The organism is Streptomyces sp. NPDC039480, assembly GCF_055597165.1.
Map to the genome: position 1 here is coordinate 180,710 of NZ_JBVITX010000015.1, position 43,072 is coordinate 223,781.

The 43,072-nt window shown below is 71.7% G+C and carries 28 protein-coding genes and 1 pseudogene (1 of these 29 only partly in view); 17 read left to right on the forward strand and 12 right to left on the reverse strand.

Going from position 1 to position 43,072, the window contains the following annotated elements; genetic code table 11:
* The 3 genes from ACZ56E_RS36205 to ACZ56E_RS36215 form a co-directional block, all read left to right on the forward strand.
* Positions 1-152, forward strand: partial view of a hypothetical protein gene (locus ACZ56E_RS36205; protein WP_471220955.1) — the 3' end only. The gene continues 226 nt to the left of window position 1, outside the view; the window shows 152 of its 378 coding nt (coding positions 227-378); its start codon lies beyond the left edge, outside the window; it ends in the stop codon at positions 150-152.
* Positions 149-526, forward strand: a complete 378-nt coding sequence (locus tag ACZ56E_RS36210) for a hypothetical protein (RefSeq protein WP_471220957.1) — start codon at positions 149-151, stop codon at positions 524-526. Before ACZ56E_RS36205 ends, ACZ56E_RS36210 begins: the two co-directional genes overlap by 4 nt.
* A 78-nt stretch (positions 527-604) precedes the next feature.
* The gene (locus ACZ56E_RS36215; RefSeq protein ID WP_471220959.1) at positions 605-988 is read left to right on the forward strand and encodes a hypothetical protein; all 384 of its coding nucleotides are present in this window, start codon (positions 605-607) and stop codon (positions 986-988) included.
* Between the two features lie 23 nt (positions 989-1,011).
* Here the strand turns inward: ACZ56E_RS36215 and ACZ56E_RS36220 are convergent, their stop codons facing one another.
* Positions 1,012-1,170 (reverse strand): YrhB domain-containing protein, encoded by a 159-nt coding sequence (locus ACZ56E_RS36220; RefSeq protein ID WP_471220961.1) that lies wholly within the window; start codon positions 1,168-1,170, stop codon positions 1,012-1,014.
* 543 nt (positions 1,171-1,713) lie between these two features.
* Between ACZ56E_RS36220 and ACZ56E_RS36225 the strand changes: the two genes are divergently transcribed.
* Entirely contained in the window at positions 1,714-1,863 is a 150-nt protein-coding gene (locus tag ACZ56E_RS36225) for a hypothetical protein (RefSeq protein WP_471220963.1), read from the forward strand.
* Between the two features lie 386 nt (positions 1,864-2,249).
* Here ACZ56E_RS36225 and ACZ56E_RS36230 read toward each other — a convergent pair whose 3' ends face one another.
* From ACZ56E_RS36230 to ACZ56E_RS36240, 3 genes are all read right to left on the reverse strand, one after another.
* Positions 2,250-3,575, reverse strand: a complete 1,326-nt coding sequence (locus ACZ56E_RS36230) for a hypothetical protein (protein ID WP_471220965.1) — start codon at positions 3,573-3,575, stop codon at positions 2,250-2,252.
* A 228-nt stretch (positions 3,576-3,803) separates the two neighbouring features.
* Positions 3,804-4,205 (reverse strand): peptidoglycan-binding domain-containing protein, encoded by a 402-nt coding sequence (locus ACZ56E_RS36235; RefSeq protein WP_471220967.1) that lies wholly within the window; start codon positions 4,203-4,205, stop codon positions 3,804-3,806.
* 141 nt (positions 4,206-4,346) lie between these two features.
* Positions 4,347-4,934, reverse strand: coding sequence for a hypothetical protein (locus ACZ56E_RS36240; RefSeq protein WP_471220968.1), 588 nt, complete (start codon positions 4,932-4,934; stop codon positions 4,347-4,349).
* A 99-nt stretch (positions 4,935-5,033) separates the two neighbouring features.
* On the opposite strand from ACZ56E_RS36240, the gene ACZ56E_RS36245 reads away from it, so the two are divergent.
* The 3 genes from ACZ56E_RS36245 (at position 5,034) to ACZ56E_RS36255 (ending at position 6,765) form a co-directional block, all read left to right on the forward strand.
* The gene (locus ACZ56E_RS36245) at positions 5,034-5,894 is read left to right on the forward strand and encodes a phosphotransferase (RefSeq protein WP_471221009.1); all 861 of its coding nucleotides are present in this window, start codon (positions 5,034-5,036) and stop codon (positions 5,892-5,894) included.
* Between the two features lie 118 nt (positions 5,895-6,012).
* Positions 6,013-6,486 (forward strand): hypothetical protein, encoded by a 474-nt coding sequence (locus ACZ56E_RS36250; RefSeq protein WP_471220970.1) that lies wholly within the window; start codon positions 6,013-6,015, stop codon positions 6,484-6,486.
* Between the two features lie 75 nt (positions 6,487-6,561).
* On the forward strand, positions 6,562-6,765 hold the full coding sequence (locus ACZ56E_RS36255; protein ID WP_471220972.1) for a hypothetical protein: 204 nt from the start codon (positions 6,562-6,564) through the stop codon (positions 6,763-6,765).
* Positions 6,766-6,820: 55 nt separating this feature from the next.
* On the opposite strand, the gene ACZ56E_RS36260 is transcribed toward ACZ56E_RS36255, so the two are convergent.
* Positions 6,821-7,249 carry a MarR family winged helix-turn-helix transcriptional regulator gene (locus tag ACZ56E_RS36260; RefSeq protein ID WP_471221011.1) on the reverse strand — a complete coding sequence of 143 codons (429 nt, stop codon included), beginning with the start codon at positions 7,247-7,249 and terminating at the stop codon, positions 6,821-6,823.
* 449 nt (positions 7,250-7,698) lie between these two features.
* Here ACZ56E_RS36260 and ACZ56E_RS36265 point away from each other — a divergent pair, with 449 nt between their 5' ends.
* Genes ACZ56E_RS36265 through ACZ56E_RS36290 form a run of 6 tightly spaced genes read left to right on the forward strand, consistent with a single transcriptional unit; the run spans position 7,699 to position 14,318 of the window.
* Positions 7,699-8,661: an SDR family NAD(P)-dependent oxidoreductase gene (locus ACZ56E_RS36265; RefSeq protein ID WP_471221013.1), complete on the forward strand. Its 963-nt coding sequence runs from the start codon at positions 7,699-7,701 to the stop codon at positions 8,659-8,661.
* A gap of 5 nt (positions 8,662-8,666) precedes the next feature.
* Complete coding sequence (locus ACZ56E_RS36270; protein WP_471220975.1) at positions 8,667-9,539, forward strand: amidohydrolase family protein; 873 nt, start codon at positions 8,667-8,669, stop codon at positions 9,537-9,539.
* A gap of 10 nt (positions 9,540-9,549) precedes the next feature.
* Positions 9,550-11,094 carry an acyl-CoA synthetase gene (locus ACZ56E_RS36275; protein ID WP_471220977.1) on the forward strand — a complete coding sequence of 515 codons (1,545 nt, stop codon included), beginning with the start codon at positions 9,550-9,552 and terminating at the stop codon, positions 11,092-11,094.
* Positions 11,091-11,546 (forward strand): MaoC family dehydratase, encoded by a 456-nt coding sequence (locus ACZ56E_RS36280; protein WP_468612795.1) that lies wholly within the window; start codon positions 11,091-11,093, stop codon positions 11,544-11,546. Before ACZ56E_RS36275 ends, ACZ56E_RS36280 begins: the two co-directional genes overlap by 4 nt.
* A 13-nt stretch (positions 11,547-11,559) precedes the next feature.
* A complete protein-coding gene (locus ACZ56E_RS36285; protein ID WP_471220979.1) occupies positions 11,560-12,912 on the forward strand; it encodes an MFS transporter in 1,353 nt (450 codons plus the stop codon).
* On the forward strand, positions 12,909-14,318 hold the full coding sequence (locus tag ACZ56E_RS36290) for an alpha/beta hydrolase family protein (RefSeq protein ID WP_471220982.1): 1,410 nt from the start codon (positions 12,909-12,911) through the stop codon (positions 14,316-14,318). The genes ACZ56E_RS36285 and ACZ56E_RS36290 overlap by 4 nt, the downstream gene beginning before the upstream one ends.
* Here ACZ56E_RS36290 and ACZ56E_RS36295 read toward each other — a convergent pair.
* Positions 14,319-14,760: pseudogene (locus tag ACZ56E_RS36295) on the reverse strand (glutaredoxin domain-containing protein).
* 103 nt (positions 14,761-14,863) lie between these two features.
* A complete protein-coding gene (locus ACZ56E_RS36300; RefSeq protein ID WP_471220984.1) occupies positions 14,864-15,232 on the reverse strand; it encodes a peptidoglycan-binding domain-containing protein in 369 nt (122 codons plus the stop codon).
* 226 nt (positions 15,233-15,458) lie between these two features.
* Here ACZ56E_RS36300 and ACZ56E_RS36305 point away from each other — a divergent pair, with 226 nt between their 5' ends.
* On the forward strand, positions 15,459-16,454 hold the full coding sequence (locus tag ACZ56E_RS36305) for an ArsR/SmtB family transcription factor (protein WP_471220986.1): 996 nt from the start codon (positions 15,459-15,461) through the stop codon (positions 16,452-16,454).
* 32 nt (positions 16,455-16,486) lie between these two features.
* Here ACZ56E_RS36305 and ACZ56E_RS36310 read toward each other — a convergent pair whose 3' ends face one another.
* The 4 genes from ACZ56E_RS36310 to ACZ56E_RS36325 all read right to left on the reverse strand — a co-directional run bounded on the left by ACZ56E_RS36310 (position 16,487) and on the right by ACZ56E_RS36325 (position 22,451).
* The gene (locus tag ACZ56E_RS36310) at positions 16,487-17,446 is read right to left on the reverse strand and encodes a Gfo/Idh/MocA family protein (RefSeq protein WP_471220988.1); all 960 of its coding nucleotides are present in this window, start codon (positions 17,444-17,446) and stop codon (positions 16,487-16,489) included.
* Positions 17,443-18,852 carry an NDP-hexose 2,3-dehydratase family protein gene (locus tag ACZ56E_RS36315; RefSeq protein ID WP_471220990.1) on the reverse strand — a complete coding sequence of 470 codons (1,410 nt, stop codon included), beginning with the start codon at positions 18,850-18,852 and terminating at the stop codon, positions 17,443-17,445. Before ACZ56E_RS36315 ends, ACZ56E_RS36310 begins: the two co-directional genes overlap by 4 nt.
* A 70-nt stretch (positions 18,853-18,922) precedes the next feature.
* Positions 18,923-20,227 (reverse strand): lipopolysaccharide biosynthesis protein RfbH, encoded by a 1,305-nt coding sequence (gene rfbH, locus ACZ56E_RS36320; RefSeq protein WP_471220992.1) that lies wholly within the window; start codon positions 20,225-20,227, stop codon positions 18,923-18,925.
* A 595-nt stretch (positions 20,228-20,822) separates the two neighbouring features.
* Positions 20,823-22,451: an MFS transporter gene (locus ACZ56E_RS36325; RefSeq protein WP_471220994.1), complete on the reverse strand. Its 1,629-nt coding sequence runs from the start codon at positions 22,449-22,451 to the stop codon at positions 20,823-20,825.
* Positions 22,452-22,566: 115 nt separating this feature from the next.
* Between ACZ56E_RS36325 and ACZ56E_RS36330 the strand changes: the two genes are divergently transcribed.
* The 3 genes from ACZ56E_RS36330 to ACZ56E_RS36340 all read left to right on the forward strand — a co-directional run bounded on the left by ACZ56E_RS36330 (position 22,567) and on the right by ACZ56E_RS36340 (position 40,839).
* Positions 22,567-23,271: a TetR/AcrR family transcriptional regulator gene (locus ACZ56E_RS36330; RefSeq protein ID WP_471220995.1), complete on the forward strand. Its 705-nt coding sequence runs from the start codon at positions 22,567-22,569 to the stop codon at positions 23,269-23,271.
* A gap of 121 nt (positions 23,272-23,392) precedes the next feature.
* Positions 23,393-24,151, forward strand: a complete 759-nt coding sequence (locus ACZ56E_RS36335; RefSeq protein WP_471220997.1) for a thioesterase II family protein — start codon at positions 23,393-23,395, stop codon at positions 24,149-24,151.
* Between the two features lie 77 nt (positions 24,152-24,228).
* Positions 24,229-40,839, forward strand: a complete 16,611-nt coding sequence (locus ACZ56E_RS36340) for a type I polyketide synthase (protein ID WP_471220999.1) — start codon at positions 24,229-24,231, stop codon at positions 40,837-40,839.
* 325 nt (positions 40,840-41,164) lie between these two features.
* Here the strand turns inward: ACZ56E_RS36340 and ACZ56E_RS36345 are convergent.
* A partial coding sequence (locus ACZ56E_RS36345; protein WP_471221001.1) for an alpha/beta fold hydrolase occupies positions 41,165-43,072 on the reverse strand: 1,908 nt, incomplete at its 5' end.

Genomic DNA, 43,072 nt, shown 5'->3' on the forward strand with positions numbered 1-43,072 from the left:
ACTCCGCGGCCATGGGGAACGAGACCGTCACGCGGGAGGAGACGCTCTCGACCGCCTGCCAGTTCATCCACGACAGCCGGGCCAAGGACAGCGAAGCCGCAGTCCGGGCGCTGCGGGACGCCGCCCGTGTGCTGGAACGGGGTCGCCGGTGAACACCCCCCGCCTGGTCACCCCGCGCCGCCTCGGCGCCGCCGCCGCGGTCTACGGCGTGTTCGTCGCGGGCTGGTACCTGGGGCAGCCCGTCACTCCCGAATGCCGCGTCGACCGAGCCGCCCTCGACCGGTACACGGAGAAGCACGAACCCGAACCGTCCCCCACCCTTACGCCGATGCCGACGCCGACGGCGTATCCGTCTGCGTCAAGCGCGAAGTCCTCCCTCCCGCTCGACCCGACATCGGGCCCGTCCTACGACCCACGTCGCGGCGCCAACGACACACTGACCCAGACACTCACCGTTTACGCCGCCGCCTGCACCAACGGCACGAGCGAACGCCCCCGCCTGCAAGCCTGGTTCGAGGGCCACTGACGGTAGCGAGGTAGTGCGGCGTGGCCTGGTATGCCCGCCGACGCGGGCGTAGGTCTCGTGTCGTGCGACACTCCCCGGATGCCTGTCTGGATAACCCCTCGGCGCCTCGGCGTCGTCACCACTCTGTACGCCGTCTTCCTGGCCGGATGGTGGCTGGGCCAGCCCGTGCGCTCCGACGGCTGCCTCGAAGACCGTTCCACCGCCGGGGCAGGCGTTCGTACCGCACCGGTGGAACCGGCCGACGCCACCCGGTACTTCGAGCACCTCGACTTCGACTTCGGTCTCCTCGACTGGGCCGACGACATGGACGGCTACCGCGACGGCGAATACGGCCCCAGCGACTACGGTCACGAACTGCGGGGCGGGCCAGACACGGGCGGCACGTCCGACGCCGCGTACGCGACTTGCTCCTACAAGAAGCGCGCCCGCCTGCTCGCGTGGATCAACGGCGACTGGGGCTGACCACGCACCCGGTGGCGCCCGGGTCAGCGGATGGTCCGCACCGACAGAACCGGACCGGCAAGCGGGGCCACCGGATTTTCGGTGCGCAGGTACTCCTCGGACGCCCAGGAGACGATCCACACCACTTCGTGCCGCTCCACATCGGCCACGGCCATCCGCATCGGATCCAGTCCTGCGGACAACTCCCGCTGATAGGCTTTTTGGCCACTAACTTACTCTGCGGCCGCACGGCAGAGTTTGGCATGCGGACGGGCCCTCCGTGAACCACGTTCCCCCTTCGGGGAAGCGTTCCATTGTGAAGGTGAACGGAGATATGACCATGGTTGGATGAGTCGTCATCGGAGCAGGTGCGACCGGAGTCGCGGCCGCCGGGCAACTGGCCGAAAGCGGCAAGCGGGTCCGCCTCATCACCCGCAGCGGCAGTGGCCCTGACCACCCCGCCATCGAACGGGTCGCCTTGGACGCGGGCCGCACTGACGAGCTGGCCGAGGCGCTGGCCAGTGCGGCCACGGTCTTCAACGCCGCCATGACCGCCTACCAGACCTGGCCGGAGACCATGCCGCCGTTGTTTGCCTCGATTCTCGCCGCGACCGAGCGGGCCGGGGCCGACTACGTGATGCTCGGCAATCACTACGGCTATCAGCAAACCGCCGGGCCGGTCACCCGAGCGCACCCCGATGGCCCCGCACACCCGAAAGGGCCGGGTGAGGGCCGAACTGTGGCTCATGGCACTGCTGTCCTTCACCGATCCGCTGTGGCGGGAGTTCGCCGAGATGAGCTATATGTCCGAGCGTCCGTTCGTCGTGGACGACAGCGATGTCCGCGATGCCTTCGGTCTCAAGCCTTCGACGCTCCGCGACGCGGTGGCTGCCTGATGTGGCGGTGGGCGGGCCGGGGCTCCCGGCCCGCCCACCGCCGAACGCCTCTGACGCTCACTTCCGGTGCCGCTGGCGATCCCGACGCAGGTAAATGACAAGGAGAGCGATGAAGGCTGTCGCGGCCCCAACTGCGAGCCATATATGCCAGGGTTCGCCTTCCGGGCCTGCGAGGTGAAGCGATGCAACCGCCGTCTGTGCCCTCATGGGGCCTACTGCCCCCTTCTGCGACGCAGGTAGTTGCGGAAACTCGCCGACTGCATCCAACCGGCCAGTATCACCACCGCAACAACGACTACCACGAGGATTGCCTGCATCGGGGTACTCACTTCAGCCCTTCCGTGTTGAGAGTGCTGTGTGAAGCCCTGGTGGGGTGTTGCGGGTGGTTACTGGGGTGGGGAATGCAGCGCTGATGTCAGTTCCGGTGGGCACTCCGCCGCAGGGCACCCCGCCTCCCGTAAGAAGGCATCGAAGAGGCTCACCGCGGAGAGGAAAGTGCTCCGGCCCTCACGCATGAGATCCGCACTCTTTGCCCGCTCCTCCCGCTCCCCCCGCACGTCGAGCAACTGAGTACCCTGGAGGAATCGGTTGATGCCGTCGGTCGCCTGCTGTGTCAGTTGGTTCAGCCGCTGCTGGGCGCCCGCCTCGCTCGCCAGGCGCGCGATGTCCTTTCGAGCTTCCACGTTTTCGCGCAGTGACTCTGCGAGCTCGTTCGCTATGCGGATGACCATGGGGATCTCTTGCCGCGCCTGCACCGTTCCCAAGGGGGCGGGGTGGGTGACGCCGGTGCCGTCCGCGAGCGGGTCGTCGAGGCCGAAGCTTCTGACGGGCAGCATGGCCAGGGCGGCCTTCTTGGCCACCGAGTCCGACGTCGGTTCCCAGGCCGATCCGAACTGGGCGCCGTGCCAGCCGACGAGCTCATCGGTGCCCTCCGGAGCAGGCCGTCCGGCGGATCCGTCGGATGGTTCGAACACGGCCCGCTCGTGTCCGGTGCCCGCGGCTCTCAGCTTCAGGAACTCCCGCTGAGCTTCGTCCGCATCGAATGCGACGCCCTTACGCTCGTTCTCCTTCAGCCAGTTGACGAACTGCTGTTGGTACTCGGGATCCCTGGGCCGATTCACGGAGTTGTATCCCGCGGCTTCGAGTTGGTCGAGCGCGGCGAAGTGTTGCGAGGTCTGGTCCATCGTGAAGCCCGGCGACTGGTGGGCCTGGTACTCGCCGGTGCGTTCCTTCGTGCCGTATCGGGGGCCGTTCTTTTCGTGCGTGGCCCACTTTTCGGGGCCCGACCAGAGGTTGTACTGCGTGAGGTCCATTTGCTGACCTCCTGCTTCACGGCTTCTCTCGCTCAGCTCGGCCATGCTCGCGCGCATCTGGTCATAGATCTGCTGCGTGTGGAGCTGCAGTGCCGTCATTTTGTCGAGTACGAGCTGGTTGGACAGGTCGTCGTCGCCTTGATGGCTGTGCGCGAACGTTCCTACGGACTTGGCTCGTTGGGTTGCGGGGGTCTGTTCGTGACCGCTCCCGTCACCGTGCTGGGGCTGTTCCCGTGCCCATGCATGGCCGGCTGCCTGGAGCATCTGGACCACCGCCGCGTTCCCTGCAGCACTCGGCCGGGCGAAGAGGCCTGCGGGACCAGTCGTACGCGAGGATTTCGAGGGTGTGCGGCCGACTGCTTTCTGCTCGGAGGTGCGGGCTTGCTCGTTGGCGTACATCGGGTCCCTCTCACACACTGCGGGCTCGCGGTTTCATGCCCGTCCGGCCGAGCTGATCAAGCCTGAGAGAGCAAGAGTCTCAGGGGGCATCAACGTATGTCCATGGCCCCGTGGGTCATCACAGCTATGCGAAATTGCCCTTTAGGGCAGGGGGAATTGCAGGGCCAGGGCCGTGCGCCCCGGCGGCACCGGAACAGGCTCGCTGTTCTGGTGCCGCGTTCTGAGGCCTCAGCCCCGCAGGCGCGCCCAGGTCTTGGGGCCGACGATGCCGTCGTCATTGAGACCCCAGGTGCGCTGGAACGTCTTCACTGCCTTGAGAGTGTCACCGCCGAATGTGCCGTCGACTCCGTAGCGGCCGATGTTGTACCCCCGGTACTGGAGAATCGCCTGGATCTCCCTGACCTTGTTGCCGCGGTCGCCGTAGTCGGCGTACGTGTTGTTGACGTCGTAACCGCAGTAGTAGCCGAAGTTCGAGTAGTAGGCGCAGGCGGCCAGGGTTGCGGACGGGGCTGTCGACGGGGTGGCTGCCGGTGGGCTCGCGGCCGATGCGGTGGCGGCGACTCCGGTGACCGCCGTCCCGGCGAGGAGGCCCGCGGCCAGCAAGGTCGCGGCAGTGCGGTGGATGGGCATGTGAGCTCCCTGGTGAAAGGGCGGCGTCGGGGCCGCCTCGGATGGGAATGCCCGGGCACTGTCCACGCTAGGAAGACGGCCGACGGGATACGTCAACCGACGGTGTGATTCCTGCCTACTCCCCCGGTTTGTGGGCCTGCCCTAACGGTTTGTCGGCCTGCCCCCACGGTTTGTGGCGTGGTCAACCCTCGTCGTAGTGCGAGGTGAGTTCCTCAAACGTGCGCGGTACGGCGGAGGCGATCGCCGGCTCGGGCCGGGAGGGGTAAAGCTCACCCCGTTCCCGTCGAGTGCGTTGAAGACGGTCACGCGACCCGTCTCGAAGGCGAAGCTGATGTCGACGTTTCCCTGAGCGGCGTCTCCGCCCGTCCATTCGAGCAGTTCGGCCTCCTTGACCGGCAGGCCCCGCAGCGCCTGCAGCCCGGGGAAAGGTTCGGGGCGCCATTGCAGGTCGAAGCCGGGCCAGCGGACTGGATGGGCAGGGTCGATCGTGTTCCACGTCAGGGAAAGGTCGCCCAGCTTCTGGTAGTTGATCTCGATCTGCCGGCCATCGAAGTCGAGCAGCACCGGGCAGTCGCAGAACCACTCGTCATCCCTGAGGTCCCACACCATCCAGGCCCTCGTGAGCGTCCGGCCGGTCAGACCACGCAGACGATGCCCATGTTCCCGTACGACGTCACCACGGTCGCCCAACCATGCTGGCTGGTAGCCCGTGATGCCGAAATCGAACATGACGTCATCCTGCCAGAGGAGTCCCTGTAGGTAGTTGGCACCTGGGACACGCGCGTTGGCACTGCCCTCGTTGGTCTATGTCAAGATTCACGGGTGGAGATGACCGACGTCACGCGTGCGATCGCGGCTGCGACTTCGGTCGCCGCATCGCTCGACCTGCCGGCTGACAACGCGGTCGTTCTCCACAACTCGAACAAGTTGGCACTACGGCTGATGCCGTGCGGCGTCTTTGCCCGTATCGCCCCTGTGGGACAAGAGGTTGCGGAGTTCGAGGTCGACCTCGCTCAGCGGCTCACCGGGGTCGGCTGCCCGGTGTGTCCCTTGGAGCCTCGGGCGGACCCGCGGGTGTACAGGCGCGATGGCTTCACAGTGACGCTGTGGACCTACTACGAGCCCGTGACACCTCCCACCTCACCGATCGGCTACGCCAAGGCGCTGGAGCAGTTGCACGTCGGCATGCGCAAGGTCGATGTGCCGAGCCCGAGGTTCACGGACCGGATCACCGAGGCGGAAGAAGTTGTCGCCGACCCGGATCGCTCGCCGGAGCTCGCCGACGCAGACCGGGTGTTCCTCGGTGGCAGGCTGACGAGCCTGCGACGAGCGATCGACGACCGCGGCGCCGTGGAGCAGTTGCTCCACGGCGAGCCGCATCCAGGGAATCTGCTCAGCACGGTGAACGGCCCGTTGTTCATCGACCTTGAGACGTGCTGCCGCGGGCCCGTCGAGTTCGACCTCGCCCATGTTCCCGAGGCGGTCTGCGAGCACTACCCGAACATCGACCATGGGCTGTTGGACGAGTGTCGGCAGCTGGTCCTTGCGATGGTCGCCGCGTGGCGTTGGGAGCTCGGCGACCAGTTTCCGAACGGGAGGCGATTCGGAGAAGAGCTCCTGCGTGCACTGCACGAGGGTCCTCCTTGGCCGACACTCGACACGATGAGCAAGCGGCTGGGCGGCCTGTAGAAAACGCCGAAGGGCATAGCAAGACGGCATGGACCCAGCGGCCGAGGCCGACAAATGAAGCGTCATGCCCGGGCCGTCGGCAGGATCATCCGGATCGATGCCGCAGGGAGAGAGACCAGTGATCACCGCTACTCAGGGAGTGAAGCTCACATCGTTCTGCGCGATGTGCGGTGGCGAGCTGGTCCGTGACGCCGGTCAGTTCATCGACTGCGGTCAGTTGTGGTGGGGCGTTACAAGCCAGTGCCAAGCCTGCCCGGACGCGTGGTGCGAGATGGACACAGGCCCAGCTCCCGAAGACATGAGGCAGGCTCTACTGAGAGAACACGGGGCTGCTCGGCTTCACCTTGCGGACAAGGACGCGGGCCTGGTTCCCGTGCTGCGGGCCCTGCGCGAGATGCAGGGCCTCTCGCTGGGCGCAGCGCGGCTCATGGCCGCCGACCTCAAGGACGTCGGCCTGGTCGGCACGTCCGTGGAAATGGCCTACCTGGCTGAGGGACTGCGCAACCGGTCCGTCACGGTGACCATCACCCGATTGCGGCCCGCTGACTCACCCGACGGTCAGCGCGATGATCTGGGATGTGATCATCATTGAGCTGGTGATCGTCGCGTTGCGGCCCGAGCTCGGAGCGCACTTACCCCCCACCCACATCGGCTGAAGGAGAGACACATGACCGCGGACACCGTCATCGCGTGCGGCAAGGGCCACGTCTTCTGGGGTACGTGGGTGCCCGGTGCCTCGGTGACCACCGTCCGGCTCGGTCCGCGCCGGTTGGGCATGTGCAAGGCGGGCCGGCACCTGTCGCTGCTGCGGCGCGTCGATGAGAGCGAGCTGACGGGCGAGCAGCGCGCCGCCCTCCTCGACGCGGCGTGACGGGAGTACGCGATCGGCGGGCTGAGCCCTGCGCGGCGCTCGTGTGGCCTGCTCCTCACCCCCCGCCCGCCGTACGCGCCATGCGGGCCAGCAGCGTGTGCAGTGTGTCCTGCTCGTCCGGGGTGAGGGGGGCGAGGAGTTCGTCGGTGACTCCGCGGGCCACCTCGTCGGAGTCGCGCAGGAAGTCGCTGCCCGCCGGGGCCAGGGCGACGATGCGGCGGCGGCGGTCGTCGGGAGCGGGGCGGCGCTCGACGAAGCCGAGGCGTTCCAGGTCGTCGACCAGGCCGACGATCGCGCTCGGGTCGTAGCCGAGCTGTCGGCTCAACTCGCGCTGTGCGGCGCCTTCCACGGTGGCCAGGTAGCGCAGCAGGGCGTAGTGGCGCAGGCGTAGGCCCGAGCGTTCGAGCGCCGCGTTGAAGAGCTGGCCCGAGCGCAGGCCGAGCCGGTACAGCAGGTAGCCCGCGTCCGCGTGCAGGCCGCGCATCCAGGGTGCCCCCTCGTCCACGGGCCCGTCCTGCACGGGAGCGGGCTTCTCCGGCGCGGGCACTGACCCTGCCCGCGCAGGCGCAGCCTCCCGCGCAGCCGCAGCCTCCCGCACAGGCACAGGCCTCTCCTTCACGGGCTCGGTGGTCGTCTTCCGGGTGGGCATGACGGGCGCTCTCCCTGATCGGTGCTCCGGCGTAGGCGTGTGCGGCGATGGTCGCCCGCCCGGTCAGCATGCCGTACCACTGGTGTCGACAACAACCATTGACGGCAACAACGGTTTGTCTTAACTTCCTTTCCGCGGGCCGACGCCGCCCGCACCGATCGGGCCCCGCCGACACTCCCGGCGCTCGTACGCCCCGTAACTCCCCTGTTTTCGCTGCCTGTTGACGTCTGTCGACGCCTAATGGCGCCTGTTGAAGGGATCAGTCCGTGCTGGACACCAACCCCATGGACCTGGGCGGCAAAGTCGCCGTCGTCACCGGTTCGGGGCGTGGCCTCGGCCTCGCCTATGCCTTGGCCCTCGCCCGTGCCGGGGCCGCCGTGGTCGTCAACGACGTCGACGCCGCGGCCGCCGACAGCGCCGTCGAAAGCATCGTGGCGGCTGGCGGCCGTGCGGTCGCCGAGTGCGTCGCGGTCGGCACGACCGAGGCCGCCGACCGCCTCGTCGCCCGTGCCGTCGAGGAGTTCGGCCGCCTGGACGTGATGGTGACCAACGCCGGGATCCTGCGCGACCGGGTGCTGTGGAAGATGTCCGACGACGACTTCGACGCAGTCGTCACGACGCACCTGCGGGGCACGTTCACCTGTGCGCGTGCCGCCGCGGTGCGGATGCGGGAGCAGGGCGAGGGCGGCCGCCTCATCCTGGTCGGCTCGCCCGCCGGGCAGCGCGGCAACTTCGGCCAGACCAACTACGCCGCCGCCAAGGCCGGTATCGCCGCCATGGCCCGTACCTGGTCGATGGAGCTGGCCAGGGCGGACATCACCGTCAACGCGATCGTGCCGGTCGCCGCGACCGCGATGACCGAGACCATCCCCGCCTTCGCCCCGCATGTGGAGGCGATGCGGGAAGGGCGGCCGCTGCCGGACTTCCTGCGCAAGGGCGAGGGGTTCGGGACGGTGGAGGACTGTGCGGCGCTCGTCCCCTTCCTCGCCTCCGACGCCGCCCGGGACGTGACCGGGCAGTGCGTCGGCATCGGCGGCGACCGGCTCACCCTGTGGTCGCACCCGCACGAGGCTGCCGTGGCGTACGCGGACGGCGGCTGGACACCGCAGACCATCGCCGCCGCCTGGCACACCTCGGTGGGCAGCGCGCCCGAGACGGTCGGCATCCCCGCGCCCAAGACGCCGACAGCGATGCCGACATCGACACCAGCATCGGCACCGATGCCGACGCCGACGCCGGGGAAGTGAGGACCTTGAATCTCCGCGAGCTGACCGCGATCGACGTCCACACCCACGCGGAGGTCTCCTCGCGCGGGCACGCCTCCCTCGACAAGGAGCTGGACGCCGCCTCCAGCGCGTACTTCAAGGTCGAGGGCCGCGAACGCAAGCCCACCCTGGAGGAGATGGCCGCCTACTACCGCGAGCGCGCGATGGCCGCCGTCGTCTTCACGGTGGACGCCGAGTCCGCCACCGGCACCGCGCCCGTCCCGAACGAGGAGGTCGCCGAGGCCGCGGCCGCCCACCCGGACGTGCTGATCCCCTTCGCCTCCATCGACCCGTTCCGCGGGAAGGCGGGCGTGCGGCAGGCCCGCCGGCTGGTGGCGGAGTACGGGGTCAAGGGCTTCAAGTTCCACCCGAGCATCCAGGGTTTCTTCCCCAACGACCGCTCCCTGACCTACGCGCTGTACGAGGTGATCGAGGAGAGCGGCGCCATCGCCCTCTTCCACACCGGGCAGACCGGCATCGGCGCGGGCGTCCCTGGCGGCGGCGGGATCCGTCTGAAGTACTCGAATCCGATGTACGTCGACGACGTCGCCGCCGACTTCCCGCATCTGAAGATCATCCTGGCGCATCCGTCCTTCCCCTGGCAGGACGAGGCCCTGGCCGTCGCCACCCACAAACCGGGCGTGCACATCGACCTCTCCGGCTGGTCGCCGAAGTACTTCCCGCCCCAACTCGTCCACTACGCCAACACGTTGCTGCAGGACAAGGTCCTCTTCGGCTCCGACTTCCCCGTCCTCACCCCCGACCGCTGGCTCGCCGACTTCGAACGGCTCGCGATCAAGGAAGAGGTCCGCCCCAAGATCCTCAAGGAGAACGCCGCCCGCCTGCTCGGGCTCAAGTAGAGGGGGCACCATGCGCAACGAAGGACTCGGCTCCTGGCCCGCCCGCCGGGCCCGCAAGACCCCGCACCGCACCGCCCTGGTCCACGAGGGCCGCCCCCTCAGCTACGCGGCCCTGCACTCCCGCGTCCTGCGGCTCGCCCACGCCCTGCGCGCCCGCGGCGTCCGGCGCGGCGACCGGGTCGCCTTCCTCGGACCCAACCACCCCGCCTTCCTGGAGACCTTCTTCGCGACCGGCGCGCTCGGCGCGGTCTTCGTGCCGCTCAACGCCCGCCTGAGCGCGCCCGAGATCGCCTACCAGCTCACCGACGCGGGCGCCCGCACACTGGTCCACTCCCCCGCGCACACCCCAGTCGTGCGGGAACTGCGGTCGGCAGGGCAGCTCGACTTCGCGCTCGAAGTGGGGGCGGCGTACGAGGAGTTGATCGCGGGATCGGTCGAGGATCCCCTGGACGAGGCCGTCGGTGCGGACGAGGTCTGTCTCCTGATGTACACCTCCGGCACCACCGGCCGCCCCAAGGGCGCCATGCTCACCCACGCCAACCTCACCTGGAACGCCGTCAACGTCCTGGTCGACACCGATCTCGTCGCCGACACCGTCGCGCTGGTCTGCGCGCCGCTCTTCCACGCGGCCGCGCTCGGCATGCTCGCCCTGCCCGTCCTGCTCAAGGGCGGTACCTGCGTGCTCGCCGCGTCCTTCGACCCGGCCGAGGTCCTGGACACCGTCGAACGCGACGCGGTGACCGCGATGTTCGGGGTGCCCACGATGTACGAGCGCCTCACCCGCGAGCCGCGCTGGCCGGCGGCCGACCTGTCCTCCCTGCGGATCCTGATGTGCGGCGGGGCGCCCGTGCCCCTCCCGCTGATCGAGACGTACGCGCGGCGCGGGCTCGCCTTCCAGCAGGGGTACGGGATGACGGAGGCCGCGCCCGGCGCACTCTATCTGGACGCCGAGCACGCGGTGCCCAAGGCGGGTTCGGCGGGGGTGCCGCACTTCTTCACCGACGTACGCGTCGTACGTCCCGACCGCACTACGGCCGCGATCGGTGAGACCGGTGAGGTGCTGGTGCGGGGCCCGCATGTGATGGCCGGGTACTGGCAGTTGCCCGAGGAGACGGCCGCCGCGTTCGCCGACGGCTGGCTGCGTACCGGCGACGCCGCTCGGGTGGACGCCGACGGCTTCGTCACCATCGCGGACCGCCTCAAAGACATGATCATCTCCGGTGGCGAGAACGTCTATCCCGCCGAGGTCGAGAGCGCCCTCCTCGCCCACCCGGACGTGGTGGAGTGCGCCGTCATCGGCGTACCGGACCCGCGGTGGGGCGAAGTGCCGCGCGCCGTCGCCGTGCCGCGCGAGGGCAGCGACCCGGACCCGGAGGAGGTGCTGGGCTTCCTGGCCGGCCGGCTCGCCAAGTACAAGATCCCCGCCTCCCTGGTGTTCGTGCCCGAACTGCCGCGCACCGCCACCGGGAAGCTCCACAAACCCAGCCTGCGCCGCGACCACGGCGCCCCGCACCCGACCCCCTCCATGCAGACCGAAGAAGGAGAAGCGCGATGACCCGCACGGTCCAAGGACTCGACGAACTGGCCGCCCTCGCCGGAAGCGAACTCGGCCTCACTGACTGGCTCGACGTCGGCCAGGAGCGCATCGACACCTTCGCCGACGCGACCGGCGACCACCAGTGGATCCACACGGACCCCGAGAAGGCCGCGCACGGGCCGTTCGGGGCGCCGATCGCCCACGGATACCTCACCCTGGCCCTGTTCATCCCGCTCTTCACCGACCTCCTGGACGTCCAGGGCGTCACCACGAAGGTCAACTACGGCCTGGACAAGGTGCGCTTCCCCGCGCCCGTGAAGGCCGGCTCGCGGATACGGCTGCGCGCCACGCTCGCCTCCGTCGACGAGGTCGCGGGCGGCGTGCAGATCGCGGTCGACGGCACGATCGAGATCGAGGGCGGCGACAAGCCCGCGTGCGTCCTGCGGAGCCTGTCCCGCTTCTACGCCTGAGGGGCCGGCCACCATGACACACCCGCCCACCAGAAAGACGGGCTCCCCGCCCGGGCCGCAGGACGGCCCCCGGGCGAGACGCGACGCCGGGTCCGGGCAGCTGCGCCGCGTCGCGCTGTCCGGACTGCTCGGCACCGCGGTCGAGTTCTACGACTTCCTCGTCTACGGGACCGTCGCCGCACTCGTCTTCGGTGACCTCTTCTTCCCCGAGGCCGACCCGGCGGTGGGCACGGTGGCCGCCTTCGGCACGTTCGCCGCGGGCTATGTCGCCCGGCCCATCGGCGGCATCGTCTTCGGCCACTTCGGCGACCGGCTCGGCCGCAAGTCGATGATGCTCCTGACCATGGTCCTGATGGGCGCCGGCAGCTTCCTGATCGGGCTGCTGCCCACCTACGACACGATCGGCGTCTGGGCGCCCGTGCTGCTGGTCCTGCTCCGCGTCGTGCAGGGCCTCGCGATCGGCGGCGAGTGGGGCGGCGCGACCCTCATGGTCGCCGAGCACGCGGGCGAGCGGCCGCGCGGCCTGTGGACCAGCTTCACCCAACTCGGCGCCCCGCTGGGCACGGTCCTGTCGACCGGGGTCGTCGCCCTGGTGAGCATGCTGCCCGACGACGATTTCCGCTCCTGGGGCTGGCGGGTGCCGTTCCTGCTCTCGCTGCTGCTGCTCGGCGCCGGTCTGTACGTACGGCTGAAGGTCACCGAGAGCCCGCTCTTCACCTCGCTGACCCACAGCCGGGAGCGGTCACGGATGCCGCTGCTCGACGTCCTGCGCGCGCCCCGGCCCGTGCTGCTCGCCTCGGCGGTCGGCATCGGGCCCTTCACCGCGCAGGCGCTGATGACCAGCTTCCTCATCTCCTACGCCGTCGACGAGGGCTACAGCCGCCCCCAGGTGCTCACCGGGGTCACCGTCGCCTCCGGCGTCGCGCTGATCGTCCTGCCCTGCGCGAACCACCTCTCCGACCGCTTCGGGCGCCGGCCCGTGGTGCTGGCCGGCGCCCTGCTCTCGGCCGCGACCGCCTTCCCGGTCTTCGCGCTCGTGGACAGCCACCGGCCCGGACTGCTGATCCTGGCCTGCGTGATCGGGCACGGGATCGCCCAGTCCGTGATGTACGGGCCGCTGGGCGCGCTGTTCAGCGAGATGTTCGCCACCCGGGTGCGGTACACCGGTGCCTCGCTCGGCTATCAGAGCGCGACGCTGCTCGGCGCCGGGTTCTCCCCGCTGATCGCCAGCAGCCTGACCGCCCACCACTCCAGCGACGCCGTCGCTCTGCTGCTCACCGCCGGAAGCGCGATCACCGCGCTCGCCGTGTGGCGGGTCAAGGAGACGAACACACGCAACCTCGCCGCACCAGGAGAATCCGTATGAAACGCCTCACCGCCCGGCCGGGCGCAGCCCTGCGGCCCGCAGCTCTGCGGTCGGCCGTCGGCCTCGCCGCCCTGCTGCTCCTCGCGGCGACCTCGGCCCCCGCCACCGCCACCGCCTCGTCCCCCGGCAGCTCCGGCCGCCACCTCGAAGGCACCCTGCCCTCCGGCGCCGCCTACATGATCGACACTCCGGCCGGCTGGAACGGCACCGTGCTGCTCTTCAGCCACGGCTACCGCCCCCAGGGCTCCCCCAACCCGGCCGTCGACGCGCCCGACGCAGCCACGAAGAAGCTGCTCCTGAAGCAGGGGTACGCGCTCGTCGGTTCCTCGTACGCGACGACCGGCTGGTCCGTGCAACAGGCGGTGCCCGATCAGCTGGCCGCGCTCGACACCTTCACCCAAAGGGTCGGCGAGGCCGAACGGACCCTCGCCTGGGGTCAGTCGCTCGGCGGGCTCATCACCACGACGATCGCCGAGCGCCACCCGGGGCGTATCGACGGTTCCCTCGCCATGTGTGGCCTCGTGCACGGCGGCGTGGCCAACTGGAACTCCACGCTGGACGCCACCTTCGCCCTGCGCACGCTCCTCGCCCCGCGCTCCGGCATCCGCCTCACCGGGTTCCAGGGCGCCGCGGACGCCGCCGCCTCCGCGCAGCGGCTCGGGGAGAGTCTCGGCGCGGCCCAGCAGACGGGGCGCGGCCGGGCCCGTATCGCGCTGGCGGCGGCGCTGCACAACATCCCGGGCTGGAACGACCCGGCCACCCCCCGGCCCGCCCCCAACGACCACTCCGCCCGGCAGGCCAACCAGTACACGGCGGTACGTGGCCTGGTCGCCCAGCCCGGTTTCCTGTGGCGGGCGGAGGCCGAGCGCCGCGCGGGCGGCAACATGTCCTGGAACACGGGCGTCGACTACTCGGCGATGCTCGCGCGCTCCGCCCACTACAAGCAGGTCAAGGCCCTCTACAAGTCGGCGGGCCTGTCGCTCGGCGGTGACCTCGCCTCGCTCGCCCGGGCGCCCCGCATCGGCGCGGAGCCGAAGGCGGTCCGCTACATGGCCGAGCACGCCGCGCCCTCGGGCCGGCTGCGCAAGCCCCAGCTCGACATCCACACCACCGGCGACGCGCTCGTCCCGGTGCAGGTGGAGAGCGCCTACCGCCGTGCGGTGGCCCGCGCGGGCCGCGCTCCTTTGCTGCGTCAGGCGTACACGGACAACGCCGGGCACTGCACGTTCAGCCCCGCGGAACAGCTCGCCGCCCTGCGCACGGTGGAGCGGCGGCTCACGACGGGCCACTGGGGCAGCACGTCCCCCGCCGTCCTCAACTCCCGCGCACGGCAGGCCGATCCGTCCACCCCGGCGCGATACACCGCCTACCGGCCCGGCCCCTTCAGCCGCCAGGCCGGTTTCTGATCACTTGGCGGAGGGGAGCTGCCCGCGCACCCACCGGGGATGAGGGTTGGTGTGGGGCCGGCCGGCCGGCCACGACGACGGTCGGCACGGTCTCACTGCCGTCGTTGGCCGCCCTGACCGCAGCGGCGGCCGCCGGGTCCCGCCAGATGTCGACCCAGTGCAACTGGCGGGCGTCGCGGCCCAGCCGGATGCGCAGCCGTATGCAGTACTTGCAGCCCGGCCGCCAGAAGACGACCGGCCGCCCATCGACCGCACTGCGGCGCTGCGCCTCCCGCACACCGACCGCCCGGGGAAAGACCAGGGGCGAGTTCACACCCGCGAGCACCAGGAACCCCGCCAGGCATGCCGCGGCTGCACCGGAGCTCCCCACGAGGGCCGGCCCGGTGGCGACGGCGGCACCGCAGAGCACGAACAGCATCGGCAAGATCCAAGCGCGCATCATGGTGCGCAGGCTACCGACAGGCCGAAACGGCGTGCATCGGGGCGCCCGGGGGGTCGTTCCCCGGGCGCCCACGAAGCCGTGCGCCACAATCTGTCGTTCCGGATCAGCAGGAACTGGTGCGCAGGGCCCGCCAGGTGTCGGGGCCGACGTCACCGTCGACATCGATGCGTGCACAGCTCTGCAGCCACCTCACGCCCCTGAGGGTGGCCGGTCCGAAATCGGAGTCCTGCTCCAGCCACTCGGGGAAGCCGCTGTAGTGGTTGAGGAGACACTGGACTTCCCAGACCCGGACGTTGGACTGTCCGTACGTGGTGAGCGTTGTGCCGTTGTAGCGGCCGCAGGGTGCCATCGCCGTCGAGGCGGTGGACTGCTCGGTCTGTGCCGCGGCTGGTGACGGTGCGGCGGCGAGGCCGAACAGTACCCCTCCGGACAGGACAAGTGCGGCCATCGAGCGCGCGTACGTGGACTTCATGCTTCCTCCGATCGGTCTGATGCCGTTCCCCTCGGTGCTTCGCAGCCCAGTGTGGAGCGCTGCTCGCGCCGCCCGACACCTGCGTACGCCTGGACGCAATGTCCCCGGTCAGCGGGGCCGTCCTCCTGCGGAGAGCTGAGCCCGAAAAGCATCTGGCACCGGACCCGCCGCGCCCCGGAGCATGAAATGCAGCCAGACACAGCCGGTCGGCCACGGGGGCAGGGACATGCTGAGAATCCACTTCACGGGAGACGACCTGGCACGAACCGTGCTGGCCGACGAACCCGACGCCCTGTGGGAGGTGTCGATCAGCCTGCATCGGCTCCAGCGCCGTGACACCGGGGTGGTCTTCGGGCCGTGGCGGGCCCAGGCCCTGCCCCGGATCCCCGCGTCGACCCGGCTTCTTTCCTCCCTGGCCCCGGCCAAGGGTTACTGTCCGGACTTCCTCACGCCCGCCCAAGGGGCCCCGCGCGCCGCCCAGATGGAGGCGTTCCGCTCCACCGGCCGCGAGACGATCCGCACCGAGCTGGGCGAGTTCCGCCGGCAGAACCCTCATACGCGTCTGCCGTCGTGGTGCACCCGGCTCGCGGATGGCTGCGCCGAGACGCTGGGCCGTCTCGTGGAGGCCACGGACACCTACTTCGATGCCTGCCTGACTCCGCACTGGGACCGCATCCGCACGCAGGTGCACCATGACCGGGCGCGTCGCACGGCAGTACTCGCACGCGGCGGCTGGGAAGCGCTGTTCCGCACCCTGCATCCCACGGCGCGCTGGAGCCATCCGGTGCTGGAACTCGACTACCCCGTGCACCAGGAGATGCATCTCCAGGGGCGCGGCCTGGTCCTGCAGCCGTCCTTCTTCTGCCGCTACAACGTCACCAGCCTCTTCAACCCACGGTTGCCGCCCGTACTGGTCCACCCCATCGACCACGATCTCGACTGGGCCCTGCCCGCTCGCCCCGCAGGCAAGACGAAGCCCTTGGCCATGCTGCTCGGCACCACGCGGGCCCAGCTCCTGGACGCGGCGGCGAACGGCACGGCCACCACCCGGCAACTGGCCCGCATGGCCCACACCACGCCGCCCAACGCCAGTCGGCACCTCACCGCCCTGCGCGAAGCCGCCCTGGTCCGCAGCCATCGCCACCGCAACACGGTCCTGCACACCGCCACTCCCCTGGGCATCGCCCTGCTCGAGGGCCACCAGCCCTCGCTGCCCGCCTGAGGACCTGTGTCATGGCGGTGCCCACGGAGCTGTCATGCGGCCAGGCTTCGTACCTCGTCCAGCAGGTGGGCCTGGCGCAGGGTGTCCTTGGTGGGAGTGGTGCCGGTGTGTGCCGCGGTGGTGAAGGCGGTGATGGTGGCGGCCACCTGGTCGTGGGGGGCCAGGGGGATTTTTTCGAGGTCTCCGTTCCGGTGCAGTTCGATGGCCGGGGCGAAGTCCGCGGGTGGGGTGAAGGCGCGGTGGACCGTGATGCGGCCTGTGCTGCCCCACAGTTCGTATCGGGAGAGGTAGGCGTGTTCGATGCCGAAGGTGATCTGTGCCGTGACTCCCTCGGGGGTGCGCAGCAGGACGGCGCCCGAGGTGTCGACCTCGCGGCCGCGGCCTTGTGTGAGGTGGGCTCCGGCGACTTCCAGGTGGGGGCCGAGGATGTGCAGGGCCGCGCGCAGTGGGTAGAGGCCGACGTCCGTCAGCGCGCCGCCGCCGAGTTCGGGCCGGTGGCGGATGTCCGTGTCCGCCAGGGGCGGGATGGTGAACGCCGCGTGCAGTGCGCGGAGTTCGCCGATCGTGCCGTCGGCCGCCAGGCGTCGTACCACTTCGTGCTGGGGGTGGTGGACGAACATGACGTTCTCCATCAGTGCCAGTCCGCGGCCCCTGGCGAGCTCGAGGAGTTGGCGGGTGCGGGTGGCGGTCGTCGTCAGGGGCTTCTCCGCGAGTACGTGTTTGCCGGCGTCGAGAGCGGCCTCGACCCACCGCTCGTGCAGCGCGGCGGGCAGCGGCACGTAGACGGCATCGACCTCCTTGAGGTCCAGCAGTTCGGCGTAGCCCTGTACCGCGCGGCCGCCGAAGCGTGCTGTGGCCCGTTCGGCCTTCTCCAGGGAGCGGCTGGCGATGGCGGCGATCTCGGTGTCCGCGTGGGCTGCGAAGCCGGGGAGCATCCGGCGCACCGCGATGTCCGCGCAGCCGATCACCCCGATGCGCACCGGTTCGTTCATCGGGCGGCCGCCGCTGCCGCGTTGAGGCAGGCCAGCAGGGTGCGCCCCTGGACGTTGACGTAGTGGCCGTGGCGGGTCAGGGAGGTGAGCTGTGCCGGGGTGACCCAGGCGTAGCCGGGCGGGGGGTTCTGGGGTGCGTCGGTGTCGTCCGCGTCCACGAGCAGGTAGCGGCTTTCGGCGTTGAGGAAGCGGCCGCCCTCCTCCGAGTGGAGGGCCTCGTAGCGGATCCGGTCCTGGGGCGCGCGCAGCACCGTGTCGAGGAAGCGCGGCCGGTCCCGTGCGTCGAGGTGGGCGTAGTTCTCGGGGGTGTACTGCACGGTGGGTCCCAGTTCGATCGTGTCGAGGAAGCCTCCTTCGACGCGGGCGTGGACCAGGACGTGGGGCACGCCCTCGAACTCGCGGGTGAGGAAGGCGGTGACGCCCTGGCCCACCGGTTCGAACAGGGGCTGGGTCCATCCGGTCACTTCGCGGTTGCCTGCCCGCACGGAGACCGCCACCACCCGGAAGTAGCGGCCGTCCTCGTGCTCGATGGTGCTCTCGCCGCGCTTCCACCGGGGGATGCCCGCCAGCGGGACCCGCTCGGCCCGTACCGCGTGCCGGGCGCGTTCCCCGGTGATCCAGGAGAGCAGCTCGGTGTCGCTGAGCAGCGCTCTGTCTGCGGTGTCCGGGTGGGGCAGGCAGGACAGGACGGTGCGCGAGTCCATGTTGACGACGTTGTCCCGGTGGAGGAGTTCGCTGATCTGGCCGAGGGTGAGCCAGCAGAAGTCGTCGAGCAGCGGCACGTCGCCGGTTGCTTCCACGATCATGTTGCGGTTGGACTTGCGGTAGAACCACGAGCCGTGTTCGGACTGCAGCACATCGGCGACAACGCGGCCGCGGCGCGGGCCGACGAAGTACTCGATGTACTTCACGTCCGCGCCCTTGTGGACCTTGGTGTAGTTGCTGCGGGTGGCCTGGACCGTGGGTGAGAGCTGGAGCAGGTTCGGGTTGCCCGGTTCCATCTTCGCCTGCATCAGGAAGTGCGGCACTCCGTCGAACTCCTTGACGAGGATGCCCAGGATGCCGACCTCGGACTGCTTGATGATGGGCTGGTGCCAGTCGGCGTACGGGCCGTCCCCGTGCGGGCCGTCCTCCTCGGTGACGTGCAGTCCTTCGACGGTGAAGAAGCGGCCGCTGCGGTGGGCGAGGTTGCCGGTGTGCTCCTCGAACGACCAGCCGTCCAGCTCGGCGAACGGTATGCGGTCCACGCGGAACTCGTTGACCGAGCCCCGTTCGGCCAGCCAGGCAGCGAAGTCCCTGGTGGGCAGCTGGACTCCGTCGTCGGCCGCGGCGGACAGGGCGATGCGGGACGGCAGATGGGCGTCGGCGCGTGCTTGGAGTGCGGAGCGAGGGGACGGAGAGGGCATCGGGGGGCTCCCTGGGTCTGGTGCGCCGCACCGCGAGCGGTCGGACACGACGGCGTGGGGTGGCAGGGGCTCAGCCGCGCGCGGCCACGAACTCCTTGATCGAGCCGGTGACGTAGTCCAGCATCTCGTCGGTGAGCGCCGGATAGACGCCGATCCAGAAGGTGTGGTCGGTGATGATGTCGCTGTTGGTCAGCTCGCCGGCGATCCGGTGCGGCTGGTCGATGTAGGCCGGGTGGCGGGTCAGGTTGCCGCCGAACAGCCGGCGGGTGCCGATCTTCCGGTCCTCCAGGAAGGCGACCAGTTCGGCGCGGCCGTAGGGCGCCTCGGGGTCCACGGTGAGGGCGAAACCGAACCAGCTCGGGTCGGAGCGGAGGGTGGCCTGCGGGAGCAGCAGGCCCGGTACGCCGTCCAGGCCGTCCCTGAGCCGTCGCCAGTTGCGCTTCCTGGCGTCGATGAAGTCGTCCAGCTTGGCCAGCTGGGTCAGTCCCAGGGCCGCCTGAATGTCGGTCGCCTTCAGGTTGTAACCGACGTGGGAGAAGATGTACTTGTGGTCGTACCCGGCGGGCAGGTTGCCCATCTGGTAGTTGAAGCGCTTGAGGCACTTGTCGTTCTCGCCGGGCTCGCACCAGCAGTCCCGGCCCCAGTCGCGCAGTGACTCCACGATCCGGGCGAGGCTCAGGTTCGAGGTCAGTACGCAGCCGCCCTCTCCCATGGTGAGGTGGTGGGCCGGGTAGAAGCTGACGGTGGTCATGTCGCCGAAGGAGCCGGTGAGCTGCCCGTCGTACAGCGAGCCGACCGCGTCGCAGTTGTCCTCGATCAGGAACAGGTCGTGTTCCTCGGCGAGTTGGGCGATCTCGGTGACGGGGAACGGGTTGCCCAGGGCGTGCGCGATGATGATGGCCCGTGTTTTGGGGCCGATGGCGGCCGCGACGCGGTCGGCTGTCGTGTTGTAGGTGGCGAGGTCCACGTCCACGAAGACGGGGACGAGGCCGTTCTGCAGGATCGGGTTGACGGTGGTCGGGAAGCCCGCCGCGACGGTGATCACCTCGTCGCCGGGTTTCAGCCGTGTCTCCTCCAGGGTGTGCGAGGTGAGCGCCGAGACGGCCAGCAGGTTCGCCGACGAACCGGAGTTGGTGAGGTGGGCCTTGCGGCGCTTGAGCCGTCGGGCGAAGGCCGACTCGAACTGGCGGCAGCTGCGCCCGGCGGCGATGCGCATCTCCAGCGCGGCCTCCACCATGGTCGTGCGGTCCGCCTCGTCCAGCACGGCACCGGACGGCCAGATCTCGGTCGTGCCGGGGACGAACTCCCGTTGCGGGGAGACCTCCTGGTGGTACTTGCGGGCCTCTTCGAGTATCAGTTCCTTGCGGTCGCTCACGCTGATTCCTCTTCCATGTCCGGCGTGTGGGCGGTGACACCAAACGGGGGTGCCCCGGGCGGGAGTACGGGCGCGAGCCACTCGTCGGCGCCGGCGGCGCGCCCTGGGCTCAGGTCGGCTCGGGCGTCCCGGGGCGGCATGGGGCCGATGAGCGGGCCGCAGCCGTCGTGGGGCGGCGTCGCGGTCGTCCGGGTGCGGGCATCGGCTTCCTTCGCTCAGGTCACGGCGGGCCACCGGGGGCGCCCGCAGAGAGCTCGCAGCCTGCCGCTCCCGGGCCGGACGCCGCACCCCCTAACTCACCCCTATCCGCCCCTCCCCCGCAGGCAGCCACGGCGGCACGGCACATGGGGCAGAAGGTGGCATCGGCCGGTCCCGGGCGCGGGCTGTGAAAAGGCGGGAGGGGCGAACACGGTGTGTGCCCGTGTCCGCCCCTCCCTTTTTCTTCAGGACCAGCGGGGGTTCCGATCCCGAAGCGGGGGCCACATCCGACCGGGCGGGCCCGGTCGGGGGTGGGGTTCAGGGGTGGCTCCGCGTCCGTGCCCTGAGGCGGGCCGGTGTCCGTGGAGCACGGTGGCTGCGCGGGTGTGCCGGCCGGTCAGGCCCGGTGGCGCCCGGCGGCGGTCTGCTGGTCCGGGGGCGTGACGGGCTCGGCGTCGCCGTGGCTGACCGGGGCCGCGCCCTTCTCCGCCGCCGGGACGCCGCGCAGTGCCAGGGCGGCGAGGATCGTGGCGCCCAGCAGGAGCGCCGCGCCGACGCCCGCGGCGAGGTTGAAGCCGCTGGTGTAGGCCTCGCGGGCGGCCTGGAGCAGGTCCTCGGACAGCCGGCCCTCGAGCGTGCCGGCCACGTGGACGGCGCCGGCCATGGTCTCCCCGGCGGCGTCGGCGGCCTCGGCGGGGATGCCCTCGGGCAGCTTGTCCTCGATGTCGTTGCGGAACACCGCGGTACCGATGCTGCCCAGGACGGCCATGCCCAGGGCGCCGCCGAATTCGCTGGAGGTCTCCGAGAGCGCCGAGACCGAGCCGGCCTGGTGGGCGGGCGAGATGCCCAGTGCGATGTCGACGACCTGGGAGAGGACGCCGACGACTCCGCCGCCGAGGATGCCGGCGCCCGCGATCAGCATCCACAGCGAGTCGGTGCCGACCTGGGTGAGCACCACGAACCCGCCGGTGGCGACGGTGAATCCGGTGACGATGACGGGCCTGCGGCCGAAGGCCTGGGCCGCGGCGGCGGCGGCCGGGGCGCCCATCAGGACGGCGACCGAGGGCAGCAGGCTCCAGAGGGCGGCCTCCAGGGCGGACTTGCCGAGCACCGACTGGAGGTACTGGGCGGTGAAGTACGCCGAGCCCATCATGGCGAACATGATCAGCATGTTGAGGAACATGACCGCGCTGAACCCGGCATTCCGGAAGAGGGCGGGGTCCACCATCGGGCTGTGGTAGGTGCGCTGGCGGTAGACGAAGAGGGTGGCGAAGGCGAGGCCGACGACCATGCTCACCAGGTAGGTGACCGCGAACCCCTCGGCGGCGAACTCCTTGAGGGCGTAGACGATCGGCAGTACGGCCGCCATCGACAGCGGAACACTGACCAGGTCGAACTTGCCCACGCTCACGTCGCGGAACTCGGGGACCAGCAGCGGCATGGCCACCAGCAGCAGGATCATGGCCGGCAGGTTGACCAGGAAGACCGAGCCCCACCAGAAGTACTCGAGCAGGACGCCGCTGAGCACCGAGCCGAGCGCCACGCCGCCGGCCAGCGCGCCGGACCAGATCGCGATCGCGGTCGATCGCTGCTTGTCGTCCCGGAAGATGCGCCGCACCAGGCTGAGCGTGGAGGGCATCAGGGTGGCGCCGCCGAGGCCGAGCAGGGCGCGGGCCGCGATCAGCATCTCGGGGCTGGTGGCGTAGGCCGCGGCGACCGAGGCGAGGCCGAAGGCCGTGGCGCCGCAGAGCAGCAGTTTCCGGGGGCCGATGCGGTCGCCGAGCGAGCCCATGGTGATCAGGAGGCCCGCGATGATGAACGCGTAGATGTCGAAGATCCACAGCTGCTGGGTGCCGGTCGGCTCCAGGTCGGCGCTGAGGGCGGGGATGGCGAAGTAGAGGACGGAGACGTCCATCGATACCAGCAGCAGCGGCAGCAGCAGGACGGCGAAGGCCGTCCACTCCCGCCGGCCGGCGCGCTGGGGCAGGGACGGGCCGGGGGGCGAGGGCACGGTGGCGTCGGTCATGGCGGCAAGTGTACACACGTTTAATACGGCTGTCTAAGACGAGCGTCTGACACGTGCGTCTAAGGCACCTGTCTAATAGCGGTGTTTTAAACAGCCGTGCAGTACGCTGACCCCCATGGGAGCTCGTGACGATCTGCTGGAGGGCGCGAAGCGCTGCCTGCTGGACAAGGGGTATCTGCGCACCACCGCACGCGATATCGCCGCTGCCTCGGGAGCCAATCTGGCCTCCATCGGCTATCACTACGGGTCCAAGCAGGCGCTGATGCGCCAAGCCCTGATCCAGGCGATGGGTGACTGGACCGAGGACATGCAGCGGGCGCTCCACGCCGAGCTGGCGCCGGACATAGACCCGCTCGTGCGGCAGGAGCGCAGCTGGCAGCGGGCCGTTGAGCTGCTGGAGGAGCACCGCGGCCTGTGGCGCGCGCAGTTCGAGGCCCTGGTGCAGACGGACGACGACCCGGAGCTGCTGACGCTGCTGCGCGCCGCGCAGCCCGAGGCGCGCCGGGCGCTGGCCGCCCTGTTCCAGGGTGTGCCGGAGGATCAGGTCAGCAGCGAGGACGAGCGGGTGCTCGGCTCGTTCTATCTGACGCTGGTGACGGGGCTGCTGATGCAGTACGCGGTCGGCCTGGAGGACAGCGCGCCCACGGGCGCGGAGTTCGCCCGCGCGCTGCGCCGCGCCACCGGGTTCATCACCGATGCGCAGGGCGGGACGGCGGCCGCCGCTCCCCCGGACGCGACGGCCACCGGCGGCGGCGCGGCCGGCGAGGACGCCGGAGCCCCCGGCCAGGCCCGCTCGGCCTCGCTCACCGGCGGCCGTTAGGCCCCGGCCGGCCTGTCCGGTGGCTCCCGCGAGGTTCAAGGGGGCGATAGGGGTGGGCCCGCACTCCGGCGTCGTCCACCATGGCCGGGCCATGGCCACACGAGCGCGGGAGCAAGGGCAGATGCCGGAAGCCGTTGACGTTGACAGCGACCTGTGGGTCCGCAGGTTCCACCCGGCCGTGGAGGCCAAGGCCCGCGTGGTGTGCTTCCCGCACGCCGGCGGCGCCGCGAGCGCCTTCCACGCCGTATCGGCCGCGCTGCACCCCGAGATCGAGGTGCTCAGCGTGCAGTATCCCGGCCGCCAGGACCGCCGCGCCGAGGAACCGTTCACCGATCTGCGGGCCCTCGCCGAGCTGGCGTTCCACGCCCTGCGGCCCTGGCGGGACGAGCCGCTGGCGCTGTTCGGGCACAGCATGGGCTCGGCCGTCGCCTTCGAGGTGGCGCTGCGCATGGCGGCCGAGGGCCGCCCGCCGAGCGTCCTGATCGCCTCCGGCCGCCGCGCCCCCGGGCTGACCGGCACGGAGGACGTGCACCTCAGGGACGACGACGGCATCATCGCCGAGCTGCGCACCCTCAGCGGCACCGACAGCCGGCTGCTCGACGACCCCGAGATGCGTGAGGCGCTGCTGCCCTCGATGCGCGCCGACTACCGGGCCATCGAGACCTACGTCGGTGCGCCGGACGCACGCCTTGCCGCGCCCATCGAGGTCTTCGTGGGCGACAGCGACAGCCAGGTGTCCCCCGAGATGGCGCAGGCGTGGGACCGGCACGCCGCGGGCCCCTTCGGTCTGCGGTGGTTCTCCGGCGGCCACTTCTACCTGACGACCCGGCACGCCGACTTCGTCGAGCAGCTCGCCGAGGTGGTGCGCGCACACGCCTGACCAGCCGTGGGGCGGCCCGGCCCGGTAGGGGGCGATAGGGGTGTGGCGGTCGCGCGCGGCAGTGGTGGAGTGCACGCATGAGCGAGCCCGAAGACCTCATTCCGAAGTCGGCAGACGGCGCGAAGGGCGGCGAGGTCGCCCTCTCCCAGCGCCTGGCCGCACTGCCCGGCACCGCGCGGGAGGACGTCCTCGTCGGCCTGGTGTGGACGCACACCGAGGCGGTCCTGGCGGCGATCGAGCAGGATCCGCCGGGCGGGGCCGGTGCGGACCTCACCTTCCAGTATCTGGGCTTCGACTCGCTGGCCGCGGTCGAGCTGCACGAGCGCCTGGCCGGTGCGACCGGCCTCGAGCTGCCGGTCACGCTCGTGTTCGACCATCCGACGCCGCGCGCCGTCGCGCGCTTCCTGGAGCGCGAGCTCCTCGGCGAGGCCGAGCCGGCCGCCCGCGCCACGCTCGCCGAGCGCGCGTCCGCGCCCGCCGACGAGCCCATCGCGATCGTCGGCATCGGCTGCCGCTACCCCGGCGGCGCCACCTCGCCCGACGGCCTGTGGCGGCTGGTCGACGAGGAGCGGCACGTGCTCTCCCCGCTGCCGAACGACCGCGGCTGGGACGTCGAGGGCATCTACGACCCCGATCCCGGCAAGGCCGGCAAGAGTTACGTGCGGCATGCCGCCTTCCTTGACTCAGCGGGCGAGTTCGACGCGGACTTCTTCGGCATCAGCCCCCGCGAGGCGACCGCGATGGACCCCCAGCAGCGGCTCGTCCTCGAACTGTGCTGGGAAGCCCTGGAGCACGGCGGCCTCGACCCGCACACCCTGCGCTCCAGCGCCACCGGTGTCTTCGTCGGCGCCGAGCCGCAGGAGTACGGCGTCCGCCTGCACGAGGCACCCGACGGCCTCGACGGCTACCTGCTCACCGGGACCGCGCCCAGCGTCGTCTCCGGCCGCGCCGCCTACGCGCTCGGTCTGGAGGGGCCCACCCTCACCGTCGACACCGCCTGTTCGGGGTCCCTCGTCGCCCTGCACCTGGCGTGCCAGTCGCTGCGTCAGGGCGAGTCGGCCCTGGCGCTCGCCGGCGGCGTCGCCGTCATGGGCAACCCCGGGGTGTTCACCGCGTTCAGCCGCCAGCGCGGGCTCGCCGCCGACGGCCGCTGCAAGCCGTTCGCCGCCGCCGCCGACGGCACCGGCTGGGGCGAGGGCGCCGGCGTACTCGTACTGGAACGCCTCAGCGACGCGCGCCGCAACGGGCACCGTGTGTGGGCCGTCATCCGCGGCTCCGCCATCAACCAGGACGGCGCCTCCAACGGTCTGACCGCCCCCAACGGCCCCTCCCAACAGCGCGTCATCGAGCAGGCGCTCGCCGCGGCCCGGCTCACGCCCGCCGACGTCGACGTGGTCGAGGCGCACGGCACCGGCACCACGCTCGGCGACCCGATCGAGGCCCAGGCGCTGCTCGCCACCTACGGCCAGGACCGGCCGCGGGACGGCGCACCGCTGTGGCTCGGCTCCCTCAAGTCCAACATCGGCCACACCCAGGCCGCCGCCGGTGTCGCCGGCGTCATCAAGATGGTCATGGCGCTGCGGGAGCGGCGGCTGCCCAGGTCGCTGCACATCGACTCCCCCACCCCGCACGTCGACTGGTCGGCCGGCGCCGTCGAGCTGCTGAGCGAGGCGCGTGCGTGGGAGCCGGGCGACCGGCCGCGCCGCGCCGGCGTCTCCTCGTTCGGCATCTCCGGCACCAACGCCCACCTCATCCTGGAGGAGGCTCCCGCCGACCGGCCGGCCGAGCAGGAGGAGAGCGAACTCCCTGCCGCCTCACTGCCGTTGACCCCTCTGGTTGTTTCCGCGCGGAGCCGTGACGCGCTGCGCGCCCAGGCGTCCGCGCTGCACGCGCACCTCACCGAGCGCGGCACCGGACTCGACGACGCCGGCCACGCCCTCGCCACCACCCGCACCGCCCTCGAAGAGCGCGCCGTCGTCCTCGCCGAGGACCGCGAGCACGCCCTGCGGGCGCTCGCCGCGCTCGCCGGCGGCCGGGACGACACACCGGGCCTGGTCACCGGCGACGAGTCGACGGCGCGCGGCAAGACCGCGTTCCTCTTCTCCGGTCAGGGCAGCCAACGCACCGGCATGGGCCGGGAGTTGTACGAGACGTTCCCCGTCTTCGCCGCCGCCCTGGACGCCGTGGCCGCCCAGCTCGACCCGATGCTGGAGCACCCGCTCAAGGAGGTGATGTGGCGCCAGGACGAACGGGAACGCCTGGAGCGCACCGAGTACACCCAGCCGGCGCTCTTCGCCTTCGAAGTGGCCCTGCACCGGCTGCTGGAGTCGTTCGGGCTGCGCCCCGACTACGTCGCCGGGCACTCCGTCGGTGAGATCGCCGCCGCCCACGTCGCCGGCGTGTTCTCCCTCGCGGACGCCGCCGTCCTGGTCAGTGCCCGCGCGCGATTGATGCAGCAACTCCCCCACGGGGGCGCCATGGTGGCCGTCGAGGCCACCGAGGAGACGGTGCGCGCGCTGCTCGGCGACCGCGCCGACGTGGCGATCGCCGCCGTCAACGGCCCGCGTTCGGTGGTGATCTCGGGCTCCGACGAGGCCGTCACCGAGCTCGCGGCGCGCGTCGAGGGCCGGACGGCCAGGCTGCGGGTCTCGCACGCCTTCCACTCACCGCTGATGGACCCGATGCTCGAGGAGTTCCGGCGCGTGGCCTCCGTACTGGAGTACGCGCCGCCGCGCACCGCGCTGGTCTCGAACGTCACCGGCGCGCTGGCCACGGCCGACGAGGTGTGCGACCCCGAGTACTGGGTGCGGCACGTGCGGGAAGCGGTGCGGTTCGGCGACGGCGTCCGGACGCTGCGGAACGCCGGCATCGCGCGCTTCGTCGAGGTCGGCCCCGACAGCACCCTCACGGCGATGGCCCGCGCCGTGCTCACCGCCGACGACGACACCCGAGCCTCGGCCGACGGAGACGCCCGCACCTCGCTCGGCGGAGACGCCCACGCCTCGCTCACGGGTGACGCCCGTTGCCTCGCGACGCTGCGCCGCGACCGGCCCGAGCCCGCCGAGCTGCTGACCGCGCTGGCCCGGGTCCACACGGCCGGCGGCACCGTCGACTGGAGCTCCGCGTTCGCCCGGCGCGGCGCGCCCGCCGTCGAACTGCCCACCTACGCCTTCCAGCGGCGCCACTACTGGCTGCGCGGCACCGACGTGCCGAAGGACACCACCGGCTTCGGCCAGACATCCGCAGGACACCCGCTGCTCGGCGCCGCCGTCGCCCTGCCCGGCACCGGCGGCATGGTGCTCACCGGCCGGCTCTCCGCCGCCCGGCACCCCTGGCTCGCCGACCACGCGATCCTCGACACCGTGCTGCTGCCCGGCACCGCGCTCGTCGAACTCGCCGCGCACGCCGGTGAACGCACCGGCTGCCCCACCGTCGAGGAACTGACCCTGCAGGCGCCGCTCGCGCTGCCCGAACACGGCGGGGTCGCCCTCCAGGTGACGGTCGGCGGCGCCGACGACAGCGGCCGCCGTACCGTCGAGATCTACTCACGGCCCGACGACACGTCCGCCGACGCGTCCGAGGACGCCGCAGCGGAGGCGCCCTGGGCGCTGCACGCCACCGGCGCCCTCGCCCCCGGCCTGCCCGCTGCCGCCGACGCTGCTTCCGGAGAGGGCGCTGCCTGGCCGCCGGCCGGTGCCGCCGCCGTCGACGTCACCGGCCTCTACGCCGGGCTCGCCGCCCAGGGCTACGGCTACGGCCCGGTCTTCCAGGGCGTACGCGCCGCCTGGCGGCTGGACGACAGCGTCTACGCCGAGGTCGCGCTGCCCCCCGAAGCCGCCGCCGAGGCGGCCGGGTTCGGGCTGCACCCCGCGCTGCTCGACGCGGCACTGCACAGCGCCGGGCTCCTGCACGGCGAGGTGCCGGAATCCGGTGCGGGGCAGGCGTCGGGCGAGGCCCGCGCCAGCATCCCGTTCGCCTGGACCGGCGTGCGGCTGCACGCCCGGGGCGCCACCACCGTGCGGGTGCGCGTCGCCCTCGTCGGCGACCAGGCCGGTGGCGAGTCGCTGACCCTGGAACTCACCGACCCCAACGGCGGCCCCGTCGCCTCCGTCGCCTCCCTGGTCTCCCGCCCGGTCCCCGCCGAGGCGCTGCGCGCCGACACGATGCCCCTCTACGCCGTCGCCTGGCAGCGGCACGCCGCCGTTCCCTCGGCCGCCCCGACCACGCCCTGGACGACCATCGAGACGGCAGCGGAGCTGACGCGGGATGACACACCCGAGCCCACATCCGCACCGGTGCCGGCCTCGGCACCGGCACTGGCGTCCGTACCCGGTCTCCACCTCGTCGACTGCCATCCCGCGCCGGAGGGCACCACGCCGGAACGGCTGCGTGCCGCAACGACCCGCACCCTCGCGCTGCTCCAAGCGTGGACAGCCGTCGAACGGCCCGCCGGTTCCCGGCTCGTGCTGATCACCCGGGGCGCCATGGCCGCCGTGCCCGGCGACCCGCCCGTCGACCCGGCGGCCGCCGCCGTATGGGGCCTGGTCCGCTCCGCGCAGGCCGAACACCCCGGCGCGTTCCTCCTCGTCGACGACACCGCGGGCCGCCCCACCCGTCCCGAACGGATCGCCGCCGCCGTGCTCGCCACCGAACACGCCACCGGCGACACGGAGTGGGCGCTGCGCGACGACGCCGTATGGCTGCCGCGCGCCGCCCGGCTGCCGGCCCCGGTGCCCGAGACGCCCGCCGCCTTCGATTCCACCGGAACCGTGCTCATCACCGGCGGCACCGGCGGGCTCGGCGCCCTGGTCGCCCGGCACCTGGTCACGGAACACGGCGTCCGCCACCTGCTGCTCGCCAGCCGCAGCGGCGACCAGGCGGCCGGCGCGGCCGAACTGCACGCGCAGCTGGCCGCGTCGGGCGCCCAGGTCACCATCGCCGCCTGCGACGTCGCCGACCGCGCGGCGCTCGCCTCGCTGCTCGACGCCATCCCCGACGAACACCCGCTGACCGGTATCGTCCACACGGCAGGCGTGCTCGACGACGCGCTGCTCGCCGGGCTCACCCCCGAGCGCCTCGACACCGTCCTGCGCGCCAAGGCAGACGCCGCCTGGCACCTGCACGAGCTCACGGACCGGTACACCCTGTCGGCATTCGTCCTCTTCTCGTCCGCCGCCGGACTCCTCGACGCCCCCGGGCAGGGCAACTACGCCGCCGCCAACGCGTTCCTCGACGCACTCGCCCACCACCGCCGCGCCCTCGTCCTCCCGGCCCAGGCACAGGTGTGGAGCGCGTGGACCGGGGACCACGGCATGGCCGCCAAGCTGACGACGGCCGAGGCGCACCGCATCGACCGGCAGGGCCTGACCGCCCTCTCCCCCACTGACAGCCTCGCCCTCTTCGACCGCGCGCTGGCCGCCGACGACACCCCGGTGGCGCTGACCGTGCGGATCAACGCCGGAGCCGTGCGGGCCCGGCCCGACGGCGTGCCGCCGCTGCTGCGCGCCCTCGTCAGGCCCGCGCCGCGCCGCGTCGCCGACGGCGGCCCGGCCAGCGCCGCCGATGCGCACGCCGTGGAGGCGACGGCGGCAGGCACCCCGTCCAGCTCCTCGTCCGGCTCCCCGTTCGCCCGGCGTCTCGCCGAACTGGCCCCGGCCGAACGGGAACGTCACGTCCTGGAGCTGGTCCGTTCCCGGGTCGCCACCGTCCTCGGGCACGAGGGCGCGGAGGCCATCGCGCCGTCCCGCGCGTTCCAGGAGCTGGGCTTCGACTCACTGGCCGCCGTCGAACTGCGCAACCTGCTGAACACCGCGACCGGCCTGCGGCTGCCGCCCACCCTGGTCTTCGACCACCCCAACTCCAGCGCGCTCGCCCGCCACCTCCTGCACAGCGCCGTCGGCAACGCGCCGGTACCGGCAACCACCGTCAGCACGCGGCCCGTTGACGACGAGCCGCTGGCCATCGTCGGCATGAGCTGCCGCTTCCCCGGCGGCGTCACCTCGCCCGAGGAGCTGTGGCGGCTGGTCGCCGAGGAACGCGACGGCATCTCCACGTTCCCCGACAACCGCGGCTGGCGCACCGCCGAGCTGTACGCCCCGGAGCCGGGCACCCCCGGCAAGAGCCTGACCCGCGAGGGCGGATTCCTCCACGAGGCGGACCGGTTCGACGCGGACTTCTTCGGCATCAGCCCGCGCGAGGCCCTCGCCATGGACCCCCAGCAGCGACTGCTCCTCGAAACGTCGTGGGAGGCGTTGGAGCGCGCCGGCATCGATCCGCTGTCGGTCCGCGGCAGCCGGACCGGCGTCTTCGCCGGCGTCATGTACCACGACTGGGGCAGCACCCGGCTCGGCCACGTCTCCGAGGAACTCGCCGGCTACCTCGGCAACGGCAGCCTCGCCAGCGTGGTCTCCGGCCGGGTCGCCTATGCCCTCGGCCTCGAAGGTCCCGCCGTCACCGTCGACACCGCTTGCTCCTCCTCGCTGGTCGCCCTGCACTGGGCGATCCAGGCGCTGCGCAGCGGAGAGTGCTCCCTCGCCCTGGCGGGCGGCGTCACGGTGATGTCCACGCCCGACACGTTCGTCGACTTCAGCCGCCAGCGCGGCCTGTCGCCCGACGGCCGCTGCAAGGCGTTCTCCGGCGCCGCCGACGGCGTCGGCTGGGGCGAGGGCGTCGGCGTACTGGTCGTGGAGCGGCTGTCGGACGCGCGCCGCAACGGCCACGAAGTGCTCGCGGTCGTACGCGGGTCCGCCGTCAACCAGGACGGCGCTTCCAACGGTCTGACGGCCCCCAACGGCCCCTCGCAGCAGCGCGTCATCGAACAGGCCCTCGCCACGGCGGGCCTCACCGCCGCCGACGTGGACGTGGTCGAGGGCCACGGGACCGGGACGACGCTGGGTGACCCGATCGAGGCGCAGGCGCTGCTCGCGACGTACGGGCAGGAGCGCCCGGAGAGTGGCGAGCCGCTGTGGCTGGGCTCGCTGAAGTCCAACATCGGACACGCGCAGGCCGCCGCCGGTGTGGGCGGCATCATCAAGATGGTCATGGCGATGCGCAATGGCGTCTTGCCGAAGACCCTGCATGTCGATGAGCCGTCGCCGCATGTGGACTGGTCGGCGGGTGCGGTGGAGTTGCTGGCCGAGGCGCGGGAGTGGTCGCGTCAGGGGCGGCCGCGTCGTGCGGGTGTCTCGTCGTTCGGGCTGAGTGGGACGAATGCGCATGTGATCGTGGAGGAGGCACCGGAGGCTGCCTCGGCCTCGGATGATGTGCCCGAGGTGGCTCCTGAGCCGGTCGCGGTGCCGTGGGTGGTCTCGGGCCGGTCGGCGGACGCGCTGCGGGCGCAGGCCGGGCAGCTGGCTTCCTTCGTACGGGAGCGGCCTGAGCTGACCCCGGTCGAGGTCGGCCACGCGTTGGCGACCACCCGCGCGGCACTGGAGCACCGTGCGGTGGTCGTGGGCGGTGACCGCGAGGCGCTGCTGCGGGAACTGGACGATGTGGCGCTCGGGACCAGCGGTGGCGCGGCGATCGACGACGCCGTCGGGCGGACGGCGTTCGTGTTCTCGGGGCAGGGATCGCAGCGTCCGGGTATGGGGCGGGAGTTGTACGACTCGTTCCCGGTGTTCGCGGCCGCCTGGGATGAGGTTCTGGGGCTGCTGGATCTGCCGCTACGAGAGGTCATCTGGCCGGAAGAGGGAGTCACGACCCCGCTCGACCAGACCTTGTATACGCAGACGTCCGTGTTCGCCTTCGAAGTGGCCCTCTACCGGCTGCTGGAGTCCTTCGGGCTGCGGCCCGACTACGTGGCCGGGCACTCCATCGGCGAGCTGGCCGCCGCACACGTGGCCGGAGTGCTCTCGCTCGAAGACGCCGTCACACTGGTGGGAGCGCGAGCCCGGCTGATGCAGGCGCTGCCCGAGGGCGGCGCGATGATCTCCCTCGCCACCGATGAGACGACTGTGCGCGAGCTGATCGGTGACCGCGAGGACGTCACGATCGCGGCGGTCAACGCGGCCCGCTCGGTGGTGATCTCGGGCGCCGAAGACGCGGTGGTGAAGGTCGCGGCAAAGTTCGACGGCAAGACGAACCGGCTCAGGGTCTCCCACGCCTTCCACTCCCCGTTGATGGACCCCGTGCTCGACGAGTTCCGTGCCGTGGCTTCGAAGGTCAGCTTCCAGGCCCCGACGATTCCGCTGGTCTCCACCGTCACCGGCGACCTCGTCGCGGCGGACACGATGACTGACCCCGCGCACTGGACAGACCAGGTGCGCGGAACAGTCCGCTTCGCAGACGCCGTGACCACCCTCCAAGGGCAAGGTGTCGGCACCTTCATCGAGGTCGGCCCCCAGCCCGTCCTCACCCCCCTCATCGACGACGCCATCCCCACCCAGCGCCGGGACAACCACGAAACCGCCAACCTCCTCCGAGCCCTCGGCACCCTCCACACCCAAGGCCGGACCATACGCTGGCAGGCCGCCTTCCCCACCACCCCGAACCAGCCCATCGACCTGCCCACCTACGCCTTCCAACACAAGCGCTACTGGATCGACGCCGTCGCCGCCACCGGCGACCCCGCCGGACTCGGGCAGGAGGCGGCGGGGCACCCCATGCTCGGTGCGGCGGTCGTGCTGCCCTCCTCCGGTGGCATGGTGCTCACGGGCCGGCTGGCCGGTGACACACAGACGTGGATCGCCGACCACGCGGTGCACGGCACCACCATCCTGCCGGGCACCGGCTTCGTCGAACTGGCCCTGTACGCCGGCGCCCGTGTCGACTGCCCCGCACTCGAAGAGCTGACCAGCCACGCCCCGCTCACTCTCTCCGCGGGCGGTGCGGCGGCCGTGCAGGTCGTGGTGGGCGGAGCGGACGGCGCCGGACGCAGGACCGTGGAGATCCACGCACGTCCGGAGACGCGGGACACCACCGCCGACCCGGCCGCCGGGTGGACCCTCCACGCCTCGGGGACGCTGGTCCCACAGGGGCGCGCGGCGGACTTCGACCTGACGCAGTGGCCGCCGCCGGGCGCGACCCCCATCGAGGTGGGTGACGCCTATGCGCGGCTGGCCGAGCGCGGTTACGGATACGGCCCCGCGTTCCAGGGGCTTCGGGCCGCCTGGCAGCGCGGTGACGACATCTTCACCGAGGCGGCCTTCGCCCCGGAGGCCGGGGAGGACGCCTCCCGTTACGTGCTGCATCCGGCGCTGTTGGACGCCGCCATGCACGCGGACCTCCTGGACGACGAGGACGGTCCGACCCTGCTCCCGTTCTCCTGGACCGGAGTGACGTCCCACGCGCCCGGCGCCAGCGACCTGCGGATGTGGATCTCCCGGATCAGGGGCGCCGAGGTCTCCGAGATGCGGATCGCGGACGGCACCGGGCAGCCGGTCGCCACCGTGGAGTCGCTGGTCTCGCGCCCGGTGGACCGCGAACGGCTGGCACGCGACAGCGCGAGGACCGGAGGCGACCCGCTCTACCAGGTGCGGTGGAGCACGCCCGCCTCGCCCTTCGGGCAGCCGGCCGGCGAGTGGGTCGTACTGGGTGAGGCCGGGGCGGAGTTGGCCGGGCACAGCGCACAACTCCCGGACTTGGTTGCCCTGTTGGCGCGCCTTGATACGGAAGCGGCCCCCGAGGTCGTGGTTCACGTGGTCACGACCGTGGACAGCGGTACGGGCGACAGCGGTACGGGCACCGACGGCACAGGTGACGGTGATGGGCTGCCGGATCGGACCCTCGCCGTAACCCAGCGGACCTTGGCGCTGCTGCGCGACTGGCTGGCCGAGCCCCGGCTGGCCTCGACCCGCCTTGTCGTGCTGACCAGGAACGCCGTTCAGGTCGAGACGGCGGACGGCGGTGGCGCGGGGATCGACCTCGTGCAGTCCCCCGTCTGGGGTCTGGTGCGGGCGGCGGCGGAGGAGAACCCGGGCCGGTTCACCGTACTGGACATCGACGACACCGAGGCGTCGGCACGCGCGGTGCCGGCGGCCCTGGCCTCGCAGGCGCCGGAAGCCGCGCTGCGCGCCGGGCGCGTGCATCTGCCGGGGCTGGCTCGCGTCCAGGAGACCGGGCGTGCCGCGCAGGAGGAGCAGGTGTTGCGCCCGGACGGCACGGTCCTGGTGACCGGCGGCACGGGCGGCCTGGGCGCGCTGGTGGCGCGCCATCTGGTGACCGAGCACGGCGTACGCCACCTCGTGCTCACCAGCCGCCGCGGCGAGAAGGCACCGGGGGCTGCCGAACTCGCAGGCGAACTGGCTGCATTGGGTGCTCGGGTCACCGTCGCTGCCTGCGATGTCGCCGACCGCGATGCCGTGACAGCCGTCCTCGATGCCATCCCCGCCGACCACCCCCTGACCGGCGTGGTCCACGCGGCCGGGGTCGCGGACAGCGCGACGATCGGCAACCTGACCGAGCAGCAGACCGAACGGGTGCTGCGCCCCAAGGTGGACGGTGCCTGGCATCTGCACGAGCTGACCAGGGAACTCGACCTGTCCGCGTTCATCCTGTTCTCCTCTGCCGGCGGGCTCGTCCTCGCCGCCGGACAGGCCAACTACGCGGCCGCCAACGTCTTCCTCGACGCCCTCGCCCACCACCGTCACGGCCTCGGCCTCCCCGGCACCTCCATCGCGTGGGGGCTGTGGAACGAGAACACCGGCCTGGGCGGCGAGTTGGGCGACGAGGACCTGCGCCGCATGGCGCGGCTCGGGCTGCCCGCCTGGGAGGTGGAGCCCGGCCTCGCCGTCTTCGACCGGGCGCTGACTGCCGGCGTCCCCGCGCCCGTCGCGGTGCGCGTCGACACGGCGGCGCTGCGGGCCCGCGGCGACCGGGTACCGGCGCTGCTGCGCGGCCTCGCCGGAAACCGTGGCACGCCGGCCGCGACCGCCACCGCTCCTCAGGCTGTCGCGTCCCCGTTGGCCGAACGGCTTGCCGGGCTCACCGAGTCCGAGGGCGACCGGCTCCTGCTCGACCTGGTGCGCGGCCAGGTCGCCGCCGTGCTCGGGCACGACGGTGTGGCGGCGATCGAACCGGGGCGTGCGTTCCGGGAGTTGGGCTTCGACTCGCTGGCCGCCGTCGAACTGCGCAACGCGCTCACCACCGCGACCGGCGTCACCCTGCCCGCCACCCTGGTCTTCGACCACCCCAACACGCGGGCCGTCGTCGACCTGCTGAAGCCGAAACTCATGGGCACCACCGACACCGCCACCCCGCGTGCGGCGGCCTCGGTGTCGGCGGCGCATGCCGACGAGCCGATCGCCATCGTCGGCATGAGCTGCCGCTACCCCGGCGGCGTGACCAGCCCCGAGGACCTGTGGCAGCTGGTGGTGAACGGGACCGACGCGGTCGCGGACTTCCCCACCGACCGCGGCTGGGACATCGCAGGGCTGTACGCACCGGAGCCGGCGGACAACCGGATCTACACGCGCGAGGGTGGATTCCTGCGCGGCGGAACGGAGTTCGATCCCGACTTCTTCGGCATCGGCCCGCGGGAAGCCCTCGGTATGGACCCGCAGCAGCGGCTGCTGCTCGAGACGTCCTGGGAGGCGTTGGAGCGCGTCGGCATCGACCCGCAGTCGATCCGCGGCAGCCAGACGGGCGTCTTCACCGGCGTCATGTACGACGACTACGGCACCCGCCTCGGTGACCGGGTACCGGCCGACGTCGCCGGCTACCTCGGCAACGGCAGCGCGATCAGCATCCTCTCCGGACGTGTCGCGTACACCTTCGGCTTCGAGGGCCCGACCATGTCGGTGGACACGGCCTGCTCGTCCTCCTCGGTGGCCCTGCACCTGGCGGCCCAGTCCCTGCGGGGTGGCGAGTGCTCGCTCGCCCTCGCGGGCGGCGTGACGTTCCTCTCCACCACGGACGTCTTCGTCGACTTCAGCCGCCAGCGCGGCCTGTCGCCCGACGGCCGCTGCAAGGCGTTCTCCGGCGCAGCCGACGGCGTCGGCTGGGGGGAAGGCGTCGGCGTACTGGTCCTGGAACGGTTGTCGGACGCGCGGCGCAACGGCCATGAGGTGCTGGCCGTCATCCGCGGCTCGGCGGTCAACCAGGACGGCGCATCGAACGGCCTGACCGCCCCCAACGGACCCTCCCAACAGCGCGTGATTCGCGCTGCGTTGGAGAGCGCGCGCCTGTCGGCGGCCGATGTGGACGTGGTCGAGGGGCATGGGACCGGGACGACGCTGGGTGATCCGATCGAGGCGCAGGCGCTGCTCGCGACGTACGGGCAGGAGCGGCCCGAGGGCGGTGAGCCGCTGTGGCTTGGCTCGCTGAAGTCGAACATCGGACACGCGCAGGCCGCCGCCGGGGTCGGCGGGATCATCAAGATGGTCATGGCAATGCGGCACGGTGTCATGCCGCGCACCCTGCATGTCGATGAGCCGTCGCCGCATGTGGACTGGTCGGCGGGCGCGGTGGAACTGTTGACGGAGGCGCGGGAGTGGTCGCGTCAGGGGCGGCCTCGCCGTGCGGGTGTCTCGTCGTTCGGACTGAGTGGGACGAATGCGCATGTGATCGTGGAGGAGGCGCCGGAAGCCGCCTCGGCCTCGGATGAGGTGGCCGAGGCGGCTCCTGAGCCGGTCGCGGTGCCGTGGGTGGTGTCGGGCCGGTCGGCGGACGCGCTGCGGGCGCAAGCTGGGCGGCTGGTTTCCTTCGTACGGGAGCGGCCTGAGCTGACCCCGGTGGAGGTCGGGCACGCGTTGGTGTCGACCCGGGCGTCGTTCGAGCACCGGGCTGTGGTGGTCGGCGGGGACCGGGAGACGCTGCTGCAGGAGCTGGAAGCCGTGGCCGTGGACGGTGCTGAGCGGCAAGTGGGCTTGGCTTCGGATCCGGTGGCGTTCGTATTCTCCGGGCAAGGGTCCCAACGCCCGGGTATGGGCCGGGAGTTGTATGACTCCTTCCCGGTGTTCGCGGCCGCCTGGGATGAGATTCTCGAACTGCTGGACCTGCCGCTACGAGAGGTCATCTGGCCCGAAGAGGGCATTCAGTCCCCGCTCGACCAGACCTTGTACACGCAGACGTCGGTGTTCGCCTTCGAAGTGGCCCTGTACCGGCTGCTGGAGTCCTTCGGACTGCGGCCCGACTACGTGGCCGGTCACTCCATCGGTGAACTGGCCGCCGCACACGTGGCCGGAGTGCTCTCGCTCGAAGACGCCGTAACACTGGTGGCCGCGCGAGCCCGGCTGATGCAGGCACTGCCCGAGGGCGGCGCCATGATCTCCCTCGCCACCGACGAGGCGACCGTGCGCGAACTCATCGGCGACCGCGAGGACGTCACCATCGCGGCGGTCAACGCAGCCCGTTCAGTGGTGATTTCGGGCGCCGAGCACGCGGTGGTGGAGGTCGCGGCACAGTTCGACGGCAAGACGAACCGGCTCAGGGTCTCCCACGCCTTCCACTCGCCGTTGATGGACCCGATGCTCGACGAGTTCCGTGAGATCGCCTCGCGGATCAGCTTCCAGGCCCCGACGATCCCGCTGGTCTCCACCGTCACCGGTGACCTGGTCGCGGCGGACACGATGACTGACCCCTCGTACTGGACAGGCCAGGTCCGCGGAACCGTCCGCTTCGCGGACGCCGTGAGCACCCTCCACCAGCAGGGCGCCACCACCTTCCTCGAGGTCGGCCCCCAGCCCGTCCTCACCCCACTCATCGACGAGGCCATCCCCACTCAGCGCCGGGACGACCACGAAACCGCCAACCTCCTGCGCGCCCTCGGCACCCTCCACACCCAAGGCCGGACCATACGCTGGCAGGCCGCCTTCCCCACCACCCCCAACCGGCCCATCGACCTCCCCACCTACGCCTTCCAACACAAGCGCTACTGGATCGACGCCGTCGCCGCCACCGGCGACCCCGCCGAGCTGGGGCAGGCGTCGGCCACGCATCCGTTGCTCGGGGCGGCGGTTGCCCTGCCCGGTATGGACGGTGTGGTGTTGACCGGCCGGCTCGCCGCCGGTTCCCAGTCGTGGCTCGGTGACCATCGGATTCTCGGCGCGACGATCCTGCCGGGTACGGCCCTGGTCGACCTGGCGGTGCACGCCGGTGAGCAGATGGGGTGCCCGGTGATCGACGAGCTGACCCTTGAGGTGCCGCTACCGGTCCCCGAGGAGGACGTGCTGGACCTCCAGGTGAGCGTGGGTGCGGCAGACGGTTCCGGGCAGCGTGGCGTGGAGATCCACTCCCGGTCGGCGGCCGCGACCGCCGGCCCGGGCAGCGGTTGGACCCGTCACGCCGTCGGCGTCCTCGCCCCGGCTCACGACGACGAGATGTCACCGGTCGAAGCGACCTGGCCGCCCGAGGGGGCCACGCCGGTCGCCATCGGCACCATGTATGAGGAGCTGGCTGCCGCCGGCTACGACTACGGCCCGCAGTTCCGAGCCGTGCGCGCGATCTGGCAGCACGGGGATGACGTCTACGGCGAGATCGCCCTGCCCGAGGACGCGGTCGGCGCGGAGTCGTTCGGTGTTCATCCGGCGCTCCTTGACGCGGCGTTGCACCTGATCGACTTCCTTCCCGGCAGCAAGGGCGATGACGAGACGCGCATTCCGTTCGCGTGGAGCGGGGTCCGCTTCCACGGGGCCGGGCCGCGTGCGCTTCGGGTGCGGATGAGTGCGGTCGGCGCCGGGGGTGGCGCGGTTTCTCTCGCCATCACCGACGCGTCCGGTGCGCCGGTGGCTTCCATCGCCTCGCTCGCTCTGCGACCCGTGACGCCCGCGCAGTTGGGTGCCGGCCCGCAGTCCCTGTACCGGATGGACTGGACGGCCGTGCCGCTGGAGGCCGCCGCCGGGGTGACCGCCCACGCCGTGCCGGACCGGCTCGTCAATCTGGCGACGGTGCTTGGCCGGTCGGGTCCGGTCGGCGTCGACGAACTGGTGACGTATCGGGTGCACGCGGACGAGGCCGGGGCCGGGGCCTCGGCGGAAGAGGATGGGCTGCCCACGGCGGTCGGCCGGAGCGTCGTCGAGGTGCTGGACGCGCTGCGTTCCTGGCTCGCCGAGGAGCGGTTCGACGGTCGGCTGGTCGTGGTGACGCGCGATGCCGTACGGGCTGCGGGCGAGGCCGAAGACGGCGTGCTCGACCTGGTCCAGGCCCCGATATGGGGGCTGGTGCGGGCCGCGCAGGCGGAGAACCCGGGCCGGTTCGTGGTGATCGACGTGGACGGTTCGCAGGAGTCGGAGCGCGCCCTGGCCGCAGCGGTTGCGACCGGGGAGCCCGAGCTGGCGCTCCGCCGCGGCCGGGCGCTGGTCCCCCGCCTGAGCAGGTCCGCCAGGCCCGCCGGCGCGGAGAGCGCGGGCCCCGAGTGGGACGCCGACGGCACCGTGCTCGTGACCGGCGGGCTCGGCGGGCTCGGCCGCCTGGTGGCGCGCCATCTCGTGACCGAGCACGGCGTGCGGCACCTGGTGCTCACCGGCCGCCGCGGCGAGAAGACACCCGGCGCGCACGAACTGGTCGAAGAGCTGGCCGAGTTGGGTGCTCGGGTCACTGTCGCCGCCTGCGATGTCGCTGATCGCGACGCCGTCGCCGCCGTCCTCGATGCCGTCCCCGCCTCCCATCCGCTCACCGGCGTCGTCCACGCAGCCGGGGTGATGGACAACGGGATACTGGCGGACCAGACCCCGGAGCGCGTGAGTCAGGTGCTGCGGGCGAAGGTGGACGGCGCCTGGCATCTGCACGAGCTGACCAGGGAACTCGACCTGTCCGCGTTCGTCCTGTTCTCCTCCGTCGGCGGGCTGATCCTCGCCGCCGGGCAGGCCAACTACGCGGCCGCCAACGTCTTCCTCGACGCCCTCGCCCACCGTCGCCACGCCCAAGGCTTGCCCGCGGTTTCCGTGGCCTGGGGGCTGTGGGAGGGCACCGCGGGGGCCGACGAGGGAACCAGGGCGGTCGACGCCGGCCGGATCGGCAGGCTCGGCGTGCGGGAGCTGTCGGCCGAGAAGGGGCTGGCGCTCTTCGACGCGGCGTTGGCCTCGGGCGAGGCGATGTCCGTGCCGGTCTCGCTCGACCTGGCGGCGCTGCGTTCTCGTACGGACGAACTGCCCGCGGTTCTACGGGGGTTCGTGCCAGCCGCGCACCCTTCGGGTCAGGACCAGGGCCAGGGCCAGGGGCTGTCGGTCTCGGGCGGCACCGCCAGTACCACTGCCGGTACGGCGGAGGCGTCCGAGGACACCCGCACGCTGGCCGAACAGCTCGCGGAGCTGACGTGGGAGGACGCGGGCCGCGCTCTGGTGCGGCTGGTGAGGACCCACGTCGCCGCGGTGCTCGGGCACGACGGGCCGGACGCGGTCGCTCCCGAACGCGGTCTGCTGGAGCTGGGCCTCGACTCGCTCGCGGCGCTTGAACTCCGCAACCGGCTCAGCGGTGCCACGGGCGAACGGCTGCCCGCCACGCTCATCTACGACTACCCGAGCGCGGACTCCATCGCCGACTACCTGCGGCTCGAGATCGTCGGCGCGGAGCCTACGACGAGCGCCGTGGCAGAGATGGAGGAGGAACTGGCCAGGCTGGAGTCGGTGATGCTCGACGCGCGGCCGGACGACGCCGAGGCGGCCCGGATCGGGTCCCGACTGCGGGCACTGGTCTCGCAGTGGTCGGAGCGGCACCACGGTGCGGACGACGTGAGCGAGGAGGACGAGGCGCTGGCGGCGGCCACCGCCGACGAGCTGTTCGACCTGTTGGACGAAGAGTTGAACGACCGCTGATCAGCACCATCGAGCCACCGCCCTGAGCCGGCGGGTGGCCGGCGCCGCTTCCCCCGCGGCGTCCGGTCACCCGCCGGTTCGTTGCGTGGGGGTACTCCGTGGGGTGGGTGAGGGTCGGGGGCGTGCGGTCGGTTACGTACGCGGTTGCGGTGGCGTACGTAGTGCGATGCCGGTACGTGGTGCGGTGCCGGTACGTGAGAGTGGCCGCCGTCCTCGCGGAACGAGAACGGGCGGCCGTTCACCGCGCGGTTTCGCGCGAGGAGTCGGCCGCCCGAATGAGGCGTTGTGGTGGGCGGCGGGAGGGGGGCCTCCCGCCGCCGCAGGTTCAGTTGTCGAGCGAGGCGAACCAGGAGGAGATGATCCCGGCCGTCTGGGGGGCCTCCGACTCCACCATGGTCAGGTGGTCGCCATCCAGTTCCCGGACGGTGTGCACGGTGTCCCAGGTGGCGCGCCAGCGGTCGGACTCGGCACCCGTGTCCTCGCCACCGGCCCACCGCGTAGGACGGATGAACAGCACAGGCGCCGCCACCGCGTCCACGTCGCGGCCCTCCATCAGGTCGCCGTACCAGGCCATCGCGGAGAGCCGAGCAGTGGTGAACGGCCCGAACAGCTCCTCCCGGTCGAACATGCCGTCGAACATCTCGGCGACCAGAGCGCTGAGGTCCTGCGTCTTCGGGTGGTAGGTGTCGAGCAGTACGACGGCGGCAGGCCGCGCCCCCGCCTCCTCCAGGTGCCGCGCCACGGCGTGCGCGAAGACACCGCCCGCCGAGTAACCGGCCAGTGCGAACGGCCGGTCGCCGGCGGCCCGTCGAATCTGTTCGGCGCACCCCACGACCACGGTGTCGAACGACTCCGGCAGGCTGGTGTTGTCCGCGAACCCGGGCAGCGGAACGGCCGTCACGTCCATCGTTTCGCGCAGGCTCGACGCCAGGCGTACGAACTGGTGCGCGCCGCCCATCGCCCCTGGCGACGGCAGGCAGAACAGCGTCGGTCCGGGCGCCCCTTCCGTGAGCCGGACGAGTGCGGGCAGCTCGGGCGGGCTCTCGGGGTTCGCCTCGTTCGCGGGCTGCACGGCGAAGGTGGGCCGCAGCGAGGCGACCGCCCGCAGCAGGTTGAGCCCTTCGACGAGCTTCCCCTGGCGCAGGCCTTCCTGGAAGAGCGCGTTCAGCGACTCCGACGGCAGGCTCCCCGCGGCGCCGCCCCTCTGCTGCCCGCCCGGACCGCCATCGGCGGCCGATGACGCGCCGGACGCGGCGGAGCCTCCGGACGCGGCTGCCGAATAGCCGAAGTGGCCACGGAACTCGACCAGCAGCTGCGCGCTCAACGCCCGTGTCGTCGGGTGGTCGAAGACGATCGTGGCCGGCAGCGGCACGGTGGTCACCGACTTCAGCCGGTTGCGGAGCTCGACGGCACCGAGGGAGTCGAGCCCCATCTCCAGGAACGCCCGTTCCGGGTCGATCGCCGCCGGGCTCGCGTGGCCGAGTACGGCGGCGAGATGACCACGGACCAGTTCCGTCACAAGGTCGGCACGCTCCTCCTCCGCCAACCCTGCCAGCCGTTCACCGAACGCGGGGCCCGCGTCCTCCTGCCCCGACGGCCCCGGGCGCGCCCCGGCAGCGGCGGCCCGCCGGGCGGGCTCGCGCACCAGGCTGCGCAGCTTGTGCGGTATCGCCGGGCCCCGCTGCCGCAGGGCGGCGGAGTCCATCCGGGCGAGGAACAGCGCTGGCGTGTCGGTGAGTTGGGTGGCGGTGTCGAGGAGGGCGAGTCCTTCGTCGGGGCGCAGGGCGGTCATGCCCCAGCGGCGGATGCGTTCGACGTCGGTGTCGGAGAGGCCTTGGATCATTCCGTCGGCTTCGTCCCACAGGCCCCAGGCGAGGGCGTGGGCAGGGAGGCCTGCGGCGGCGCGGTGGGAGGCGAGTCCGTTGAGGAACTGGTTCGCTGCCGCGTAGTTTCCCTGGCCCGGACCGTCCACGAGGCTCGAGGAGGACGAGAACAGTACGAACGCGCTCAGGTCGAGGTCGCGGTCGCGGGTCAGTTCGTGCAGATGCCAGGCGGCGTCCGCCTTCGGCGCGAAGACCGTGTTCAGTCGCTCCGGGGTGAGGTCACTGACGAATGCGTTGTCGGCGATTCCGGCGGCATGGACCACGCCCCGCAAGGGGACCTGCAGCCCGTCCAGGACCTTCGCCAGCGCGGCACGATCGGACACGTCACAGGCCTCGACGGTGACGGTCGC

Excerpts from the sequence above, each read along its gene's own strand:
- ACZ56E_RS36215 (WP_471220959.1), top strand. The coding sequence starts at position 605 with ATGCCTGTCTGGATAACCCCTCGGCGCCTCGGCGTCGTCACCACTCTG.
- ACZ56E_RS36225 (WP_471220963.1), top strand. The coding sequence starts at position 1,714 with ATGGCACTGCTGTCCTTCACCGATCCGCTGTGGCGGGAGTTCGCCGAG.
- ACZ56E_RS36230 (WP_471220965.1), bottom strand. The coding sequence starts at position 3,575 with ATGTACGCCAACGAGCAAGCCCGCACCTCCGAGCAGAAAGCAGTCGGC.
- ACZ56E_RS36235 (WP_471220967.1), bottom strand. The coding sequence starts at position 4,205 with ATGCCCATCCACCGCACTGCCGCGACCTTGCTGGCCGCGGGCCTCCTC.
- ACZ56E_RS36240 (WP_471220968.1), bottom strand. The coding sequence starts at position 4,934 with ATGTTCGATTTCGGCATCACGGGCTACCAGCCAGCATGGTTGGGCGAC.
- ACZ56E_RS36245 (WP_471221009.1), top strand. The coding sequence starts at position 5,034 with ATGACCGACGTCACGCGTGCGATCGCGGCTGCGACTTCGGTCGCCGCA.
- ACZ56E_RS36255 (WP_471220972.1), top strand. The coding sequence starts at position 6,562 with ATGACCGCGGACACCGTCATCGCGTGCGGCAAGGGCCACGTCTTCTGG.
- ACZ56E_RS36260 (WP_471221011.1), bottom strand. The coding sequence starts at position 7,249 with ATGCGCGGCCTGCACGCGGACGCGGGCTACCTGCTGTACCGGCTCGGC.
- ACZ56E_RS36265 (WP_471221013.1), top strand. The coding sequence starts at position 7,699 with ATGGACCTGGGCGGCAAAGTCGCCGTCGTCACCGGTTCGGGGCGTGGC.
- ACZ56E_RS36275 (WP_471220977.1), top strand. The coding sequence starts at position 9,550 with ATGCGCAACGAAGGACTCGGCTCCTGGCCCGCCCGCCGGGCCCGCAAG.
- ACZ56E_RS36280 (WP_468612795.1), top strand. The coding sequence starts at position 11,091 with ATGACCCGCACGGTCCAAGGACTCGACGAACTGGCCGCCCTCGCCGGA.
- ACZ56E_RS36285 (WP_471220979.1), top strand. The coding sequence starts at position 11,560 with ATGACACACCCGCCCACCAGAAAGACGGGCTCCCCGCCCGGGCCGCAG.
- ACZ56E_RS36290 (WP_471220982.1), top strand. The coding sequence starts at position 12,909 with ATGAAACGCCTCACCGCCCGGCCGGGCGCAGCCCTGCGGCCCGCAGCT.
- ACZ56E_RS36300 (WP_471220984.1), bottom strand. The coding sequence starts at position 15,232 with ATGAAGTCCACGTACGCGCGCTCGATGGCCGCACTTGTCCTGTCCGGA.
- ACZ56E_RS36305 (WP_471220986.1), top strand. The coding sequence starts at position 15,459 with ATGCTGAGAATCCACTTCACGGGAGACGACCTGGCACGAACCGTGCTG.
- ACZ56E_RS36310 (WP_471220988.1), bottom strand. The coding sequence starts at position 17,446 with ATGAACGAACCGGTGCGCATCGGGGTGATCGGCTGCGCGGACATCGCG.
- ACZ56E_RS36315 (WP_471220990.1), bottom strand. The coding sequence starts at position 18,852 with ATGCCCTCTCCGTCCCCTCGCTCCGCACTCCAAGCACGCGCCGACGCC.
- ACZ56E_RS36325 (WP_471220994.1), bottom strand. The coding sequence starts at position 22,451 with ATGACCGACGCCACCGTGCCCTCGCCCCCCGGCCCGTCCCTGCCCCAG.
- ACZ56E_RS36330 (WP_471220995.1), top strand. The coding sequence starts at position 22,567 with ATGGGAGCTCGTGACGATCTGCTGGAGGGCGCGAAGCGCTGCCTGCTG.
- ACZ56E_RS36335 (WP_471220997.1), top strand. The coding sequence starts at position 23,393 with ATGCCGGAAGCCGTTGACGTTGACAGCGACCTGTGGGTCCGCAGGTTC.
- ACZ56E_RS36340 (WP_471220999.1), top strand. The coding sequence starts at position 24,229 with ATGAGCGAGCCCGAAGACCTCATTCCGAAGTCGGCAGACGGCGCGAAG.